The sequence below is a fragment of the Enterococcus sp. AZ163 genome (genome assembly GCF_050498925.1).
Classification (GTDB): Bacteria; Bacillota; Bacilli; order Lactobacillales; family Enterococcaceae; genus Enterococcus_A; species Enterococcus_A ferrettii.
In genome coordinates this window covers 173015-228802 of record NZ_JBIPAO010000001.1, presented here as the reverse complement: position 1 = coordinate 228802, position 55788 = coordinate 173015, and the positions used below count along the sequence as shown (strand labels likewise).

66 protein-coding genes and 1 pseudogene (2 of these 67 only partly in view) are annotated in these 55788 nt (G+C 40.4%); 48 read left to right on the top strand and 19 right to left on the bottom strand.

The features are described 5' to 3' along the window. The 9 genes from ilvB to IGI46_RS01130 form a co-directional block, all read left to right on the top strand. Window positions 1-314 carry the final stretch of a biosynthetic-type acetolactate synthase large subunit gene (gene ilvB, locus IGI46_RS01170; RefSeq protein WP_429964527.1) on the top strand. 1369 nt of this gene lie to the left of the window's left edge, so the window shows 314 of its 1683 coding nt (coding positions 1370-1683); its start codon lies off the left edge, out of view; the stop codon is at window positions 312-314. Beyond that, window positions 304-804, top strand: coding sequence for an acetolactate synthase small subunit (gene ilvN / locus IGI46_RS01165; protein ID WP_429964526.1), 501 nt, complete (start codon window positions 304-306; stop codon window positions 802-804). Before ilvB ends, ilvN begins: the two co-directional genes overlap by 11 nt. Before the next feature lie 14 nt (window positions 805-818). Then, on the top strand, window positions 819-1394 hold the full coding sequence (locus tag IGI46_RS01160) for a TetR/AcrR family transcriptional regulator (RefSeq protein ID WP_429964525.1): 576 nt from the start codon (window positions 819-821) through the stop codon (window positions 1392-1394). 93 nt (window positions 1395-1487) lie between these two features. After that, on the top strand, window positions 1488-2081 hold the full coding sequence (locus IGI46_RS01155) for a GNAT family N-acetyltransferase (RefSeq protein WP_429964524.1): 594 nt from the start codon (window positions 1488-1490) through the stop codon (window positions 2079-2081). 130 nt (window positions 2082-2211) lie between these two features. Then, window positions 2212-3024: a MerR family transcriptional regulator gene (locus tag IGI46_RS01150; protein WP_429964523.1), complete on the top strand. Its 813-nt coding sequence runs from the start codon at window positions 2212-2214 to the stop codon at window positions 3022-3024. A 57-nt stretch (window positions 3025-3081) separates the two neighbouring features. Then, window positions 3082-3522 (top strand): hypothetical protein, encoded by a 441-nt coding sequence (locus IGI46_RS01145; protein WP_429972678.1) that lies wholly within the window; start codon window positions 3082-3084, stop codon window positions 3520-3522. A gap of 200 nt (window positions 3523-3722) precedes the next feature. Then, the gene (locus tag IGI46_RS01140; protein ID WP_207705236.1) at window positions 3723-4187 is read left to right on the top strand and encodes a VOC family protein; all 465 of its coding nucleotides are present in this window, start codon (window positions 3723-3725) and stop codon (window positions 4185-4187) included. Window positions 4188-4447: 260 nt separating this feature from the next. Further along, window positions 4448-4936 (top strand): N-acetyltransferase family protein, encoded by a 489-nt coding sequence (locus IGI46_RS01135; RefSeq protein ID WP_429964521.1) that lies wholly within the window; start codon window positions 4448-4450, stop codon window positions 4934-4936. A gap of 79 nt (window positions 4937-5015) precedes the next feature. Further along, window positions 5016-6374, top strand: coding sequence for a TPM domain-containing protein (locus tag IGI46_RS01130; RefSeq protein WP_429964520.1), 1359 nt, complete (start codon window positions 5016-5018; stop codon window positions 6372-6374). 25 nt (window positions 6375-6399) lie between these two features. Here IGI46_RS01130 and IGI46_RS01125 read toward each other — a convergent pair whose 3' ends face one another. Further along, window positions 6400-7416 carry a DUF805 domain-containing protein gene (locus IGI46_RS01125; protein ID WP_429972677.1) on the bottom strand — a complete coding sequence of 339 codons (1017 nt, stop codon included), beginning with the start codon at window positions 7414-7416 and terminating at the stop codon, window positions 6400-6402. Window positions 7417-7640: 224 nt separating this feature from the next. Between IGI46_RS01125 and IGI46_RS01120 the strand changes: the two genes are divergently transcribed. The 8 genes from IGI46_RS01120 to IGI46_RS01085 all read left to right on the top strand — a co-directional run bounded on the left by IGI46_RS01120 (window position 7641) and on the right by IGI46_RS01085 (window position 12596). Then, entirely contained in the window at window positions 7641-7922 is a 282-nt protein-coding gene (locus IGI46_RS01120; protein WP_429964518.1) for a helix-turn-helix transcriptional regulator, read from the top strand. Then, complete coding sequence (locus IGI46_RS01115; RefSeq protein ID WP_429964517.1) at window positions 7923-8138, top strand: hypothetical protein; 216 nt, start codon at window positions 7923-7925, stop codon at window positions 8136-8138. Between the two features lie 23 nt (window positions 8139-8161). After that, a complete protein-coding gene (locus IGI46_RS01110) occupies window positions 8162-8905 on the top strand; it encodes an ABC transporter ATP-binding protein (RefSeq protein ID WP_429972676.1) in 744 nt (247 codons plus the stop codon). Continuing rightward, complete coding sequence (locus tag IGI46_RS01105) at window positions 8898-9539, top strand: ABC-2 transporter permease (protein ID WP_429964515.1); 642 nt, start codon at window positions 8898-8900, stop codon at window positions 9537-9539. The genes IGI46_RS01110 and IGI46_RS01105 overlap by 8 nt, the downstream gene beginning before the upstream one ends. A 212-nt stretch (window positions 9540-9751) precedes the next feature. Further along, on the top strand, window positions 9752-10249 hold the full coding sequence (locus IGI46_RS01100; protein WP_429964514.1) for a GyrI-like domain-containing protein: 498 nt from the start codon (window positions 9752-9754) through the stop codon (window positions 10247-10249). A gap of 63 nt (window positions 10250-10312) precedes the next feature. Further along, entirely contained in the window at window positions 10313-11203 is an 891-nt protein-coding gene (locus tag IGI46_RS01095; RefSeq protein ID WP_429964513.1) for a helix-turn-helix domain-containing protein, read from the top strand. 13 nt (window positions 11204-11216) lie between these two features. Then, window positions 11217-11678, top strand: coding sequence for a hypothetical protein (locus tag IGI46_RS01090; RefSeq protein WP_429964512.1), 462 nt, complete (start codon window positions 11217-11219; stop codon window positions 11676-11678). Between the two features lie 120 nt (window positions 11679-11798). Beyond that, window positions 11799-12596 (top strand): MerR family transcriptional regulator, encoded by a 798-nt coding sequence (locus IGI46_RS01085; RefSeq protein ID WP_429964511.1) that lies wholly within the window; start codon window positions 11799-11801, stop codon window positions 12594-12596. 63 nt (window positions 12597-12659) lie between these two features. Here IGI46_RS01085 and IGI46_RS01080 read toward each other — a convergent pair whose 3' ends face one another. Then, the gene (locus IGI46_RS01080; RefSeq protein ID WP_429964510.1) at window positions 12660-13268 is read right to left on the bottom strand and encodes a GNAT family N-acetyltransferase; all 609 of its coding nucleotides are present in this window, start codon (window positions 13266-13268) and stop codon (window positions 12660-12662) included. Between the two features lie 108 nt (window positions 13269-13376). Between IGI46_RS01080 and IGI46_RS01075 the strand changes: the two genes are divergently transcribed. Beyond that, entirely contained in the window at window positions 13377-14360 is a 984-nt protein-coding gene (locus IGI46_RS01075; protein ID WP_429964509.1) for a helix-turn-helix domain-containing protein, read from the top strand. Between the two features lie 41 nt (window positions 14361-14401). Here the strand turns inward: IGI46_RS01075 and IGI46_RS01070 are convergent, their stop codons facing one another. From IGI46_RS01070 to IGI46_RS01060, 3 genes are read right to left on the bottom strand one after another with little or no spacing between them, the layout of a single operon-like run. Beyond that, the gene (locus IGI46_RS01070) at window positions 14402-14776 is read right to left on the bottom strand and encodes an FMN-binding protein (protein ID WP_429964508.1); all 375 of its coding nucleotides are present in this window, start codon (window positions 14774-14776) and stop codon (window positions 14402-14404) included. Further along, the gene (locus tag IGI46_RS01065) at window positions 14769-15305 is read right to left on the bottom strand and encodes a flavodoxin domain-containing protein (protein ID WP_429964507.1); all 537 of its coding nucleotides are present in this window, start codon (window positions 15303-15305) and stop codon (window positions 14769-14771) included. The genes IGI46_RS01070 and IGI46_RS01065 overlap by 8 nt, the downstream gene beginning before the upstream one ends. 17 nt (window positions 15306-15322) lie before the next feature. Further along, window positions 15323-15808 (bottom strand): MarR family winged helix-turn-helix transcriptional regulator, encoded by a 486-nt coding sequence (locus tag IGI46_RS01060; protein WP_429964506.1) that lies wholly within the window; start codon window positions 15806-15808, stop codon window positions 15323-15325. A 196-nt stretch (window positions 15809-16004) separates the two neighbouring features. On the opposite strand from IGI46_RS01060, the gene IGI46_RS01055 reads away from it, so the two are divergent. From IGI46_RS01055 to IGI46_RS01040, 4 genes are all read left to right on the top strand, one after another. Further along, window positions 16005-17201 (top strand): metallophosphoesterase, encoded by a 1197-nt coding sequence (locus tag IGI46_RS01055; RefSeq protein WP_429964505.1) that lies wholly within the window; start codon window positions 16005-16007, stop codon window positions 17199-17201. Window positions 17202-17216: 15 nt separating this feature from the next. After that, window positions 17217-19853 carry an AAA family ATPase gene (locus IGI46_RS01050; protein WP_429964504.1) on the top strand — a complete coding sequence of 879 codons (2637 nt, stop codon included), beginning with the start codon at window positions 17217-17219 and terminating at the stop codon, window positions 19851-19853. Beyond that, the gene (locus IGI46_RS01045) at window positions 19850-20794 is read left to right on the top strand and encodes a 3'-5' exoribonuclease YhaM family protein (protein WP_207705254.1); all 945 of its coding nucleotides are present in this window, start codon (window positions 19850-19852) and stop codon (window positions 20792-20794) included. Before IGI46_RS01050 ends, IGI46_RS01045 begins: the two co-directional genes overlap by 4 nt. A 75-nt stretch (window positions 20795-20869) precedes the next feature. Further along, window positions 20870-21523, top strand: coding sequence for a hypothetical protein (locus IGI46_RS01040; protein ID WP_429964503.1), 654 nt, complete (start codon window positions 20870-20872; stop codon window positions 21521-21523). Between the two features lie 51 nt (window positions 21524-21574). On the opposite strand, the gene IGI46_RS01035 is transcribed toward IGI46_RS01040, so the two are convergent. Then, window positions 21575-21898, bottom strand: a complete 324-nt coding sequence (locus IGI46_RS01035) for an inorganic pyrophosphatase (protein ID WP_429964502.1) — start codon at window positions 21896-21898, stop codon at window positions 21575-21577. Window positions 21899-22037: 139 nt separating this feature from the next. Between IGI46_RS01035 and IGI46_RS01030 the strand changes: the two genes are divergently transcribed. From IGI46_RS01030 to IGI46_RS01000, 7 genes are all read left to right on the top strand, one after another. Next, complete coding sequence (locus tag IGI46_RS01030) at window positions 22038-22682, top strand: TetR/AcrR family transcriptional regulator (RefSeq protein WP_429964501.1); 645 nt, start codon at window positions 22038-22040, stop codon at window positions 22680-22682. Between the two features lie 75 nt (window positions 22683-22757). Next, entirely contained in the window at window positions 22758-23027 is a 270-nt protein-coding gene (locus IGI46_RS01025) for a hypothetical protein (protein WP_429964500.1), read from the top strand. A 138-nt stretch (window positions 23028-23165) separates the two neighbouring features. After that, window positions 23166-23345: a hypothetical protein gene (locus IGI46_RS01020; RefSeq protein WP_429964499.1), complete on the top strand. Its 180-nt coding sequence runs from the start codon at window positions 23166-23168 to the stop codon at window positions 23343-23345. 164 nt (window positions 23346-23509) lie between these two features. Then, a complete protein-coding gene (locus tag IGI46_RS01015; RefSeq protein ID WP_429964498.1) occupies window positions 23510-24172 on the top strand; it encodes an ABC transporter ATP-binding protein in 663 nt (220 codons plus the stop codon). Window positions 24173-24186: 14 nt separating this feature from the next. Further along, window positions 24187-24945, top strand: a complete 759-nt coding sequence (locus IGI46_RS01010; RefSeq protein WP_429964497.1) for an ABC transporter permease — start codon at window positions 24187-24189, stop codon at window positions 24943-24945. A 54-nt stretch (window positions 24946-24999) separates the two neighbouring features. Beyond that, window positions 25000-26112: a sensor histidine kinase gene (locus IGI46_RS01005; protein WP_429964496.1), complete on the top strand. Its 1113-nt coding sequence runs from the start codon at window positions 25000-25002 to the stop codon at window positions 26110-26112. Further along, the gene (locus IGI46_RS01000; RefSeq protein WP_429964495.1) at window positions 26105-26704 is read left to right on the top strand and encodes a response regulator; all 600 of its coding nucleotides are present in this window, start codon (window positions 26105-26107) and stop codon (window positions 26702-26704) included. The genes IGI46_RS01005 and IGI46_RS01000 overlap by 8 nt, the downstream gene beginning before the upstream one ends. Before the next feature lie 96 nt (window positions 26705-26800). On the opposite strand, the pseudogene IGI46_RS00995 reads toward IGI46_RS01000, so the two are convergent. The 3 genes and pseudogenes from IGI46_RS00995 to IGI46_RS00985 form a co-directional block, all read right to left on the bottom strand. Then, a pseudogene (locus IGI46_RS00995) lies at window positions 26801-28215 on the bottom strand (IS3 family transposase). 83 nt (window positions 28216-28298) lie between these two features. Continuing rightward, on the bottom strand, window positions 28299-29546 hold the full coding sequence (locus IGI46_RS00990; RefSeq protein ID WP_429964494.1) for a DUF1576 domain-containing protein: 1248 nt from the start codon (window positions 29544-29546) through the stop codon (window positions 28299-28301). Window positions 29547-29652: 106 nt separating this feature from the next. Further along, window positions 29653-30417 carry a DeoR/GlpR family DNA-binding transcription regulator gene (locus IGI46_RS00985; protein ID WP_429964493.1) on the bottom strand — a complete coding sequence of 255 codons (765 nt, stop codon included), beginning with the start codon at window positions 30415-30417 and terminating at the stop codon, window positions 29653-29655. A gap of 202 nt (window positions 30418-30619) precedes the next feature. Here IGI46_RS00985 and ulaG point away from each other — a divergent pair, with 202 nt between their 5' ends. The 7 genes from ulaG to IGI46_RS00950 all read left to right on the top strand — a co-directional run bounded on the left by ulaG (window position 30620) and on the right by IGI46_RS00950 (window position 36257). Beyond that, window positions 30620-31687: an L-ascorbate 6-phosphate lactonase gene (ulaG, locus tag IGI46_RS00980; protein WP_429964492.1), complete on the top strand. Its 1068-nt coding sequence runs from the start codon at window positions 30620-30622 to the stop codon at window positions 31685-31687. A gap of 15 nt (window positions 31688-31702) precedes the next feature. Then, window positions 31703-32164, top strand: a complete 462-nt coding sequence (locus tag IGI46_RS00975) for a PTS sugar transporter subunit IIA (RefSeq protein ID WP_429964491.1) — start codon at window positions 31703-31705, stop codon at window positions 32162-32164. 12 nt (window positions 32165-32176) lie between these two features. Next, on the top strand, window positions 32177-33664 hold the full coding sequence (locus tag IGI46_RS00970) for a PTS ascorbate transporter subunit IIC (protein ID WP_207702788.1): 1488 nt from the start codon (window positions 32177-32179) through the stop codon (window positions 33662-33664). A 70-nt stretch (window positions 33665-33734) separates the two neighbouring features. Continuing rightward, on the top strand, window positions 33735-34037 hold the full coding sequence (locus IGI46_RS00965) for a PTS sugar transporter subunit IIB (protein WP_429964490.1): 303 nt from the start codon (window positions 33735-33737) through the stop codon (window positions 34035-34037). Between the two features lie 12 nt (window positions 34038-34049). Then, the gene (locus tag IGI46_RS00960) at window positions 34050-34691 is read left to right on the top strand and encodes a 3-keto-L-gulonate-6-phosphate decarboxylase UlaD (protein WP_207702790.1); all 642 of its coding nucleotides are present in this window, start codon (window positions 34050-34052) and stop codon (window positions 34689-34691) included. 2 nt (window positions 34692-34693) lie between these two features. Beyond that, window positions 34694-35554 (top strand): L-ribulose-5-phosphate 3-epimerase, encoded by an 861-nt coding sequence (locus IGI46_RS00955; protein ID WP_429964489.1) that lies wholly within the window; start codon window positions 34694-34696, stop codon window positions 35552-35554. Then, window positions 35544-36257 carry an L-ribulose-5-phosphate 4-epimerase gene (locus IGI46_RS00950; protein WP_429964488.1) on the top strand — a complete coding sequence of 238 codons (714 nt, stop codon included), beginning with the start codon at window positions 35544-35546 and terminating at the stop codon, window positions 36255-36257. Before IGI46_RS00955 ends, IGI46_RS00950 begins: the two co-directional genes overlap by 11 nt. Window positions 36258-36344: 87 nt before the next feature. Here the strand turns inward: IGI46_RS00950 and IGI46_RS00945 are convergent, their stop codons facing one another. After that, window positions 36345-37094, bottom strand: a complete 750-nt coding sequence (locus tag IGI46_RS00945; protein ID WP_429964487.1) for a LytR/AlgR family response regulator transcription factor — start codon at window positions 37092-37094, stop codon at window positions 36345-36347. 12 nt (window positions 37095-37106) lie between these two features. After that, entirely contained in the window at window positions 37107-37907 is an 801-nt protein-coding gene (locus IGI46_RS00940) for a sensor histidine kinase (protein WP_429972675.1), read from the bottom strand. 574 nt (window positions 37908-38481) lie between these two features. Here IGI46_RS00940 and IGI46_RS00935 point away from each other — a divergent pair. Next, entirely contained in the window at window positions 38482-38721 is a 240-nt protein-coding gene (locus IGI46_RS00935; RefSeq protein WP_429964485.1) for a hypothetical protein, read from the top strand. Between the two features lie 142 nt (window positions 38722-38863). Here IGI46_RS00935 and IGI46_RS00930 read toward each other — a convergent pair whose 3' ends face one another. The 3 genes from IGI46_RS00930 to IGI46_RS00920 are packed head-to-tail and all read right to left on the bottom strand — an operon-like array spanning window position 38864 to window position 40193. After that, a complete protein-coding gene (locus IGI46_RS00930; protein ID WP_429964992.1) occupies window positions 38864-39076 on the bottom strand; it encodes a helix-turn-helix domain-containing protein in 213 nt (70 codons plus the stop codon). 13 nt (window positions 39077-39089) lie between these two features. Further along, on the bottom strand, window positions 39090-39623 hold the full coding sequence (locus tag IGI46_RS00925; RefSeq protein ID WP_429964484.1) for a DUF2975 domain-containing protein: 534 nt from the start codon (window positions 39621-39623) through the stop codon (window positions 39090-39092). Between the two features lie 24 nt (window positions 39624-39647). Continuing rightward, on the bottom strand, window positions 39648-40193 hold the full coding sequence (locus IGI46_RS00920; RefSeq protein WP_429964483.1) for a DUF2975 domain-containing protein: 546 nt from the start codon (window positions 40191-40193) through the stop codon (window positions 39648-39650). 534 nt (window positions 40194-40727) lie between these two features. On the opposite strand from IGI46_RS00920, the gene IGI46_RS00915 reads away from it, so the two are divergent. The 7 genes from IGI46_RS00915 (at window position 40728) to IGI46_RS00885 (ending at window position 48672) form a co-directional block, all read left to right on the top strand. Next, window positions 40728-43196, top strand: coding sequence for an HAD-IC family P-type ATPase (locus IGI46_RS00915; RefSeq protein ID WP_429972674.1), 2469 nt, complete (start codon window positions 40728-40730; stop codon window positions 43194-43196). A gap of 11 nt (window positions 43197-43207) precedes the next feature. Next, window positions 43208-43891 carry an N-acetylmannosamine-6-phosphate 2-epimerase gene (locus tag IGI46_RS00910; RefSeq protein ID WP_429964481.1) on the top strand — a complete coding sequence of 228 codons (684 nt, stop codon included), beginning with the start codon at window positions 43208-43210 and terminating at the stop codon, window positions 43889-43891. Between the two features lie 79 nt (window positions 43892-43970). Further along, window positions 43971-45467 (top strand): phosphomannomutase/phosphoglucomutase, encoded by a 1497-nt coding sequence (locus tag IGI46_RS00905; protein WP_429972673.1) that lies wholly within the window; start codon window positions 43971-43973, stop codon window positions 45465-45467. Between the two features lie 61 nt (window positions 45468-45528). After that, window positions 45529-45888, top strand: coding sequence for an iron-sulfur cluster biosynthesis family protein (locus IGI46_RS00900; RefSeq protein WP_207702802.1), 360 nt, complete (start codon window positions 45529-45531; stop codon window positions 45886-45888). A gap of 64 nt (window positions 45889-45952) precedes the next feature. Next, on the top strand, window positions 45953-46624 hold the full coding sequence (sapR, locus tag IGI46_RS00895) for a two-component system response regulator SapR (protein ID WP_207702803.1): 672 nt from the start codon (window positions 45953-45955) through the stop codon (window positions 46622-46624). Window positions 46625-46635: 11 nt separating this feature from the next. Then, on the top strand, window positions 46636-47655 hold the full coding sequence (gene sapS, locus IGI46_RS00890) for a two-component system sensor histidine kinase SapS (protein ID WP_429964479.1): 1020 nt from the start codon (window positions 46636-46638) through the stop codon (window positions 47653-47655). Between the two features lie 153 nt (window positions 47656-47808). After that, complete coding sequence (locus IGI46_RS00885) at window positions 47809-48672, top strand: GRP family sugar transporter (RefSeq protein ID WP_429964478.1); 864 nt, start codon at window positions 47809-47811, stop codon at window positions 48670-48672. A 47-nt stretch (window positions 48673-48719) separates the two neighbouring features. On the opposite strand, the gene IGI46_RS00880 is transcribed toward IGI46_RS00885, so the two are convergent. From IGI46_RS00880 to IGI46_RS00860, 5 genes are all read right to left on the bottom strand, one after another. Then, complete coding sequence (locus IGI46_RS00880; RefSeq protein WP_429964477.1) at window positions 48720-49544, bottom strand: MerR family transcriptional regulator; 825 nt, start codon at window positions 49542-49544, stop codon at window positions 48720-48722. 4 nt (window positions 49545-49548) lie between these two features. After that, window positions 49549-50289, bottom strand: coding sequence for an ABC transporter permease (locus IGI46_RS00875; RefSeq protein WP_429972672.1), 741 nt, complete (start codon window positions 50287-50289; stop codon window positions 49549-49551). Next, on the bottom strand, window positions 50286-50999 hold the full coding sequence (locus IGI46_RS00870) for an ABC transporter ATP-binding protein (RefSeq protein WP_429964475.1): 714 nt from the start codon (window positions 50997-50999) through the stop codon (window positions 50286-50288). The genes IGI46_RS00875 and IGI46_RS00870 overlap by 4 nt, the downstream gene beginning before the upstream one ends. A gap of 387 nt (window positions 51000-51386) precedes the next feature. Next, a complete protein-coding gene (locus tag IGI46_RS00865; protein ID WP_207702809.1) occupies window positions 51387-52571 on the bottom strand; it encodes a toxic anion resistance protein in 1185 nt (394 codons plus the stop codon). Window positions 52572-52615: 44 nt separating this feature from the next. Continuing rightward, window positions 52616-53275 carry a 5-bromo-4-chloroindolyl phosphate hydrolysis family protein gene (locus IGI46_RS00860; RefSeq protein WP_429964474.1) on the bottom strand — a complete coding sequence of 220 codons (660 nt, stop codon included), beginning with the start codon at window positions 53273-53275 and terminating at the stop codon, window positions 52616-52618. Window positions 53276-53501: 226 nt separating this feature from the next. Between IGI46_RS00860 and IGI46_RS00855 the strand changes: the two genes are divergently transcribed. The 4 genes from IGI46_RS00855 to IGI46_RS00840 form a co-directional block, all read left to right on the top strand. Continuing rightward, window positions 53502-54080 (top strand): NUDIX hydrolase, encoded by a 579-nt coding sequence (locus IGI46_RS00855; RefSeq protein WP_429964473.1) that lies wholly within the window; start codon window positions 53502-53504, stop codon window positions 54078-54080. Next, window positions 54077-54361, top strand: coding sequence for a cell wall synthase accessory phosphoprotein MacP (gene macP / locus IGI46_RS00850; RefSeq protein WP_207702812.1), 285 nt, complete (start codon window positions 54077-54079; stop codon window positions 54359-54361). The genes IGI46_RS00855 and macP overlap by 4 nt, the downstream gene beginning before the upstream one ends. Window positions 54362-54688: 327 nt before the next feature. Next, window positions 54689-55384 (top strand): 5'-methylthioadenosine/adenosylhomocysteine nucleosidase, encoded by a 696-nt coding sequence (locus tag IGI46_RS00845; protein ID WP_429972671.1) that lies wholly within the window; start codon window positions 54689-54691, stop codon window positions 55382-55384. A gap of 12 nt (window positions 55385-55396) precedes the next feature. After that, window positions 55397-55788 carry the 5' portion of a cysteine hydrolase family protein gene (locus tag IGI46_RS00840; RefSeq protein ID WP_429964471.1) on the top strand. The gene runs 154 nt beyond the window's last position, so 392 of the gene's 546 nt are visible here — the first part of the coding sequence; its start codon is at window positions 55397-55399; its stop codon lies off the right edge, out of view.

Here is a 55788-nt window from a genome sequence, read left to right as displayed (position 1 = left end):
GTATCTTCAATAATGGTTGTTTAGGAAATGTTCGTCAGTGGCAGGAAATGTTTTATGATAAACGGTATTCCTATACCGATTTGTCCTTTCAAAAAACATCTTATGTACCTGATTTTATTGCTTTAGCTCGTAGTTATGGGATGGATGGAATACGAGTTACCAGTGAGGAGCAGATTGAAGAAGCGTTTACTCAAGGAATAGCGAATGCTGATAAATCGTTAATAATCGAATTTATGTTAGCCAGAGAACATAATGTACTGCCGATCGTCCCCCCAGGTCAAAGCTTAAAGGAAATGATTAGCTATGGAGAATAAAACAGAAAAAAGATGGCTGAGTGTATATGTTGAAAATGAAGTAGGAGTACTTGCAAGAGTTGCTGGATTGTTCTCAGGAAAATTGTATAATTTAAATAGCTTAACGGTAGGTGAGACTGAACAGTCAGATACTTCTCGCATGACGATTAGTCTATTCAGTGATGACCGTACGTTTGAACAGGTGAAGCATCAGCTGAATAATATGGTAGAAGTCATTCAGGTGGTTGATTATACTCAACAGCCATTTCATGCCAAAGAAGTCATGTATGTGAAAATTACTAATTATTCGGAAATGGAACCGTTGCTGTTAGTGGAGAATGAATTTACTTTTTCGATTGTTGATAGCAGCCCACAGGCATTAATAATCGAGAGTCTAGCCAATGAGCAAACAAATGATCGACTGATGCAAAAGTTGCAGCAGCTTTTTCCGGAGGGAATGGAGGTTGTCCGAGGCGGCAGTGTCGCCTTAACCCGTCTGCATAGTCGGTAACAAAGGAGAGTACAGTGAAAAATACGCGAAGCAATATCATGGAAGCCACGAAAAAGATGATTATCGAAAAAGGTTATCATTCCATGACCACTAAAGATATCGCGAAAGCAGCGCAGGTCAATGAAACTACGTTGTTCAGACAATTCGGGTCAAAAAAAGAACTGCTGCTGGCAACCTTAAAAGAAGCTGAGTGGATTCCAGATACAGATGAGAACTTGGTTGATCAGTTTCAATGGGACTTGAAAAACGATCTGCGCTTGATTATGGAGAATTATTTTCAACAAGTACCACCGGATATTGTTCGTTTTTCATTAGGACTACGAGCTCAAGATATTTATCAGGAAACATTGCCCTATGTTCAAAAGATACCAGCCGCTTTTACCCAGTTAATTGAAGAGTATTTGGTAGAGATGGTGAGGCAAAAGAAAATTAAGGTGGCTGATCCTCAAAAAACAGCAGAGGTTCTTTTCTCAAGTCTAATTGGTTTTGCTTTTCTGCATGCTTATTCCGATAATCAGCAATTTGAGAAGGAAAACAAAGCGTTTATTTTCCAAGCCGTGGAAATGTTTAGTGAAGGCGTGATTAGTTAGTTTTTAAATAAATCATGCTTGGGGCGGAATACAAAGGATTGTCAATTTGGTAAGCTTATCTTGCAGGAATTTAATAAATCTTGGAGGTATGGTATGGCTGACTACCAAATAATCAAATTTTCAGAATTAACCAATGGACAAAAGCAGCAGGCAGTTGATGTTTTTCTTGAGGGCTTTGGTCACATGATGACTTTTACTAAAGAGATTGAAAAATTGGAGGCGTTGTTTCTGGACTCCTTTAATCCAAGTTACATTTTACTTTATAGGGAAGCAGATCAAGTACTGGGAATTGTCGGGATTGCGACGAACAAAGTACGACCGATTAAATTTGAGAAAAGTCAGTGTCAAAAACTATTTGGGAATGTGAAGGGTAGTATGATCTGTAGGCAAATGAACGCTATTTTTCAAAGCAAAGTGGTAGAAGAAGAAACCGATCTGTACATTGATGTACTTGCTACAGCTAAGGCAGCTCGGGGCAAAGGCGTGGCGAGTAAGCTTATTCATTACTGTTTAGAATTACCAGACTTTCAAATTTGCCACCTTGAGGTTCTATCAAAGAACGCAAATGCCAAACGACTCTATGAACAGATTGGCTTTGTTGATTACAAGCATCAGCGCTTTTCACCAGCAATCTTACAGGGATGGGGTTACCCGATCAAAATGAAAAAAGCGATGAATAATTGCTAGCAGAAAACTTTTTTGGTCCTTGATCAAAAAAGTTTTTTATTTTGTGTTGACTCCCACGTTACGTGTGACTCTATACTATAAGTAAGCTAGCGAGGACGAAGTAAAACATATTTATAAGGAGAGAACAAACATGTTTAAAATTGGAGAATTCTCAAAACTATCTAATACCACTGTTCGAACATTGGATCACTATGCAGCATTAGGTTTATTAATTCCAGAAAAAATAGATACACAATCTAACTATCGGTATTATTCAGCGAGTCAGCTAGGATTGCTAAACCAAATCAAAATGTTGCAGCAAACAGGTCTGCCGTTGAAGACGATTAAGGAAATCATTGAAACGAACGATTTAGAATTCTTAGAACGACATTACACCATGCAAGAACAAAAACTGCAAGAAGATCTGGATGAAGTTATGAAGAAGCAGCGGATGATCTCCTTGCTCCAACAAAACGTGAAAGAAGGAATAGAAATGACTAAATATAATGTAGTAGTAAAAGAAGTAGCTGAAAGAAATGTATTAAGTGTACGGGAACGAATTGCTGATTATACTATGGAGGGCGAACTTTGGATGAAACTGCAACAAGGCATGCAGGAAACGAAAGCTAAAATGACTCAACCGTCAATGAATATGACCATCTTTCATGACAAGGAATTCGTCGAAAAAAATCCGGATGTTGAGGTTCAAACAACTGTAATCGGCGAATATCCAGACATAAAATCAGTCAAATTTGAAAAAGCGCCAAGTTTCATTATGGCTTCTGTAACCTTCAATGGTCCTTTTGAGCAAATGCCGCAGGTTACTCAAGCATTAGGGGAATGGATTGAAGCCAATGAATACAAGGTGGTAGGACCGATGATTAATATTGGTCATGTTTCACCAGCCGAAGATCCTAATCCTGAAAATTGGGTAACAGAATCGGGGTTCGTTGTCAGTAAATAAGCGAAAGGGGCGTCCTCTAAGTATTGGGGACGCTCTTTGACAACAGGAGGAATGATCATGACTTGTCCCGAGTGTTACAGCGAGCATTTTCGTATAACACCATTATTGAACCCTAGAGATTGTCTAGAAAATCATCAACAATATATTTGCGGTACCTGTGGACGTTGCATTTGTATTCAAGCAGACGAAAAACGTGGATTACGGCGTTGGAACTTTCCCTTCAAAACGGCGGAAATTGCACGATTGTTTTTACGTACAGCTGATGTGACGGCTGAGACCAATTGTGGTATTTATGAAATAATTAGCATCAGCGGTCGCAAATCTTACAAAATTTTCCCTCAGCAGTCAGATTTTGAACGTTACTTAAACAAACACAATAAGTTAACGATCCAAATGATGCCTGTTTACCAGGTGGATCATTTTGGAGAGTTTGCTCTAGCTGAAATTCGCCATCTGACAGCTGAGGAGATCACTGTCTATTTCCAAGAGCGAGAATAAACTGTTTCATTCCTAAATACAATTTGCCTCATTTTTTAGGTAAAATGACCCATTCCCATAAAAGCTAAGCGAAGATAGAGCACTTGTTTTGGATTTTAAGATCTTTTCTGTGTAAGGCTAAATACACTCGCAGTTTTTGGCAAGATTCAAGAGTCTTCTTTGTTTGCTTTATGCTAAACTGAAATAAAAGGAGGTAGATCATGAAGTTCAAAGGACCTATGCTGGTAGTGAAGGATATGGAAAAATCAAAAGCATTTTATACTAAGGTAATCGGTGTTCGAGTGATTGCAGATTTAGGTGAAAATGTAACTCTGACAGGAGGTTTGTCGCTGCAAACCGAAAGCTCATGGGTAGAGTTTACCCATTGTACGCCTGACTTTTTCAAGTATCAAGGCAATGATGCCGAAATGTATTTTGAAGAAGATGATTTTGACAGCTTTCGTGAAAAGCTAGCTAAGCTGGGGGTTGAGCAGCTTGGTGAAGAGATTGAAATGCCATGGGGACAAAAAGTAATTCGCTTGTATGATCCAGACAAGCACATTGTGGAAGTCGGTGAGGATTTGTCAGTAATGATGAAACGCCTTCAAGCAACTGGCCTGACTATTGAAGAGCTTGCTGAAAAAACAGGTTTAACACCTAAAATGATTGAACGGCTGTTGAAGTAAATTTAAATAGGGTAAGCAGTGGATAGAAAACTATTCGCTGTTTTTTTTCCGTAGAATCAAAGGGTAACCCCAGTGAAGACCTTAAAAAATAAGGTGAAACGATGGAAATCCCTTCGTTTTTAAGGTTGCTTGTTTGTGAGATAGAAATTTTACTAGTCTTTACTTAGGGTTTGATGGTACGCTTAATTCAAAAAGGGGGATGACTTATGTGTGGACGAACGGCTGATTATTCAAATTAATAATCAGGAGGATTTGTAATAATGGAAGTAATCATTCGAACAATGCAGCCGACGGAATATCCGTTGCTGGAAGAGTTTTTGTATCAAGCAATTTTTCAACGCGACTTGGAGAATTTGATTCCGCGAACGGAAATATATAAGCCGGAAGTACATGTTTACATTGAAGATTTTGGCCAACAAATTGAAGATTATTGTTTATGTGCCGAAACAGCAGGGAAAATTGTTGGCGCAGTTTGGGTGAGAAATATTGAAGGCTTTGGTTCAATTGATGATCAGACACCGGAATTTTCAATTTCTCTTTTACCAGAATATCGAGGGCAGGGGATTGGAACAGCACTGATGAAGCAGATGTTGGCATATCTCAAGCAGGCGGAGTACTCGAAAACGTCTTTAGCAGTACAAAAGGATAACTATGCGCTTCAAATGTATCAAAATGTCGGCTTTACGATTGTTGACGAGAATGAACAAGAATATATTATGGTCTGTTTTCTAGAAGAGCTTTCCGACTAAAACATCCGTCCAAAGTCTCTTTTTTGAAAAAGAAAGTTTGCGTATAATAGATGAAAAGATGAAAAAGTAGGGAATTAAGATGAAAAAAGAAACTGAGGATGCAAAACAAAAGCGAAATTTTGACAAGGTGAACAAGCGAGCGCAGGAAAATTTTCAAAGGTTGAACAGAAAGAATAGAATCCAGCAGCTTTGTTTGTTGCTGGTGATGATGGTTTTTTTAGGATTATTTGCGATAAGACTTTTACCAGGCAACTATCAAAGTTACGCTGAAAATAATCAAAAATATACCGCTCAGATTGAGCAATTGGAGTTGGAAAAATCAGCGATTCTCTCTGGGGAGAAGGAAGCAGCGACCGGAAATTTTAAAGAAACATTGGATGAGAATCTGGCTAATTTAAAGGACTATCCAGAACAGAATGATCTTTATACAGTGGATATAAAAGGTACGAATGCATCCATTCGCTTAAATCGTAATAACCTTTTTATCTCGGACAATGCCAATATGATGAATAAAGAGACTAAAAAGAAAATATATGATTTAAACAAACAATTGGCAGCCAGTACAAATGGTGCACAGCTGCAGGTCGTTACCGTACCAGCATTACCTTCGGGTGAGAGTATTGAATCTTATGCTGAAAAGATTTTCAATCAGCTGGGAATTGGTAACAAGGATGAGGATAACGGTGTTTTGTATTTAATCGCCTTGGGAGATCAGGAATTTCGTCTAGAAGTTGGTTATGGATTGGAAGGTTTGATTACAGATTCGACTGCTGATGACATTATTAGTGACGATGATGTAGTGGAAGCTTTTGAAGATAAAAAATATGATGTGGCAGTTAGCCAAGTAGTGGACGACGTGTTTAATATCATGAATTCAAAGACGGCTTTAGTAGATTCGCAAATTGCTGCTATCACTCGGACAAAACGCAATAACCAATTGCTTTACTGGCTGCAGATAATCATTTTATTGATTGGAATCCTCTTATTAGCAGGGGTTTTAATTAGCAGTTTTCGAGGTAGAAGGTTGATGAAGCAGTACTATCAGGGATTTCAAACTGACTTGGAGACTTTCCAACGAGGAAGAAGTACGCAGGAGAAAGCTGCTCGAATAATCAAAATAAAGAAAACATCCTTTTACTATTTGATGATGGCTGAGATAGGAACTATTTGGTCAGCTGGACAAGTTAAAAATGCAGTAAAGCGTGGAAGAATCCTAGCAAAATATCCAAAGGCTAAGAAACAGTCTTTGGGTCGTATTCTAGTAGGGGATACTCTGTATGGCTATAATGGCGATGTGATCACTACTGCTTACTTAGCTTCCCACTACAATCCGTCCAATCATTCAGACAGCGGTTCAAGCGGCAACAGTGGCGGCGGCTCTTGGGGTTCCTTTGGTGGAGGATCTTCCGGTGGCGGTGGTGCTTCTGGCGGCTGGTAAATACAAATAGAAAATGAGCCCCGCTTTATAGCGGTGGCTCATTTTTAGTCTCGTTGCTAGTCTCGTTGCTAGTCTCGTTGCTAGTCTCGTTGCTAGTCTCGTTGCTAGTCTCGTTGCTAGTCTCGTTGCTAGTCTCGTTGCTAGTCTCGTTGCTAGTCTCGTTGCTAGTCTCGTTGCTAGTCTCGTTGCTAGTCTCGTTGCTAGTCTCGTTGCTAGTCTCGTTGCTAGTCTCGTTGCTAGTCTCGTTGCTAGTCTCGTTGCTAGTCTCGTTGCTAGTCTCGTTGCTAGTCTCGTTGCTAGTCTCGTTGCTAGTCTCGTTGCTAGTCTCGTTGCTAGAAGAAACGGCAGGTTCATTTTTTAACTCTTCAATGATTTCTTCCACTGGTTTTTCTGAAGTTTCTTGAGGAAGAATTTCTGTTAAAGGTTGTACATTTGGCAGTTCTTTTTCTCTAAAGAAGAAGCGTAAAAAGCTGCTGTTGCTGCGGACAGTTATCTCATCTGTTGGCATTAAGGTGAACACAAACAATTCAATGGAGATAATTAGATTAAGAAACAGACACAGCATAGATGCTACATAATACCCTGGTGACCACGTACTAGCTACTTGAAAAGTAAATTGGAACATGCCTAATAAAAATAGTGCAATGTAGTGAACCAGTAGTCCCCGTCCTCGAAGTCCCGCATCTCGCATCCTACGAGTCATTAATGACAAGTTTGGCAGTAAGATGGCCAACGAATAAACAAAATAGAAAATTAAAATTGGCAAAATACGAAATAATGCACTGAATACTTCCCAAGCAATCTCATCATCAGACATATAATAGTCATAGTATCCATACATCATGCCGGTATTAATAATTGCTGAAAATAGCGTTGTAAATAAAATGAGTCCAAACAAAAGGCGAATAGACATCAAAATAAGTTGAACCCACCAATACCCTGCACGGGTTGTCCGCCCTTTAAACTCTACATATCCGACAAAAAAATCCTTAATGGCTTGTTTAAAGCCTACTTCTCCTGGAACCTGATTAATAACCTTCATTCATTTTAACTCCTTTATTGTCACTCCAAAATAGTCAATAACTCATTATTAAGAAACAATGGTTATCGTTCCTCCTATTGTATACACAACTCAAACAAAATAGCTATGTAATTTTAAAAATAAAAAAGAGAATTTGGCTGGTTCATTTTACAGAAAAAAATAGGTAACGAAAACGAACATATTTGGTTAACTATGGTTGGTGTTCATTTCTTCAGTGGTTGCCTATGATAATTACAAGAGGTGTGAAAAATATGAAGCGGGTAAAAAGTAATATTTCTGCTAATCTGAATTGTTTAAGAAGGCAAAGTCGCATGTCGCAAGAAGAAATTGCTGAAAGAATTGGGGTAACTCGTCAGGCGGTTGCCAAATGGGAAAAGGGTAACGCTCTTCCTTGTATTGTTAATTGTATTTTATTGGCAGAATTGTTTGATGTTTCATTGAATGATTTTGTCAATTACGATTCAAAACAAACGGGAATACCAATTCCATCAAAGAGTAGGCATTAGTTGAGAACAGTGACGATGAATGACCATGGTCAAATTGTTCTGTCAAAGAAAGCTAAGGAAACCATGGAATACAAGACAGGAGATGTTTTAGTTGTGTTGGGGGATTGTAATCCGTTAACCGCGGGAATTGTTTTGTTAAGCAGTGAAGTATTTTTCCGTCTGACTGGTCAATCGAAAGTTCGCTTGTCTGAGGATAAACAGCTATCAAATAATTGAGAAAAGGAAGAAGAGGGAGAACCATGGACTTATTAAAAATTGAAGGATTAACTAAGCATTATTCCAGTTTTACATTAGAAGATATTTCCTTTGCATTGCCCAAAGGACAGATCATGGGCCTGATTGGAAAAAATGGGGCAGGGAAAAGTACGACATTAAAATCATTGTTGAACCTAGTGCATCCAGATTCTGGCAAAATCGAAATGTTTGGGAAGGATTTCTTAGACAATGAAAAAGCCTGTAAGCAGCAAATGGGAATTGTATTAGGCGGAATTGATTTTTATGAGCAAAAAAGGGTGTCCTTAATTACTAAAGTGACAAAACGATTTTACCCAACTTGGGATGAATCAGCCTATGAAAAATACTTGTCAGTATTTTCTTTGGATCCTCAGAAAAAGGGGAAGGATTTATCGGCTGGAATGAAGGTGAAATATATGATTGCTTTGGCCTTGTCCCATGATGCCAAATTGTTGATTTTAGATGAGCCTACCAGTGGTTTAGATCCAGTCTCTAGAGATGATTTGCTGGAATTGTTTCAGCATTTGGTTCAAGGAGGCGAACGCAGCATTCTCTTTTCTACCCATATCACGTCAGATTTAGAGAAATGTGCAGATTCAATTACGTACATCAAAGAAGGAAAAATGGTTGCCAATGCACCAAAAGAGGTTTTTTTACACTCCTTTGACTATTTGAAGAAGCCAGACGAGCACGCACTCTCGCTTGAGGAAATTATGATTCGTACGGAAAGGAAGAGTTACGATGTTTAATTTATTGTACAAGGAAATTCGTTTAGCAGCTCATCCTAATTTATTCATTTTTACCTGTATGGGGGTACTAGTTTTAGTCCCGGCTTATCCATATGGGATCATATTCTTATTTAGCGGGCTGGGCATATATATCAGTTTTATGTACGGACGTGAAACAAATGACATTTACTATACAGCTTTATTACCGGTTCGGAAACGTGACACGGTAAAAGCCAAATGTTTGCTGGTAGTGCTGGCAGAGTTGATTCAGATGCTGATATCTTTACCTTTTATTTTTTTACGATTGGCTATTTTGTCTAACGGAAACCCAGTTGGAATTGAAGCAAATGTAGCTTTTTATGGCATGGGGTTTTTCATTTATGCTGTTTTCAATGTGATTTTTTTGACTGTCTTTTTCAAGACAGCTTATAAGGCAGGGAAAGCTTTTGTATTAGCGATGATTCCTGCAATAATCATAATGACTTTAATGGAAATTATCGTTCATTTTCCTAATTTCTATTGGTTGGATAGCGTCAAGCAGCCGGAGCTGCTTCGACAGTTGCCTATTCTGATTATTGGATTTTTGGTTTATGTTTCAGCAACAATTGTTGCTTACCACGTATCGGTTAATCGATTTGAAAAAGTAGATTTGTAAAGTAGATTTATTAAGTACATCTGTGAATCCTGATGACAAAGGATTTGCAGATTTTTTGCGATCAAACAAATTTTGCTCCAAAAATGAGAGGTTCCAGCTAAGAAGCCATGCTATTCTAGATAGTAAGAAGGCTATCACTTTTCTTGCTTAGAAAAGGATACATAGATTTAGTTTAGCTTTTGGTATAGTGGAAAAAAGAGGAGGAATGAAAAATGGAACACAGAATTGTAGAATTAGACGCGTTTAAGATAGTTGGCTACAAAAAGGAGTCAACTAATGAAAATCAACAGGGGATGCAAGATTGCCCCGCTCATTGGGGTGAGATTTTATCTGCTGGGAAACAGGAGGCACTGCTGCCGTTGATTAATCGGGAGCCATTCGGTTTGATTGGTGCTAGCTTCTATAATGTTGATTCTAGTGATGCGAAACGATTCGACTACTATATCAGTGTGGCTACTACAGAGGAAACACCGGATGAGTTGGAAGAAATAGAAGTGCCAGCCAATACTTGGGCAGTTTTTCCAACGACCAAGGAAGCCTCTGGACAGACACAAGTTGAAATTGTCTCAAAATGGGGTCCCCAGTCAGAAGAGTATGAATTATTGAATACTGGCTATATGACAGGAGAGATGGCTTCAGGAGGACCAGATATGGAGGTTTACGGAAGTGGTGACGACATTGAAATTTGGGTACCAGTGAAGAAAAAATAGCTGAAGAAATCTCTGTTTTAGTGTGCTATGCTTAATAGAAGACTAAAACAGGAGCTAAACAATATGACCACAGACATCCAACGATTTACAGCGACTCTAGCTTATATAGAGGATCACTTATTTGGAGAAATTTCGTTGAAGACGCTGGCAAAACAAGCTTTGCTGTCAGAATATACATTTCATCGTTTTTTTACTTATTTAACGGGCTACTCCTTTTCTAATTACGTTCGCAATCGCCGCTTGTCTGAAGCGGTTGGTTGCTTGCGTCAAGGGGAGCTGGTTGATACGATTGCAGAGCAGTGCGGCTATGCAAACCGTTCTGCTTTTCATCGTGCCTTTGTGAAATTCCATGGCTTAACACCTGCTCAAGCCAAAGAAGAATTTGCTGCGGTTAATTATTTTCCGCCGATGCGTTTAACCATTCAAATCGATGGTGGAAAAACGTTAAATTATCGGATTGAACAGCTGCCAGCCTTTCAAATTGTTGGTAAAATGGCTAGCTATTTGCTGGACGAGCAATTGTTTCAACAAACAGGTCAACAGTGGGAGCAGTTTTTCACGGATCAAAGCTTACGAACGTTTGCGGAGACTGAGGCCACCAATAAACGTTTCTTTGGAATAAATCGGGCACCTTATTTTGCAGTAGCGAATCCGCAAATTGCGGACAGCGGGATGCTAAACTACTTCACAGGATTTGTCCTGACTGAGGGACAAACTAGCGAGTATCCCACGTTCTCAATACCTAAGCAAAGTTATGCGGTTTTTACCAGTGAGCGTTATGATTATCGCATAACTGAGAATGTGTCTAGCACCTATAATCAATTGCAGCAGCAGATATTCAATACGTGGCTGCCGCAAACCCATTATCAAAAAATTGAGGGGCCTGAGCTGGAGACGTACATCACGTTAGGTGAGCAAGCGTGTTTAGAAATTTGGTTGCCTGTCCATAAATAAAGGAGTGTCTAGCATGACTGTTAGTAAATGGTATCAGAAAAGAGAAGGCCAAGCCGAGCATTTGGTTTATTTGAATAAAGAAGGCAAGGAATTAGAGAAGCTGTTGACGCATGAGAAAACTATGATCATTCGTGGAGCTGCCGGCAAAAAGCTGCCTTTAGGTGGACGAGCAAAGGTTGGGGATATCGCCTATTTTGTTGAAACAGGCGGGAACTTGTTAGTTACTCATCGCGGTGTAATTACTCAGGTAATCGAAAGTGAAAAAATGACTAAAGAAGAATCTGCTGCTTTTATCCAACAGTTTGAAAAGGAATTGAATTTGTCGAAGAAGCAGCATGATCGCTGGGCTGGTAAGAAATATCTTGCTGTTTTTGAAATAGATCTTATTGAAGAGCTTGAGCCGTTTGCTTATAATCGCGGCAAAAATATGGATGATTGGGTCATTACGGATTCAATTGAAGAAATTAAAGCATAGCAATCGTCGGAAATCTGCCAATTCAGCTGGGGAGATTTTCGACTTTTTGCATGACGAAGACAATACCTCTTGACCTTCCTCTATACAGGAAGGTTTATAGTTGGGGTAGGAGGAGAATACATGTATACAATCGGTGAATTTTCTAAAATTTCTAAACTGACAGCTAAAGCGCTGCGCTATTATGATCAAGAAGGATTGTTGAAGCCCTCTGCTCGCGGCACCAACGGATACCGATATTATTCTGTTGCTGATTTAGACAAGGCTGAACTGATTCTTTTGTTAAAGCAGTTCGACTTCACTATTGCCGAAATGCAGGAAGTGTTGGCCTATGATTTGGAAGAAGCGGATTTAGCCGGCTATTTATTCGAAAAACGGCAAATGCTAGAGCAAAGAGTAACCCAACAAAAAGAATTAATTCGCCAACTCGATAACCTCCTGACAACAACTAAAATGAGGGAGCGAAGACAAATGAACTATGAAATGATGGTGGAACAATTACCAGCTGAACAAGTTGCTTTATGGTATTTCGAAGGGACCTTTCGAGAGATTGGCAGCTACACTGGCAAGCTGTTTCAGGAGGTCAAAGGCCGAGCAAACGGAGCCCCATTTTGTTTATACTTTGACGAAGAAGTGAATGAGATTGGAAAAATGGCGCTCGGCGTTCCGATTAAAAAGGCTTTTGCTTCTGATAAAGTAACAATTACTACTTTCCCAGCCAGGAAGGTATTGTCTACGATGCATATTGGTGAATACGACCGCCTGCATGAAGCGTATAAAGCGTTGATCGACTATGCGAAAGAACATCAGTTGACACTGGACACTCCTTGGCGAGAACTGTATCTAAAGGGACCTGGCAAGCTGTTTAAGGGAAATCCTGAAAGTTATCAGACCAAGATTCTTGTGCCGATAAAAGAATAGAAGTTGATTTAAGCTAATGAAAAGTAAAGCCAGGCTGAGTAGTATCTTCAGCTTAGCTTTACTTTATTTATGTCGTCTAATAAAACAATATTCGTCATAGGGAACATTGGGGCTGTGATGAGTTTCCACCAGTTCAAAGCCGAAATGCTGATAAATGGGGATATTGCTTTCAGTCATAGTCTCTAAAACGATATCTTGTCCCTTGGTTTGGCATTCTATAAGAATAGGTGTCAGCATTTTCCGCAAGACACCGGTTCCTTTGGCTTCTTTAGCAACAGCGACTTGGCAGAGGTAGTAAGCATTTTTAGTATATTTTTTATGCCAACGAGTGTGAATTTCAGTAATTAATTTATTTTTTTCTAGAAGAAGCTTCTGTTCCAGCCTAGGCATTTTTCTAAATGGGTTTGGGGTAGCTAAGCTATAAAATAGTTGGTGGGGCAGTGAAAATTTTTTCAAAGGAATGCCGGCTATTGCTCCAAGTAAAGGATCTTGATAAAGATAAATATCGCCATACTTTAAAAATATAGCGGTTTGGGCAGTCACTAAAGCAGTCAATGTTTCTTTGGGGGTAGCTAAATCTTGTGACAAAAAATTAAAGTGTTCCAGACCCCAAAAACGGTCAACTATAAAATCAGTAATGACTTGTAAATCTTCCATTTGTGCTCTTCTCATAAGTGATCTCCTCATTTCTCAGCTTGTTCTTTAATCTTATCTGACCTAAACTAGAGGAGAAGGATAATTCTACTATAGTGGAATTTTCAAATAGAAAAGGGTGATTAAATGGAGGGAAAGCTTTTTCGGCAGCTCCGTAAAGAGCGCGGCTTAAGTATGCAGGAGCTTGCCAATGAGTGGAACAGTGTGGCTTTTATCAGCAAATTTGAAAAAGGAAATACAAATATCAGCTTTAAGCGTTTTGAACAGCTGCTCAATGGCATTAATGTGACGATGGAAGAATTTTTGTATTTGCGTTCTCAAGCGGAAGAACAGTCGGTGTACAATTATCTGTCTGACCATCCCTTTTATTTATCCGGAAAGTTTGTTGCTTATCTGGATCAGATTTTTCACTGCAACCATCTAGCGAATAAATCTGGGGATTTTGCCAAAGGCCAAGAAGAGATGAGACAGCTGGAGAAGGCAATTGGCCAGGAGACCAATTGGGGCAAATTTTTAGGAATTCTCTGTCAACTGCTGGTATTGAACTATCAAGTGAATGAAGAGGGAAAAGCGAGGAAAACAGTTGATTTGGATCATTTGTTTAAGCAATCCCACACGCTTTCAGCGCCGATTGTCAGCTATTTGTACAAGATAGATAATTGGAGTGTTTTTGAAGTGATGCTGTTTCGTTTTTTTCAGTTTAGCTTTCCAGTAGAAACTACTAGGCAGTTGCTGCGAACGGCAGTTGCTCGAACGAAAAAGCAAGAGGGATTGCAGGCGATGCAAGGTATGCGTTTTGAACTGCTTTTCGGTACCTGTACCACTTTTATTAATTTCCAAAAGCTTACTTGGGCACAAGAAGTGCTGAAGGAAGCCGAGGAATTGTTGTATGATCAGGGGGATTTGCTGAATAGCAGTAAGCTGCTGTTTTATCAAGGCTGGCTGAAAATTGCTTCTGGCTCCGTTGAGATGGGCAAGCAAAAATGTGACCAAGCACTTTCTATTTTTCGAATTTTGCAGCAGCCAGAAATGCAGCAGGAATACAGTGACCTCTTTTCGACGATTTTGAAAAATCGTGAGGAGCCTAATAATTGTCTGGTATTTGCTTAAAAAAGCTGTTATTAAGAAGATTCTTAACAACAGCTCAAAGGCTATTTAGTCAATGCATTTTCGCAAGCCTTGAGAATTGCTTGGCTGCTCATGGTTGCTCCGCTGATGGCATCTACCTGCAAGGATTGCTTGTCAACGATTTCCGAAGCAATTGTCTCGGCTTTTTTGCCTAAGCCAGTTTGATGTTCCGTAATTTGAACCGCAGAAATCTTTCCATCAGCAATGGTTACGTTGACTTTAGCAATCACTGGTTTAAGGCTTGCTTCACCAGAATAGGTGCCATCAGGCAATTCTCGAGGGTCAACTTTAGTGATTGCTACATTCTTCAGCATACTTTTTGAATAAATAATTGCTCCAAAGAAAATGAGGCATCCGGCAGCAAGTACAATAATCAGCCCGGTTACTAATTTAGACATAGGCCTCAAGCTCCTTTTTTACGTAATCAATAAGTGGAGCAATCGTTTCTTCAGCAGTAAAGTCAATTTGCTGATTATAAGTAGCCAAAAATTCTCGATCTTCCTCATTAGGCTGCACACTTATTTTTTTCTCAGCATCTTTTTTCTTGAATGCCATCATTAGTCGGTGCATTTTTGATAATTGACCATAGTCAATTCCACCACGTAGATGAAAAATTTTAGTATTCTGTAATTGCTCTTTACTTAAGTTGTTGTTCAATATTGGACTATAATCCGTGACTTTAGGATCGGCTAACCCCACAGTGAACAAAATTAACTTTTCTCCTGAATGTTCCTTCAACAGCTTAAATCCTTTAATTCCACTAGCATACAACCCACCACCGAAGATCAACCATTCATAATTTTGCAGCTGTTCTTTAGTAGTTTTAGCTGCATCCAATAAAGGAGCCTGCAAGCTTTCGGCAATCCATTGAGCATATTGCTGTGTGGTTCCATAATGTGAACCATAAATTACTGCGACTTTTTCCATTTAACTTCCACCTCTCCTTATTCAAATGCCAATTGTTCTAGTTCTTCTACCCCTTCATACAGCTTCATAAAAATAATAAAAAATTGTTCGACTTCTTCATCGGAATAGCCTTCAAATAGTCGTCCTAGAGCTGTACTGTGCAGGGCAGCTACCTTGGCAAAATAGTCTACCCCTTCAGGCGTAATAGTCAGAAGTGACTTCCGTTTATCCTGGGTACTCTGCTTGATCTTTACTAGCTGTTTCTTCTCTAAAGACAAGGCTAGTTTTTTTGCGGTTTGGCGAGAGCTGCCTAATAGCTCCCCGATTTGAGTCAAGGTCAAGCCCTCTTCGGGTGCATTTTTCACCATGGTCAGCAGCATAAATTGCTTTAAAGTAACAGCTGGATCAAGTTTGTCAAAGGAAGTTTGCAGACGATTGCCTAAGATAAACAGGCTGGAAAAAATTGCTCGCTGTTGGGAATTTCGATTTTTACTAAAGGTTTCAATCAAATGATGGATATCCATAATAGCCTCCTCTTGAGTAACTAGTTACCTTTTTAGTATAGCATGGACAAAAGCAGAGAAAAATACGTCGCAGGTCCTAATTAGAGAAGTAGGTGCTGTTTTTTTAACAAATCAAAAAGAAACACATGTCCCAATAATTATACGAACAAACTTTCGCTTTGTTGTGGTAAAATAGATAGGATTGGAGGCGAAAGCAATGAAATTTTTACACGCAGCAGATTTGCACTTGGACCGTTCTTTTGAGGGACTGATCGACGTAGCAGATAGCTTTCAACCTTATTTATTGCAGGCAAATCAGCAAATGCTGACAAATTTAGTCGATACAGCAATTAAAGAGACGGTTGATTTTGTCTTATTGGCTGGTGATACATTTCATCAGAATCGGCCAACATTAAAAACACAGCGCTATTTCTTTTCTGAGATGGAACGTCTGCAGCAAGCAGAGATTCCAGTTTTTATGAATTTTGGCAATCATGATTATTATCAAGCAGAGCGTTACTGGTTTACCTTTCCAGACAATATCGTTTTATTTACAAAAGAAACAGTGGAAACCAAACGCTTTACTACTAAAGCGGGAGAGGATGTAGCTGTCAGCAGCTTCAGCTTTCAACATCCGACGATTGAACAGGAGATGCTTCCACAGTTTCCAGTGAAAAATAGCGGCACCTTTCATATAGGAATGTATCATGGTGGACAAATGCCCTATGCCCCGTTTACTGTAGCCAAGCTCATTGAAAAAGGGTATGACTACTGGGCTTTGGGGCATATTCATGTACCACAGATCCTATCGGAGCATCCATGGATTGTTTATCCAGGAACACCACAGGGGCATACCCAGAAGGAAACGCAGTTGTCTGGTATTCAATTAGTGGAGAAAAGTGATGGGTTCGTAAAAGTACGTTCTATCCCTATTGCAGAGGTTCAATGGGAAAAACAACGGGTCTCTTTGGCTCATGTCCGCAATAATCCTCAACTTTTTCAAGCGGTGAAGGAACAGGTGCAGTTTTCTCAGCCGACTTTATTGCAAATCGAGCTAACCGATGGTGAAACGCTCGGATCAGAATTGAGGTATCAGGTGGCATCCGGTGAACTGCGAATGATTTTGCAGGAAGAATTACCTGAACAGATTTTTTTGTGGCAGCTGACAATGACAGATACCTCAGAAGAGCGACCGTATTTAGCAGTGGATGAAGTGCTAGTGGATCAGCTCTTGACAACCTATGAAGAGCCGCAAGTTTTTCAAGCGCTGCTGCAGGAGTTAGATCAAAATCCTGCGATTCATCCGTTGTTAACCAATCAGTTTAAACAAGAGGTTATTGAAGAACTAGCTCAAACATTGAAGGAATCATATCGTTTTAGAAAACCTGTTTCTTCAGATGAGACGAATAGATAAGGGGGAGAGAGGCTCATGTGGATAAAAAAAGCAGAAATTACCGGCTTTGGCAAGTGGCGGCAGCAGACATTCTTGTTTGAGGCGAAAAACCAGCTTGTGTATGGGTTAAATGAAGCGGGCAAATCAACTCTCTATCAATTTATTCAGGCCATGCTGTTTGGCTTTCCTAACAAGCGGAAAAAGGGTCAGGATTACACTCCAGAGGATGGTAGCGGTTATGGCGGACGTTTAACGATCCTTACTCCTAAATATGGTCAGATTACTATCGAGCGCTATAAAAATAAGAACAAGGGCAAAGCTATTGTTCAGTTGGAAGAGGGGCAGCAGGGAACTGAAGAGTTGTTGGAAACGATTCTGTATCCCTTAAATCAGGAGCTTTTTCAACAGGTATTTACCTTTCAGCAGGAGCAGCTGCAGCAGCTGGAATATCTACAGGAGGATGCTCTGCATGAGGCTTTAGTTTCATTAGGATTATCCGGCAGCAACCAATTGTTTGAACGAAAAGGCAGTTTGCAAAAACGATATGAAGCGATCTATAAACCCCGTGGGCGTAAGCAAACCTTAAATCAGGCAGTGCAAAACTGGCAGGTTTTACAACAGAAAATTCAGCAAAAGGAAGCTCAGGAGGCAGATTTCCAGTCCTTGGTGCGTCAGGCTGATGAATTGCAAATGCAGGTGAGTCAGCAGGAAAGTATGCATCAAAAAGCCCAGCAGGAGCAATTGCAGTTGGAGCAGCAGCGTTTAAACTGGAACAATTATGCAGAATACTTGGCTTTACAGGAGTTAGATCTGACCCAGCGAGGCAGTGAAGAGGACCATCAGCAGCTGCAGGAATTTTATCAAGAGTATCAGCAGCTGAACAAAGAGCTGGAGAAGCTGCAGCAAGCATTGCAGCGACACAGTGGGATGGATCAGCACTCTGCGAAGTATTATTTCTATTTAGAGCATGAAGAAAAAATTCAGCAGTTATTAGAACAAAAGGTTGCGGTTCTCCGCCTACTGGATGAAGAGCAGCGCTTAGCAGTTCAGTTAGCGCAACAACAGGCAGCAAACTTCGGTTGGACGGCTGAACAGCCACCTCTGCCTTTTCCTGATAATCAGGTCATCACTAAATTATTTGGTCCAATCCAGCAAGGCCAAAAGCAAGTCGAAGAGCAATTGATTCGTCTGCAAATTGTCAAAGAACAACGAGATCAGACAGAAGCTGTTTTGAATCAGTATGAGAAACAACACCCTGAGCTGTTCAATCAGCCAAGACGCAAACCATGGGGCTGGTTAGCAGCAGGTGCCTCCCTTATAGCAGCTTTTCTACTGCCGCCACCTTGGCGTTATGGTTTAGTTGTACTTTCGGCATTAAGTATCCTGTGGGGATTGCGCAAGCCTAATTTGACTGTCAGCAAAGAAACCTGGCAGGAAAAGCTGGGGCAGCTGGATATTTACGAAGGACAGTTGGCAGAGTTAGAAGGAAAGCTGTCACAGCAGGAACAACAGCAGCAAACACTTCAGCAGCAATTGCAGCAAGAGCTGAGCCGCCGTCGACTACCGCTGCGGGAGTCTGAGCTGGAGATCCAGCAAGTGAATCAAGCTGCACAGCAATTTTTAGCTCAGCAGGAGCAGCAAACGGAGTGGATAAAAGCACAGCAAGCCATCCATCAGGAGCTGTTGAAGCAGGAACAAGAATTTAATTTCTTGCAAGAATGGCTACCGCTGCAGGGAAAAAATATAAGTGGAAAATTTGCAGCGTTGGAGCAGTATGCTAAAGAAATGGAGCAGATTCGTTTTGCCCAGACCTATCAGGAAAATACCATGCTGCAGCAGCGGATGAATGAAACTAAAAAACAGCAGCAGCTATTAATTAGTCAGCATCAAGCTTTATTGCGGCAGCTGGGATTGCATTACCCATCTGAAGTTCCAGCCTTTTTGCAACAGCAGCAGGAATTAAGACAAAAGAAGCAGCGGTTGCAAGATTTAACGAGAACCGTAGCACCTTTATTTCCAAAAGCCAGTTCGTTGGAAACAATTGAGGATAATTTGCGTATCTTAAGAGGTCGGCAGCAAACGAATCAAGAACACTTACGCCAATTGCAGGAACAAGAACAGCGCTTGCGTTTGCAGATTGATCAAATGCAAGCCGACGGAACCTTGGATGCCTGGTATCAGCAAGCCAGTCAACAAAAAGCGGTCGTTAACCAGCTGCTAAAGGAATATACAGCAGCTAAACTGGAAAGTCAGTTGCTGCAGGATATTGCCACAGAGTTATCGGAGCAGCAGCTTCCCGAATTAATGAAGCAGGCTAGCCGTTACTTTCAAGTTTTAACGGATTATGAGCAGGCCCGTTTAGATTTTCTAGATGGAATCGTGACGGTGAATCATCGGCCGGTATATAGCTTATCCACTGGGACCAAGGATCAGGTAATTATGGCAATTCGTTTTGCCTACTTGGCATTACAAAAGAACCATCCTTGGTGTCCGATCATTATTGATGATGGCTGGCTGCATTATGATCATCAGCGAAAACGGCAATTGGCCAAGCTATTTGCCGAATTTAGTAAAGATTATCAAATCATCTGTTTGTCATCTGACCAAGAAATGGTAAGCTATTATCAAGAGCTTCACCAACCTGTTTGGGAATTGAAGGGAGTTTCACGATGAAGAAAATTAAAGAATTGACTGTTGATGAGCAATTTGAAATGTACGTATTGATTAAGAATGCCGATGTTCGCTTGGCGAAAAACGGCAAGAAATTTATCGCCTTTACCTTCCAGGATACTTCTGGCACAGTAGACGGCAAGTTTTGGGATGCTTCAGAGGACGAAATTAAAAAATTTAAAGCGGGACAAGTCGTTGCCCTAACTGGGAAACGCGAAATCTATCAGGGAAATCCGCAGGTGAAAATTCTGCACCTCCGAGTAACGAAGCCTGAAGAACCTAGCGATCCAAGCTTATACATGGAGCGCGCACCGATTCGTCGGGAAGAGATGGAAGAAGAAATCAACCAGACGTTGTTTGAGATTACCAATGCTCACTGGAACCGGATTGTTCGTTTCCTATTAAACAACTATCAAAAGGAATTTTTTGAATACCCTGCAGCTAAACGCAATCACCATGCTTTTGCTGGTGGATTGGCCTATCATACGCTGACCATGCTGCGCATCGGAAAATCACTGGTTAAGGAATATCCGCAATTAAATGCTTCGCTGTTGTATGCTGGGATTATTTTGCATGATTTAGGCAAGGTATTGGAATTGTCAGGTCCTTCTTCGACAGAATATACCGTCGTTGGAAATTTAGTGGGACACTTGGTTTTAGTTGATGAAGAGATCAATAAAGCTTGTGCGGCGCTAAAAATCAATGATGCCGATGAAGATGTAGTAGTATTGCGCCACATGGTTTTATCTCATCACGGTTTGCTGGAGTATGGTTCTCCAGTACGCCCGCGTATTATGGAAGCCGAAATTTTGCATCAAATTGACAACATCGATGCTTCTATGCAAATGCTGTCCAGTGCAGTGAAAAATACGGAACCAGGAACATACACTGAACGTATTTTTGGTATGGATAACCGCAGTTTCTATGTACCAAAGGATATTTAATCGAAAATAGGCGAGAATTCTCCTAGGAGATGCATCGCCTTTCTTTTTACACAAAAAACAAAGGAGGAACACCGAATGGAGAATTTTGTTGCAGAAGATTTTGATTACTATAAACGCACGATCGAAATTATGTATCAAAAATACTACAACAAACGAATTATTTTGGTTGTGGCAGCCTTAGTGATTATTGGTGCCTATACGGCTTTCTTTCAAGAGTTTATGCTTCTGAATGGACTGATGATCCTAGTCTTAATTGGTGCTCTGGTTTTTCTAATGGGACAAAGAGGGAATTTTTCCGAAGTTTATGAAGAATTCCTGCAGGTGAATCAACCGAATGCCAAGATTGATCAAATTGAGGAAGATGAATACAGCTATAACATCAATGACAATCAAAACGAGAAGGTGCGCATCAATAAAAATGGGGTACGTAATTTGCCTTCCAAAAATAAGCAATACACCATGATGGTGGGCTTTGAAAAGACATTCTTTGCTAGACAGCCACTGCAGATTATTTACTATGATATGCTGGATATTACATACGAAGAAAAATTTCGCCTCAAACGCAATGGCTATAATAGTACACCAAGATTTTTACGCCGCTTCAGCTTAGGCAATATCAAAGCCAGCATCGGCAATCTGTTTGGTTTCATTTTCGGGAATATTTTTATTCTCTTTATTGTTTTTCGCTTATTGCGCTACATTCTATCAATGCTGCGTTCGTTTATGTAAAAAGCAGGAATGAAAGTCTCTCAAAGTGAGTATCCAACTTTGAGGGACTTTTTATTTTAACAAGATGAGATCTGAATCAAAGTACTGTTCAATAAACGCAATCTGCTTAGCGATTTCTTCTTTTGACAGAATTGTTCCCGTTGGTGCTGCCACCCATTTGTCCTCTACGTCGTCTTTTCGAACAACCACGGCAATTACTTCCCCTATAAAGGATACAAGTTTTTCTGTTTCCAATAAAACATATACATCTTGAGCTTCCCCATCTCCTGCAATAATGCCTTCCACAAAGCCATAATTTACCGGATAGGTGGTACCATAAGAATCAAGATAGCCTAACGGTCGATCAATGGTTACGGTAGCTTTGAATCGTTTCATTTGTATCCCCCTCTGTTGTTCGACTTCTTTTATTTTAACAGAAAATTCAAAAGACTTTTGAAAGGTATTGACAAAGAGTTGGAAAGACATTATAGTATAAACGTAAATAGACCGGCGGTCGGTCGAGAGGAGGGAACCTATGAGAATCGTAAAGGAACATGAGACACGGCGAACAGAAATTATTGATACCGCCGAACAGCTTTTTCTAACCAAAGGCTATGAAAAAGCGACAATCAATGACATTCTAAAACAAATCGGAATTGCCAAAGGAACCTTTTACCATTACTTTAAATCGAAGGAAGAGGTTCTGGATGCGGTAATTATGCGAGTAGTAGACACCGATCGGCTGATTGCCCAAGAGGTTTTGAAGGCAGACGGTCGAAGTATAGATAAACTTTTATTATTTCTGCAAAAACAGTCAGCAGCTAATAATGAACAAAAAAGTGATTTGCTGGATCAATTTCAGCACACCGAAAATGCTCTAATGAAACAGCGGGCTCTAGAAGGGACGCTGCGTTATGTTTGTCCGGTACTTGCGGAAATTCTTGAAGAAGGCAACCAGCGTGGTGAGTTTTCAGCTGTTTATCCACTGGAAAGTGTTCAATTTTTAATTGCTGGTATCCAATCATTATCTGACGAACGAGTCATTGGTGAAGATCTGGAAATAATGCAGCGCAAGCTATTTTCTTTTGTGGAGTTTATCTTTCGCATCTTAGGTATAAACGAAGCTGATTTAGACAAGGAAAAAGTTACCCAACAATTTCTAAAAATGTTTACAAATTAAACTCAATCCTTACGGTTGAGTTTAAAAAATAGAAAAGAATAGACTGACGGTCGGTCTATGAAGGAGGAATTGTAGATGAATCATCAAAAAACAATCGAAGAATTATCTTATCGCAGTGGTGAATCACTAGAGACATGTGAAGCAGTCATGAAAGGCTATGAATTATATGCCGAGAATCATTTAAAAAAAGCCCGACGAAACAATTTAGAGGAAGTTGCTCAAGCTATTGCTGAGAACACAGGATTGGAAACTCGGACATGTGAAAATATTTTAACTCAATTTTTTGATCTATTTGCTGAAAGAATCCAATCTATCCCATTTTTCAATCGGCAAGGAAGAAAATGAAAGGATGACAGTCATCGTAGTTTTAAGAATGATCGTCCAAATAATTGAACCTATAATTAATCAGGAAGTCGGAAAATAATTTTTAGTCAAACACCTAAGTGAGATCCTAGCAGACGAAAAAATAGGAGGAAGAAAAAGATGAAAAAAATAATTATCGCAATTGCAGCAGTAGTGAGTTTAGGAATGGTGTCTCAGGTAGTGGAACGAACCATTGATGAAGAAGCGGTAAAGACTACCGTTCAGACCCATTTTAAAGAAACACCAGATAAGAAGGACGAAGAAACAATCAGTTTTGAAGAAAACAGTTTTAGTGAGTAGTTAGGATTTTAGAATATGTAATGAGGACCCGAGATAATTTGTCTGGGGTCCTCATTTTTACTTGGATGACAAATGTCATGGATAGTCATGACGAATACGACTTAATTGCTAGGGGGGATTTCGATAAACTAAGCCTATAAAAACGAAGCGAGGGAGTCACTTAGATGGATAAACTGATCAATGTAAAAAATATGAGTATCACTTTTAAACGAAAACAAGCACTTGAAAAAGTTAATTGTGAATTGGTTCAAGGAGAAGTGGTCGGTTTGGTTGGTCCAAACGGTGCCGGGAAAACGACGTTAATGAAGGCCTTAGTCGGGTTTGTTCCTATAAGCAAGGGGGAGATTCAACAAGCAAGAGGAACCACGATTGACGCCTTGATTGAACAGCCGGGACTTTATCCTTTTTTGTCAGGCTGGGATCACTTGCAGCTGTTTGTTGAGGATCAGCAAAATATAGCAGCAATTGATGGGCTAATTTCGTTATTGGACATGAATGAATTTATTGGTAAAAAGACTAAGGGCTATTCATTGGGAATGAAACAGCGGTTGGGAATTGCGTTAGCTTTCTTGAATCAGCCGCAGGTGGTTATTTTAGATGAGCCGATGAATGGTTTAGATCCTTATTCAGTTAAGCTATTGAAGAAAGCTATTTTGACCTACAAGGAAGCCGGAACAACTTTCCTAATTTCCAGCCACATACTTAGTGAATTGGAGCAATTAGTGGATCGTGTCTTGCTGTTAAAGGCAGGGAGATTAGTGGAAAATATAGAGCATCCGGAGTTATTAGAAAATTTTGAGGACGATCTATTAGCCAAATTAGCCTAAGGAGAATGATGAAAATGAAACGTGCAGTGAAGCAGGAGCTATTTAAACTAACGAAGCAACATGTGATCTTGAAACAAACCTTGAAAGTGAGTGGGCTAATTTTGCTCTTTGCAGTAGTAACCAAATTTGGGAATTTTGACATTCTATCGCCGAATAAATTAGTGAAAACTTGTTTTAATAGTGGGTGGTTAATTGTTTTTTTCATGGTCTATCAGACCAGTCAGACTTTCTCAATGGAATTTCGATTTGGAACAATTAAAAATCTGTTGCAAAAAAATCAGCAACGTCGGACAATTTTCTTTAGTAAACTAATTACTTTGGTAGGTTACTCAATTTATTTGAATCTAGTAGCGTTAGTTGTGACAATCAGTCTCAGCATGATTTTGTTTCCAGAAGTTTCACTAAAGCAAACAGAAGTAATTCGTACATTGTTTGCTAATTTGCTGGGAAATTTTGTTGGGATGTGGCTGTTTGCTAGTTTGTCATTAATGATTTCTTTGATCGTTACCAATGAATCGCTGGCAAGTATGTTGGGAATTGCGACTTATTTCTTGTCTTCAATGCTGGCAGGCATGCAATTTATGCTGTTGGATAAGTTCAGCTGGCTGCGTTGGAATCCGCTAAACATGTTGAATTTGAGTAATCAGTTAATCAACAACAGCATGGAAAAGCTGACGCAGCTAGCAACGAACGAATTATTAATTGGCAATATTGTGTATATTTTAGGCTTTCTCTTGGTTGCTGATGTAGTGTTTAGCCGAAAAAAGATCTAATTAATATGGTATTATACGTAAGTATTAGTCGAAATTGTGCAGAAAGGAGCAGCCATGAATAAAATCAGCTTATTTCCTAAGGGAGAGGTGCTTAGCTCCATTATCTGGATGTTATTTCTATTAATTCCCATTTTATCCCTAGTTCCTTTTGATACGTTTGAAAAAATGTTTTTAGGAGCACTAATGCTGCTGTTCTGCTGGTTTTACCGGAATGCCCTTTTTCAAGGAAGGTATTTTATTTATTGGTTGATAGGGCAATATCTAATTGCTGCGTTTTATGCTTTAGAACTGGGATATATTTATCTATTCATGTTTCCCGCTTGGCAATTGGGCTTTGGTTTTTCCAAGATAAAAAAATCGTCTTTTTGGTTGTTGTTCTTTGGTCAGCTGGGAATCATTTTACTGGGATTGTTTTTTGGGCCGATGGAGCATCCAGTTTTTGGAGGCAATCAGATGGCGATGTCGCTACCTTTCGGCTTGTTTACTATTATTGCCCCTTTGCCAGGCAGAGAGGTTCAGAAATCTATTGAGCAACGCAAACAATTGTATCAAGCTAATCAACGATTGGAGGCTGTGATTAAGGGAGAGGAACGCAATCGGATTGCGAGAGAATTGCATGATTCTTTAGGGCAATCATTGTCGGTGATGACACTCAAGCTTGATTTAGCTCAAAAGATTTTGACAAAAAATCCGCAAATGGTTTCGAATGAGCTTCAGGAAATCGAACAGCTTTCTCGCTCTACCTTAAAAACCGTTCGGGAAATTGTTTCAGATATGCGAAAACGTACAGTTCGGGAAGAGCTAATTGAAATAAATCAGGCCTTAACTACAGCAAAAATTATTTTGACTACTGAGAATGAGGAGCTGGCAAACGATCTGTCAGCCATGCAGCAAAATGAAATCAGCAGTGTTCTCCGGGAAGCCGTAACCAATATCATTCGTCACAGTAAAGCGACTTTTTGTACGATTGTTTTTTCAATTGATGCAGACTGGCTTAAGCTTTCGATTAAGGATAATGGGGTAGGTGTAAAGGAACTAATCGCTGGAAACGGGCTAACTGGAATGACCGAACGGATTGAAAAGATACAAGGCACACTTTACATACAGGAGGATCGAGGAACCTGGATTCGTATATCGGTTCCTTTGGAGGAGGCTTTAAATGATTAGATTACTGATTGCCGAGGATCAAGGACTGCTGTCATCGGCTTTAGCAATGATTTTGAATTTAGAGGATGATCTAGAGGTTGTTGGAACAGCCAAGGATGGGGCGGAAGCAGCAACTCTGCTGAAACAGATGCAGCCGGATATTTTATTAACCGATATTGAAATGCCTCACAAATCAGGCCTGGAGCTGGCAGAAGAATTGAAGGAAAGCTCAATCAAGGTAATTATTTTAACCACTTTCGCTCGGGATGGCTATTTCGAAAAATCAGTAGAGGCTAAAGTGTCGGCATACTTGCTGAAAGATACCCCCAGCGATGAATTAATTGAGCATATTCGTTCGGCGATAAAAGGCAAGGTGTATTACGAACCTTCTCTGATCACTGGCTACATGAACAATCAACGAAATCCTTTGACCCCAAAAGAGCAGGAGATTTTGACATTGATCGCCAAGGGAGCCACCTCAAAGGAGGTTTCTGCTCAGCTGTATTTAACGGATGGAACCATTCGCAACTATATCTCGGAAATTATTAGTAAATTAGGCGCCAAAAATCGAGTCGATGCTGCAGCAAAGGCTAGAGAAAATGGTTGGCTGTAAGTTAAAAGTCTGGAAGATCATGTAGTGACCCCAAAAAGTTAGACTTTTTCGGAGTGGAGAAATCCACTCCATTTTTCTGTCCTTTTATTGATGATTTTAGGCAACTTTTAATGCCGCTTCTCTAAATTGTACTGGACTCTGCCAGTTTAGTTTTCTCTTCATACGCTCATGATTGTAGTATTGAATATAGTCATCAATTGCTTGTTTCAATTCCTCAAAGCTATGATATTCTCTTCCGTGATAGATTTCCTGCTTCAACAGGCTGAAGAAATTCTCCATGATCGAATTATCCAAGCAGGTACCTTTACGAGACATACTTTGGAAGATCTTATGTTTTTTCAACGTATGATTATAAGCTTTCATTTGATAGGCCCAGCCTTGATCGGAGTGAAAGGTTCGTCGATAGAGGCAGTCATTTGTTGCTTGGATCGCTTCCTCTAAAGCTTCCATGATTGCCGATGCGTTCGGTTTCTCTGAAATGCGATAAGAAATAATCTCACTGTTGAACATATCTAAAAAAGGATCAAGATATAGCTTCTTTTCACGAATGATACCGGATTTGTCCGGTTCAAAATATTTTAGCTCTGTCGTATCTGTTGTAATCTTTTGATGGCAGATACTTGTGTAAAAGCGTCGATGAATTCGATGCTTCGCAATCGTACCGATTTTTCCACGATAAGAGTTATAGCGGCGGGATTTCCTCGTAAATGATCGGACTTCAATTTCCAGCTTTCGAATCAACCGTTGAACCTTCTTCTTATTTACAAGGAATCCCCGATTTCGCAATTCTTTTGTCATACGTAAGCAGCCATAATTCGTATGCTTTTCTCTTATTAGAAGCATTTCCTTTTCGATTTCCTGATCTGGATTTTTTCGATCAAACCGTTTTTGCCAATACATAAAGGTTGATTTAGGAAATTTCAAAGATTCAAGAAGCTCAACTAATTTGAATGATCCTCGGAGGCTGTCGATGATTCGTGCGATTGATTCTTTCGTCTTTGTTGGGCTTCCAGTTTTCGCAGCTTCCTCAATTCTTTTAAAAAGGCATTCTCGATCTGAAGGGAACGCACTTGTTTTTCCAATTCCTTGATGCGATCGCGTTCTTCCGGTGTTTCTTTCTTTGTTTTCTTCTCTTCTTTTTTCTTAGGCAAAATAGGTGGACGTCCTTTCGTTTTTGAGAGTCCACTCATTCCTTCTGCACGAAACATTCTCATCCAGTTGGCAATCAAAGCAGGATTATTCATCCCTAAATGATTCGCCACTTCGCGATAGGACAACTCAGTTGTTTGATATAACTCTATCGCATCCATCTTGAATTGAACAGAATAATTTTGATTTTGCCGTTTTCTAAAGAGTCCTTCTTCACCAAATTCTCGATAAGAATTTACCCAACGCCTCACTTGTATCTCATTCTTTACTGCGTATTTCTTTGCCAGATATCCATACCCTCCTTTCCCTTCTAAATACTCATGAATGATCTTTAACTTTAGTTCTAGACTATATTTAGCCATAAAAATACCGACCTCCAGAAGTTAGATTTTTGGTCTAACTTTTGGGGGTCGGTACATCATACACCAAATGATCTTCCAGACTTTTATTCGTAGTTGAGTGGAAACAGCCGCTGCTTGATCCAATCTTTGCATCGGCTTAATTGCCACAATATCTTTTGTTCGCTTAAAATTAATTTTTGATAAGCAGCGCTGCAGGTGCGCTTAAGCAAAGCGTGACGAAAAAGAAGGTGGCGTAGAAAGTCCAACAAGAGAACGGTGACACCGCCTGAAAATCCACAGTTGTAAAGATTAATGCCGGCGGTTAGAACATGAGCATGACGGGAAATCATTGCAAATACAGCACCTGATAGAATACCGGTCAGCAGACCATACTTTCTAGAAAAAGGTGACAAGGTGGCTGCAAAGAACAAGATAACAATAGTGGTTGTCGAAGTTACATCATGAAAAACAAACAATGAGGACAGCAGGACGCCGCAAGCTGGGAAGAAATAATAACGGAAACCAAAGTTGTACATACCGAAACCAGCAAAGGTTAAAAGGGTACCTACCAGCAAACCATTCAATGGAACCTGTAAAATTAAAGGGACCATCAAGCCGATTAAGCCATAGATTGAAAAACGAACTAGTTTTAACAGACTCAGTCGAACTCCTTTATGCAGTGCTTTATCAAACTTCAGGACATAGAGAGAATACATCAGTGGAGCAGTGAAAAGGATCAGTAAGAAGATCAATAGTGCCGAGCTGTGAGCAGCATTCAAGCGATGGGGAAGAATTCGGATGTTTAATAGGTTGCGGGTGGCAAAATTCCCTACGAATCCGATACAGCCGGCGGAAAAGCCCATATTGTAAAGGTTCATTTCTTTGGTATGTGCCTTTAAATAGTGAAAAACCGGAATACTGATATAGCCAATCACCAGACCAGCTACCAGGGCGATGAATTTGTTTTGGAGAAGAAATTGGCTAGGCGCTAGATAGATAATGCTGACCATTGGAGACAGGCAGGTGCTCAACAAGCCCATGACCAAGGATTCTTGTCTGGCTGCGGGTTTGTGATGCAGATATAGAAGACTTCCTAGAAGAATGGGGGCTGAATTGGCTAAATTTTTGCCAAAAAAAGAGAACCCGGAAAGCATCATGACAATGGGAATCGTTAAGGGACAAAAGCTGTGACGGTATTTTCTCAAAATAAACAGGCTCAGCAGAGTAAGCAGGCCGCTGTTGGTTAAGGCTGCTCCAGCCCCAGCAATCTCGACATAATCGCTAATCAGATTGCTGGGTGAGTGAATAATTTGGCTCATTCCTCGTATAATTGTTTCTGCGGGATAGAGCAAAATCGGTACACAAGTTAGCAGCAGGCCATACAGCAGCAGAAAGTTAAAAATTACCTGCTGTGATCGTGCGAACTCTTTTTTCTCCAGTCGTCCTCATCCTTTCTATCTAATCAATTTGAATAACTTTTACACCCATTTTTTGAATTTCCTTCAAGGTCTCTGGTGAACTGAATTGATCGGTGATCAAATAGTCAAAGACAGAAATGTCAGCAATTTTGAATTGGGAGGTTAAGCCAATTTTGCGATGGTCAGCTACTAATACTTTTCGTTTAATGGTGTGATTGATCATCAGCTCATTGATTTTCGCCTCATTTATAATTTTAGTGGTAACGCCGCTTTCCAGGCTGACACCGCTACAGCCGATAATACAGACATCTGCGTTCATGGATGAGATGGTATTCATGGCGATATCCCCCACCAAGGCTTCTTTAGGAAACCGCATTTCTCCACCAGTCAATATGTAATTGTAGTTGGCATTATGAGGCGAATAGTTAACTTTCAGATTATTCGTGACAATTGTTAAATGTTCCGAGTTCAAATAGTCAATCGTCTTTAAGGCAGTAGAGCTGGAGTTAATAAAGATTGTATCGTAATCCTGCACATGCTTGCTGGCCTCGCGAGCGATCGCCTGTTTGATTCGCTCCGGACCGGACTGATCGAAATCACGTTTGTTGTCGTAATTAAAAATGCAGTAGCCATATTTACGAATAATATCATTCTTTTCTTCTAACAGATTTAGATCTCGGCGAATCGTACTTAATGAAACGTCCAAAGCCTCTGCTAACTCCTGGGTTGTCATCTGATGATTGGCCTCTAGAATCTCCAGAATCTCGGCATGGCGTTTATCGATCGCAACTATCGAATTTTTCATACATGTCCCACCTTTTCCTGCAAAATTATCTCTTATAGAAGAAAACGTTTTATTTGATTCTATTATACAAGAAAATCAGCACTCGCGTTATAAAAAGTCATATAAAATTCAAACAATCATATAAAAGGGTTTTCACGACGCGTTTTACGATTTATGATTTATACATGGATCATAACAAAATCACGTCAGGAGAGATTTACAGATGAGCAAGCATGTTAACGAGGTTACAAAAGAGAATTGGATTCTTTCAACTTTTCCCGAATGGGGCACCTATTTGAATGAAGAAATTGAAAGTGAAGTCGTCGAAGCCGGTACTTTTTCTATGTGGTGGCTGGGCTGTACCGGAATTTGGTTGAAGAGTCATGAAGGGACAAACATCTTATGCGACTTGTGGTGTGGCACCGGCAAGCGTAGTCATGGAAACGGCATGATGAAAAAAGGCCATCAAATGATGCGGATGAGCGGTGTTCAAAAAATGCAGCCGAATTTGCGCACACAGCCATTTGTCATTGATCCTTTTGCAGTAAAAAATGTGGATGCTTTAGTAGTTACTCATATTCACTCCGATCATTTAGACATCAACACAGCAGCGGCAGTACACCAAAATTGTCCTGAGGCAAAATTTGTAGGGCCGAAGGAAGTTGTCGCAACGTGGCTAGGCTGGGGAATTCCAGAGGAAAAAACAATTGTTGTGAAGCCAGGAGACGAGGTAAAAATTAAGGATATCAACGTGGTTGCTTTAGAAGCCTTTGACCGAACAGCCTTAGTTACCTGTGAAGACCCAGAAGTTACTTTGAAGGGGAAAATGCCGCAGGATATGGATCAAATTGCGGTGAACTACCTATTTGAAACTTCTGGCGGTAATTTATATCATGCAGGCGACTCTCATTATTCCAATATGTTTGCCAAGCATGGCAATGAGCATAAAATTGATGTCTGTTTAGGTGCTTACGGCGAAAATCCACGAGGAATCACGGATAAAGTCACGTCAGTTGACATGCTGCGAATGGCAGAGTCTTTAAATACGAAGGTGGTCATTCCTGTTCATTATGACATTTGGGCGAATTTCATGGCTGATCCGAAAGAAATCACAGAAATTTGGAAATTCAAAAAGGATCGGTTACGTTACGAATTCAAACCGTATATTTGGCAGGTTGGCGGTAAATTTACTTATCCAACCAACAAGGACGACTTAGAATTCAATTTCTATCGCGGATTTGAAGATGCCTTCAGCGTTGAAAATGATACACCGTTTCCATCATTCCTATAGAAAAGAGGTAGAACCATGTTAACGTATTTTTACGACAATGAACTGATTCGTTACTCTGATAAAGAAATTACTGATTGGAAAGAAGCCATTGCTGAAAGCTGTCAGCTGCTGATGGACAAGGAAATTATTGATCAGCACTATGTAGATGAAATTATCCGCTGCGTTGAGGAGCACGGCCCTTATATCGTGATTGTTCCTCAGGTTGCCATGCCTCATTCTTCTGAGAAGAGTGAGGGGGTGTTTGGAACCGCCATTTCCTTTACTAAAATGAAGCAGCCAGTGACCTTTGAAAGCACGGATGGAGAAGAAAAAGAGGCACTCCTCTTCTTCACTTTGGCGGCAAAAAACGCAGAGGAACATATGGAAAATATCCAAAATCTATCTGAAATGCTGATGACAGACGGTTTGATCGACAGTCTGGCGGCTACTCATTCGATTGAAGACTATCAAGCGGTCATGGAACAATACCATCTATAGGGGGAGAAATAAATGGGGGATTTTTTGTTAAGTATTTGGACGTATTTTGCTGAGAACATTTTGACACAGCCAGCCTACTTGATTGGATTTATTGTATTGTTGGGGTACTTACTGCTGAAACGACCGATTTATGAATGTATCGCCGGCTTTTTGAAGGCGACAGTTGGGTATTTTATTTTGACGGTTGGTTCAGGCGGACTGGTTGGGAACTTTCGGCCGATTCTAGTCGGGTTGAAGGAACGGTTTAATCTAGATGCAATGGTGACAGACCCATATTTTGGTCAAAATGCGGTAGATGCGGGATTAATGGAAACTTTTGGTCGAACCTTCGGTGATGTAATGATTTTGCTATTAATTGCTTTTATCATGAATATTTTATTGGTTCGTTTCCAAAAATACACCAAATTACGTTCGGTCTTTACGACCGGGAATGTACAAATTCAACAGGCTGCTACAGCTTTCTGGATTCTATTGTTCTGTTTCCCGAATTTAGGCAGAGTGGAAGTATTAATTTTCATGGGATTAGTTCTGGGTTGCTACTGGGCAGTTGCTTCTAATTTAACAGTTGGTGTAACACAGGAATTGACAGAAGGTGCGGGCTTTGGGATCGCTCACCAGCAAATGTTTGGTATTTTTATCTTTGCGAAGCTGGCTGAATGGATGCGCAAACGGGATCAAAGGAAAAATAAAGCTGCGAATGTAGATAAGAAATTGGAAGACATCGAGCTGCCAGGCTTCCTATCCATTTTTAACGAGAATATGGTAGCGACTTCATTGTTAATGCTGTTTTTCTTTGGGATTATTTTAGTGGTATTAGGTCAAGATTATTTGGTTGAAGCTGAATTTATGGCAGAAGGTCAGAGCTTCTTATTCTATATTCTGACAACTTCACTGAATTTTGCGGTTTATCTAGCGATTTTACAATTGGGTGTACGGACCTTCGTCGATGAGTTGACTCAGTCCTTCCAAGGAATTTCCAATACGATTTTACCAGGTGCGGTACCTGGGATCGACGTGGCAGCAACGTTCGGCTTTGGTTCACCAAATGCTGTAACCATCGGCTTCTTGTTTGGTGCTTTAGGCCAATTCTTAATGATTGGACTATTAATTTTATTGAAATCACCAACGATCGTTATTGCCGGTTTCGTTCCATTGTTCTTTGATAATGCGGTAATTGCTGTCTTTGCTAACAATCGTGGCGGCTTTAAAGCAGCCTGTATCTTCCCGTTCATTTCAGGGATTATTCAAATTGGCGGCTCCGCTCTATTTGCAACCTGGATTGGATTATCACAATACGGTGGGTACCTGGGCATGTTTGACTGGGCAACCGCTTGGCCATTGTTTGCAGTCATTATGAAGTTCTTAGGCTATATCGGTGTCGCTGTAGTTGTAATTGGTTTACTGATTATTCCACAGCTGCAATACCGTAAAAATCCAGAAGGCTACTTCATGATTGTTGATGACTATGAGCAATACGCAGAAAAATTCTTGAATGACTAATGTAGGAAACTTGTCGGCCCAGCTTTGCCTGGGCCGCATAAAATAAAAACTAACCTAGGGGGATTTTAAAATGAGAATCTTAGTATCTTGTGCCAATGGATCAGGAACCAGCTTAATGATGATGAAGAGTGTGGAGAAAGCGATGAAGGAATTAAGTGTGCCAATTACCAAAATTCACCATTGTGCTCTTTCAGAAGGTAAAAGTTCGGCGGCACAATACGATGTTGTTTTTACACCAGTTAACTTCTTAAATATGTTTGACCAAGCAGTGAAGAAAGGCGTTACGGTCATTGGGATTAAAAATGTGATGTCGCCAAAAGAAATTAGTGAGAAGTTCGCTGAATCAGAACTATATCAAAAAATGGGTAAATAAGAGGAGTTTAGAATGAGTAAACCAAAGTTGCAAATTGCATTGGACCATAATGATTTAGAGCATGCCTTAGCAGATATTGTTAAGGTAGGAGAAATTGTCGATATTATTGAAGTAGGGACGATTCTTTGTCTGCAGGAAGGGCACAAAGCGATCAGCTGTATCCGCAGCATGTTTCCTGAGAAAACGTTAGTTGCTGATACGAAATGTGCCGATGCGGGTGGAACAGTGGCTAAAAATGTCGCAGATGCCGGTGCTGATTTTATGACGGTCATTTGCTGTGCTACGATACCCACGATGCAGGCCGCGCAAAAAGAAGTAAAGGAATTGCAGGTTGAGCTTTATGGTGATTGGACCTATGAACAGGCTGCTGCTTGGCGAGAAATCGGCATTAAGCAAGCCATCTATCATCAAAGCCGCGATGCCCTTTTATCAGGAGAAACCTGGGGCGAAAAAGATTTAACCAAAGTGAAAAAATTGATTGAAATGGGCTTTAATGTTTCTGTAACCGGAGGCTTGGATGTCGATACCTTGAAACTGTTTGAAGGGATGGCTGTGTACACCTTTATTACAGGGCGAGGAATCACCGCGGCACCAGATCCGGTGAAAGCAGCACAAGACTTTAAGGATGAAATTACTCGTATTTGGGGGCAGTAAGCATGGCTCAGATCGGAATTTATGAAAAAGCTTTACCAAAAGGAATCACTTGGCAGGAACGTTTTGCTTTGGCAAAAGAATTGGAGTTTGATTTTATCGAAATGTCGATTGATGAAACCGATGAACGCTTGGCACGGTTAGACTGGTCAGACGAACAACTTGCTCAGCTGCGAGAGGACATGTTTCAATCTGGTGTGAGAATTAATTCGATTTGCTTAAGTGGCCATCGCCGCTTTCCCTTTGGCTCCTCAGATCTTGAGAAGCAGCAAAAAGCCAAGGAAATAATGGATAAAGCCGTTCGTTTTGCTCATAAGCTGAGTATCAAGGTCATTCAAGTAGCTGGCTACGATGTCTATTATGAAGAAAAATCTGTGACTAGCCGGGAAGCCTTTATTGAGGGCATGAAGGAAAGTGTAAAGCAGGCTGCTAATTATGGTGTTATTCTTTCGATTGAGATTATGGACGATCCTTTTATGAACTCGATTGGGAAATTTTTGGAAATCAAACGACAGATTCGATCACCGTATTTACAGGTCTATCCAGATTTAGGCAATCTCTCTGCCTGGCCGGAAAACAACCCAGCCGTTGAACTGGAGGAAGGCATTGACTGTATCACTTCCATCCACTTAAAAGATACCTATCCGGTGACAGAGGATTCTGCTGGACAATTTCGGGATGTTCCTTTCGGAGAGGGCTGTGTGGATTTCCTTGGCTTGTTGAAGAATTTGAAGCGTCTGGATTATGATGGAACCTTCCTAATTGAAATGTGGAGCGAGAAAAGTTCAAATTTCAAAGAAGAAATTGAAGCAGCCAAAAACTATCTTTACCCTAAATTAAGAGAGGCGGGATACGATGTCGCGTGAAGAAATCATTCAAGAAATGAAGCAGCGAGTATTTGAAGCGAATCTAGAACTGCCTCAATACGGATTGGTGAAGCTAACTTGGGGAAATGTCAGTGAGATTAATCGAGACCTTGGGGTAATTGTCATTAAGCCAAGCGGTGTGAAGTATGAAAAGATGCAGGTGGATCAGATGGTAGTAACCGATTTAGCTGGAAATAGTCTGGAAGCTGACAGTATGAACCCTTCTTCCGACTTACCTACCCATGTGGTACTGTATCAGGCTTTTGAAGAGGTGAATGCGATTGTTCATACCCATTCTACTCATTCAGTGATGTGGGCTCAGGCAGGAAGAGATTTACCTGCTTACGGAACTACTCACGCTGATGCTTTTTATGGTACGATTCCTTGTACTCGGCAGTTAACAGAGAAAGAAGTTCAGGAGGCCTATGAAATCAATACGGGTCATGTGATTGTAGAAACCTTTAATGAACGAAGCGTAAAAGCCAAGGAAGTTCCGGGGGTTCTAGTCTATGGGCATGGGCCGTTTACTTGGGGAGACTCGCCCATGAAGGCAGTGGAGAACAGCTTGATTTTGGATGAAATTTGCCTAATGGCGAAAGAAAATGAGCAGATTAATCCTAAAATAAAGGCAATCCCACAATATTTGCTGGATAAGCATTATTTTAGAAAACACGGAGAAAAGGCCTATTACGGGCAAGGTTAATAGAGGAGTGAACCACTTAAGCGCGGAGGCTTAGGTGGTTTTTTAGCGAAAAAACTGCCTGCCGAAAATGGCAGACAGTTCAGTGATTTAACTGAATTGTTTTTTATCTAAGAAATCACGGACGATCCGCATCTTTTTCCGCGAAACCGCACAGCGCTGTCCATTGTTCATGGTGACCTCCAGCATTTCTTTATCGAGGGAGCGGACATTGTCTAAATTAACCACATAAGACTTATGAATCCGTTCAAAGTTTTTACCAAGATCGACCATTTCCTTGATTGCACCATAGAAATGAATTCTGCCAGTCATTGTGTGGATATAGAGAACATGTGGTTTGTGAGAAGTTTCGAAATATAGAATATCTTTGTAGTTGACGTATCGTTCACTTTTACCATTTCGAATTAGAAACTGTTCACGTTTTTCTGGCTGGATTTGCTGCTTAACAAAGATAGAATCCAAGCATTCGGTAATTGATTCCATTAGTTGTCCAGGATCGTCCTTTACGATGAAATCTAGGGCTTCAACCTTGTATTTAAAGATCAAAGGAACCGTTTCATCATGTGTGGTAACGAAGACAATTTTTCCTAAGGTATCGTATTCTCGAATCTTTTTGGCTAAAGTAACGCCGTCCATCTCGTTCTCACCCAGATCAATATCCAGAAAATAAATTCCAGTGGTATCAGGGTTTTCTTTGAGGTAGTCTAAGACAGCAGCAGGCTTGTCAGTCGATAACGCAATGTGCGCATCTAACTCTTTGATCATAATCTGCTTGTCAATGTATTCGTGGTAAAATTCCCGTAATGGTGCTTCGTCTTCACAAATGAAAATCTTCATCATACTAACGCCCCCTTAAAAAACAATTTTTTGAATAAAGTAATGATCGACAATTTCAGTTTCCAACAAAAAGTCGGCTTCTTCCATGATCTCCTGCAAATTGCTTAATCCAATGCCGCGATTTTGCCCTTTGGTTGAATAGCCCTTTTCTTCCAGCTGGTACAGCGGTGGTATATCTTCTGAACAGCTATTCTTAACAATAACTACGTTGCTGCCATCGTTTTCGAACACGGCAATCTGCAATTCACCGCGGTCAAGCTCGCTTAGAGCATCAATGGCATTATCTAAAATGATTCCCAAGGCACGAACCAATGGAATTTCATTTTTCTCTTCAACATAGAAATTCTTGTCAATTTCCAGTATCAGGTTTACTTTCTCACTTTCAATTATACTCAATTTTACATAAAAAATACTGCGTAAAGCCAAATTTTGAATTTTTGTCAGCTTACTAAGCTGAGTATTTGTGCTGTTAAGACTTTCAGAACTATGCTTGATTTGAGTATAATAGTAGTTTTTCAGTTCTTCAAATTTATTTTCCTGAAAATAGGTGTCCATACTCAGCAAAATATTTTGGTAATCATGCTTAAACTTGCGAACCTCTTCTGCATTCTTTTCAATAGTTTTTAAATAAGCAAGTTGATTCTCAAAGATCGCTTTCTTGCTTTCAGCTTCGAGACGCATTGACTCGCTGCGTTGGGCTAAAAGGACAATAGCAGCCAAGAATAAAAATAAAGCAAGAAGAACATCTTCAAGTATCTTAGTAATAACAGTTTCGTTATTAGGTATAGTCAGCTCAACTAAGTACTCGTTCTTCAATATTTCAAAGAAAAAAAACAAAAAGATCATTAGTAACATAAGTTTTACTTTGGGATACTTTTTTTGAACAATAACTATAGTCTTTTTTTCTAGAACAGCAAGTATTACAGTAATGAGTATAGAAATAAGACTTCCTATGGAGAAGGATATCAACAAAGATTCAGGATTAGTCTTATAAATAGTATTTGTCAAGAATGTGGTCAAGTCATCATTTACGAAAATCATGGAGCTATATATACCAGCTAAGAGGGGATCTCGTTCAGAATAATAAAATGAAACTAAAAAACAGAAAAACAAGACAATTAGCTTTAAAGTCACACTAGAAAAAGGTATGAACATTCTGATAACTACAGTCAGTGTGGTTATTAGAATTATATCGGTATATATATATTTCGATTTGAATATGAATAAAGAGAACAGCATAGGTAAAGTACCCAAAGTAATTAAAAGGTTTCCTAACAATATGAATCACTCTTTCTTTAGTGTCGATTATGATCGAATAATGGTCGATTTTGACTTTTCAAGGCGTTTCACTTGGAAAATTTTATAGAATGAAGGACAAGGGGGCGATTTTGTGAAAAAAATATTAGTATTAGTAGGTGCAATTCTATTTCTTATTTCTCCAGTGATCAGTGAAGCCGCTACTTTGTCAGATAATGAAGATGTTAAAGTTTCAGAAAAGCTACAAATTAGTCCTAGGGGTGTTTACACGTATGTCTTTTCTTACGTACCACCTAAGACATTCAATGGCAGAACTCGTATATACTATGAGTACATTTCAAAAGATAAAATTTATATTGGATACTATCAATAGATTTATTACTATGATTATGTTTCTAGACAGTCCAATTATAGCACAGAAAAAGAGCGTAACCATTACGCAATAAAATAAAAAGCTTGAAAGGTTTTCTATGGTTTTGACCATTATACCTTTCAAGCTTTTTGTTTTTTCGGATCTATTCCTCCCCCGCATACTCCAATATATCCCCAGGTTGGCAATCCAGTACAGTACAGATTTTCTCCAGTGTGTTAAAACGAATCCCCTTAGCTTTACCTGTTTTTAGAATTGAGAGATTTGCTGGGGCGATGCCTATTTTTTTAGCTAGTTCGTTGGAGGACATTTTTCGATCTAGCATTACTCGGTCTAAATTAATTTTTATCATTGGCAACACCCCCTTTGCTTTATATAAAAGCATCACTTTCTTTTTTTAGACGCATTCCTTGCTGGAATACCATAGAGATTACATAAATCCCTAGAACCATCAAGGCACCTTTAAATAGATAAAGGACATTATTAGAAGAATCTTGGCTAAGCAGATTTATATGGTAGAGATTGTTAACTATGGATACTAAAATCTCAGCCAAGGTTGCTGAGCCATAGTAAATGAAGGTCTTTTTTATTAGCTTGAGATTGCGTTCGTCAAAATAAAGTTCCTCATTTAAGTTTTGCAACAGGTTGCGAATACAATTCAGGTAACTGATCATCAAAATTATACTAACAACACAAAAGACTATTAAGTAGAAAATGATGAAGGTAGGAGACAACGAGCTATGAGCGATCTCCATGTTTGATGTTAAGAGTTGAGAAAGTTCCTGTCGTGAATCAGTGAACGCGATAGCAATAAACGTAAACGTTAGGATGATTCCAAAAACAATCTGTAGAATCAAGCAAACGGAGGCCAACAAGCCTAAAATAAATCGTTCGTACTTTTTCATATTTTTCCTCCTTGTGATAATCAATTAAATAATTGATTGGTTTTCTCTTTTCAGCAGAATACCTTGTCTAAATACCATGTAGATAACATAAATTCCCATAAGAGTTAATAAGCTGTCAACAATTTGCAGCCAGTCAAGGGACTCTAAATAATAAGCGCCGGGAATCTGAACAATCTGAAATAGTTGATCGACGAATACTACACTGAAATTTGTTAGAGTATAAAGTGTGAAAAAGATCAACGTATATTTAATTAGCTTGAGATTCTTTTCTTCGAAATAAAACTTTTCATTAATGTTTTGCAGCAGGTGACGAATGCAATTAAGATACAGGAACATGAATAGGCCGCTTATTGATCCAAAAATGATTAAAGTAGTAGCATAGGTACGTTCGTCTAAGGAGCTGCGGCTTAGGTCAACGGCTCTCAAAACAACCTGAATGAATTCTTGACGGCTATCGGCAGAAGAGAGCAACGACCAAAGAATGATCAAGGAGAACAAAACGAGACTTGCTTGAACCATTAGCGTAAAAAGACTTAACAGACCGACGACAGCTGTAGAATTCTTGTTCATTTTAATCCATCCCCTTTATTATAGTATAAAACAGAAATCTTTTTATGTAAAACGATATTTTAATATCGTTTTACAATATCGAAAAGTTTTTGTTGAGTGTTGAGCCGTCACTTTTCATTTTAGGTTATAAAAAGAAGATAAGCGGTTCTTTTTTTGATTAATAACTGCCAAAAACTAAGAAAAGCGATGATTCTGATTAAAAAAGGGCCAATTCTGACTTTTTTGTTAATTTTCTATCAAAATGGTATAAAATAAATTGTACTTAGGAGACAAGAGGAAGTGGCGTCTGTTAATGGGTATAGTCAGTGTTTGGCGCTCTCATTATAAAGAACAACTTCCCCAGATTCGTATAATGACATTCAAACTATTCAAACGAACAAAATTATCCCCAGGAGTGTTTGACGTGTAGCTTTCTTCTCTGTCTCCTAAATTGTTTTAAAACAGAAAATTAGACTACAAGACTTTCTAACCGAAAGCGTCCAGGCAAAAATTGCTTGGACGTTTTTTTTTGCTTAAATCGAAAATGTTCAGGGTATGCTGAAAAATCTAGGTCGTGGTAAGATAGAAACAGAGGTGAGTCGTGTGAAAAAAACAAATCAAGCAACACCTGACCAAACGTTAGTAACTGAACAGGTGAAGATTCCTAAGAAGCTTCACGGGTTAACTGAAGCAGAGGTTAAAGAACGTACAGAAAAGGGTCAGGTGAATCAAAGTGAAGAGGATTTATTGAAGACAGATGGCCAGATTATTAAAGAGAATACGGTTAATGTCTTTAACCTGTTGAATTTGGTGTTAGCTCTTTTTGTTTTGTTGGTAGGTTCGCCGAAAAATACGTTGTTCTTTGGTGTTGTAATAATTAATACGCTGATCGGAGTCGTTCAAGAGCTGCGAGCGAAGCATACGATTGACAAGCTGTCGGTATTGGCGAAAGATCAGGTAACAGTTCTACGCAATGGAAAGCTGGAACGGATAGATCAGGAAGCCGTCGTTTTAGGGGATACGATTTTCTTGAAAAATGGGGATCAGGTGCCAGTGGATGGTCAAGTGTTGACCGGTGATGGGATCGAAGTGGATGAATCTCTACTGACTGGTGAAGCTGATCGTATTTTGAAGCAGCCGGAGGATCGGTTATATAGCGGAAGCTTTGTGACTGCGGGTCAAGCCTTCTATCAGGCAACGGCTGTGGGGGCGGATAATTTTGCCCAACGGTTGTCTAGTGAAGCGAAGAGCGAAACGGGAAATAGTTCTCAACTAACTAAGGTATTGAGTCGGATGATTACGGTATTGACAGTGGTCATTGTTCCAGTGGGCTTAGCGATGCTTTATTCGCAATACCAAGCCTCTTCCTCCATTCGTCAGGCTGTTTTAGGAACTGTAGCAGCATTAGTGAGTATGATACCAGAAGGACTAATGCTATTGACTAGTGTAGCATTTGCGGTTGGAGCTGCTAATCTGGCGCGGAAAAAGGTGCTGGTACAGGCTTTGCCGTCAATTGAAACGCTGGCTCGGGTGGATGTCATTTGTCTAGATAAAACGGGGACCATTACCGATGGCACCTTGCGTTTTGAAGAAAGTATTTTAGGTCAAGTAACAGAAGAGCGATTTAAAGTTATCATGGCTGCTTTGATGAAGAATTTGACCGATGATAATGCAACAGCTCAAGCGCTGCGGCAAGCATTTCAAGCGGAGAATGACTGGCAGATGGAAAAGATGATTCCTTTTTCTTCCGCTCGTAAGTGGAGTGGCGTGACTTTCAAGCATGAAGGCAGTTACGTTGTAGGTGCACCGGAATTTATTTTTTCAACAGTGCCAGAGAAGTTTCAACGGGAAATTGAACCCTATATGGCTCAAGGTCATCGAGTGTTGGCACTGGCTTCCTATCCAGATGTTTTGGGTGAAACTTTTGAAAAGGAGCCGCAATGGCTGGCTACCTTGATTATCTCTGATAATTTACGGGAAAATGCCCAAGAGACTTTTGGTTACTTTGTTAAGCAGGATGTCCAGCTGAAGGTAATCTCTGGCGACCACCCATTGACGGTGTCCAAAATTGCTCAAAAGGCTGGGATTCAACATGCTGAACATTATGTGGATATGTCTGAAATAGACGATTGGACCAATTATCGAGTGCTGGTGAAGGCTAACACTGTTTTCGGTCGGGTTTCGCCGTATCAGAAGCAGCGTTTGATTCAGGCTTTGCAGGATGAAGAGCATACGGTCTGTATGACAGGTGACGGTGTAAATGATGTACTGGCGTTGCGTCAGGCGGATATTGGTGTCGCAATGGCTAATGGAAGCAGCGCAGCGCGTGCAGCAGCGGATGTAATTCTTTTAGAATCGGATTTTAAACGGATGCAGGATGTTTTGAATGAAGGCCGCCGAGTGATTAACAACATTGAACGGGTTGCTTCGATGTATCTGGTCAAGACGATTTATTCGTTGATCTTAGCCGTGATTTTCATGTTCTTAGCGAGTCCGTATCCTTTTGCACCCATTCAATTGACACCAATCAATGCTTTGACGGTGGGGATACCTTCCTTCTTCTTGGCATTGAAGCCAAGTTACGAGCGTATCAAGGGAGATTTTTTGAACAATATTTTGCGGGTTTCAGTCCCTGGGGCGGTAACAGTAGTTTCAGCAGTCATGCTGATTCAGCTGGCAGGCCATTTGTTCCAGCTGCCCTTTAGTGCGACTTCCACCATGTCAGTGTTCTTGACCGGCTGTGTGGGACTACTGGTGCTGTATTTGGTTTCATTCCCTTTGGACAAGAAGAAAATTGCGTTGATTATTGTTTTGGCAGCAGCCTATTTCAGTTGTTTTATTATTTTTCGTCAGTTCTTCGATTTCGACGTGCTCTACAACCGAAATCTATTCTTTGTCCTGCCATTAACCTTGGGTGTCTATTGGTTATTTAGAGGGTTAGCGGCCGCGATGAATAAGTTAGTTGAATTACGGGTGCGTTGGCAGGCTTATCGCCGGAAGAAAAAACGGTCGCGGGTAATATAAGGAGGAGCCAGATGGAATTGGAAAAGTTAAGGGGACAGGTAATTGTTTCCTGTCAAGCGTTGGAGAATGAACCGTTGTACAGTTCGTTCATTATGAGTAAAATGGCGCTGGCTGCCAAGGAAGGCGGTGCAGTCGGTATTCGAGCCAATTCAGTGGCGGACATTACCGCTATTAAGCAGGAAGTGGATTTACCAGTAATCGGTCTCATTAAACGAGATTATTCGGATTCAGCAGTGTATATTACACCAACCATTCGGGAGGTAGAGGAATTACTAACAACCTCAGTCGAAATTGTTGCGCTGGATGCTACCAAGCAGGAGCGGCCCAATCGAGAGCAGCTGTCGGACTTATTGGCTCGGATTCATGAAGCTGATCGTTTGGCTATGGCGGATGTTTCTACTTTGGAGGAGGCAGTGTCTGCTGATAAAATGGGCTTTGATCTTGTTTCTACCACATTGGCTGGCTATACAGCGTATTCCCGTAAAACAGAAACACCAGATTTTGAACTGTTGGCGGAAATCGTTCAACAGGTGAAAGCACCGGTTATAATGGAAGGACATACTGATCGGCCCGAGCAAGTGACTAAGGCGTTAGAACTTGGAAGCTTTGCGGTAGTTGTAGGTTCAATTATCACACGTCCCCAAGTTATTACTCAAAAATATGTGGCTGCGGCCAAGAAATTTCAAGCTGAATAAAGAAAAATCACGGAAAAGGCTTTCTTTTCCGTGATTTTTGGTATAATAGACTAAAAGTAATCGAAGGAGGCTTTTCTCTATGGCATTAACAGCATTACAAAATGGTTCAGATATTCGCGGTATCGCTATTTCCGCAGAGGGTAAAACGAAAAATTTAGGAACAGAAGAAGTTGTATTGATTGCAAACGGTATCATGAATTGGTTGGACAATCAAGGTGTTGAAAGACCCTTCACGATCGGCTTAGGGTATGATAGCCGTCTGACTGGACCAGAATTAAAGCAGGCGATGATGGATACCTTCCAAGCTGCTGGAGTGAATGTTTTAGACTTTGAATTGGCCACTACACCGGCTTTATTTATGGCGACGCAATTTGCTGAATTTGATTGTGATGCAGGAATTATGCTGACAGCGAGCCATTTGCCTTATTACTTCAACGGAATTAAGATCTTCAGTAAATCCGGCGGTGCTGAAAAAGCAGATATTGCGTATATTTTAGAACACACTGAAGCGCAGCCAGCCGCAGAAGGCAGCATTAAAAAGGCCGACTTGATTTCGGCTTATGCAGCAGACATGGTGGAAAAGATACGTAAAGGAATCGGGTCAGACAACAAAAAACCATTAGCTGGCATGAAGATTGTAGTAGATGCTGGGAATGGTGCTGGTGGTTATTTTGCTAGTAAAGTCCTGGATGTATTAGGTGCTGACACAGCTGGTTCACAGTTTTTAGAACCAGATGGCAGCTTTCCGAACCATATTCCAAATCCAGACAACAAAGAGGCCATGGCTAGTATCAAGCAGGCTGTACTAGATAATCAGGCTGATTTAGGGGTAATCTTCGACACGGATGTAGATCGCTCAGCCATTGTTTCCAAAGATGGTCAAATCATCAACCGCAACAATTTAATTGCTGTATTGGCAGTGATTGTTTTAGCAGAGCAGCCTGGCAGTACCATTGTGACTAATTCGCCAACCTCTGATCATCTGAAACGTTTTATTGAGGAAAAAGGCGGAAAGCAATACCGCTATATTTCTGGCTATCGAAATGTTATCAATAAAGCGATTGAATTAAATGAAGAGGGCATTGATTGTCCATTAGCCATTGAAACCAGCAGTCATGCTGCCTTCAAGGAGAATTATTTCTTGGATGATGGTGCCTATGTGATTGCTAAGGTCTTAATGCTGCTGCCGAAGCTGCAGCAGGAAGGCCGCAAGTTAACTGACTTGATGGCTGAGCTGGAGCAGCCGGTCGAAACCTTGGAGATTCGTTATGAGATTGCTGGCGATGAGTATAAAGAAACGGGCCGCAAGATGATCGAGAACTTCCGTCAACACTTACCAGAAAAAGACGGTTTCACCGAAAATCCGGAAAACGATGAAGGCGTTCGTTTTTCAATCACCGATCCTCATGGCAAAGGCTGGATGCTGTTGCGTTTAAGCTTGCATGAACCATTATTGGTGATGCAGATTGAAAATGATCTGCCCGATCAAATTCAGAAGCAGTTACCGATTTATCGCGAACTGTTGGCTCAGGAAGCGCAGATTAATTTAACCAAATTGGATCAACAAATACAGTAAGTAGTTTGACTTGCATTTTTTCCTCCTTCGGCCGATGATGGTGCCAGAAGGAGGTTTTTTGATGAAAATTACCTTAAGCGAGGATGCCAAAGAACGAATTGCTCAGCAATTGGATCAACACAAATTGGTGCTATTAACCTTTGAAGATGGCGTAGGCGCATATTCCCAGCATGCCATGATTCATATGCAGACCCAATTTTCTATCAATATTATTAGCGACACCATGCCTAAAGAAGGATACGATGAAACGATTCCGACAAATTTAGTCGATTTTTGGATTAAGGGTTATTCAAAGGAGGACTTGCAGGAGAATATGCGAATTACCTTGAACTCTCGGTTAAGCACCTTTACTTTAACCGGTGATGGCGGTACGATTGATGATAATTTGGGCTTTATTGATTTTACAAAAAAGAGGTCTTAACTGACGTCTTTTTTCTTTTTTTTAGATTTGTTTGTTAGTATAGAGGAGAAAGGTGGAGGTATGAATGGCAAAGATTATGATCGTTGAGGATGAAGCAGTCATTCGTCAGTTGATCGGCGAAGAATTAACGAAATGGAATTTTGATGTGTTTGCGACAACTGACTTTAATGAAGTATTTGCAGATTTCGAACGAGAAGTCCCTCAGTTGATTTTATTAGATATTAATCTGCCGGTCTACGATGGTTATTATTGGTGTCAAAAAATTCGCGAGGTTTCGAAAGTACCGATCGTCTTTATCTCCTCTCGGAATACTAACATGGATCAGATTATGGCGATGAATATGGGTGCTGACGATTATATTACCAAGCCCTTTGAAGTGGATGTTTTAGTAGCGAAGATTAATGCCTTGCTGCGCCGTTCGTACAATTACGCAGAAGGCGGCGAGACCATGACTCACAATGGGATCACTCTTAACCTAGACAACAGCAGCATGGAAATTGGTGAAGAGGTAATTGATTTAAGCAAAAATGAATACCGTTTGCTTTACATATTGATGAAGCAGCATGGGAAAATTTTAAGCCGGGAAAAACTGCTGCGGGCCCTGTGGGATGATGAACGTTTCGTGGATGATAATACCTTGACTGTGAACATTAATCGTCTGCGTCGCAAAATTGAACAGGCGGGGATTCATGAGTATATTCAAACTAAAGTTGGCCAAGGCTACATTGTGCCGTAAAGGAGCAGGGAATGACATTTTTACGCTTTTTAAAAGATAAGCTGCCGATTTTTTTAGTCTGGATTCTTTTGAGTGCCTTGCTGGTCTTTATGGTTTGGTTAACCCCAGATTTACATGGTTTTATGGATAATTTAGGGTATTTACTATTGCTCCAATTGTTTTTGCTGCTGCTGTTCTTTGTGATTGACTACTACCGCAAGAAGGATTGGTTTCAGCAATTAGGTAAAAAGGAAGACTCCCTGCAGCAGTTCCTCGATGAAGCTGATACAGAAGAGGAAAAACTGGTGCAGGAATACATCAACCAGCAGGTTCATGAACACCACCAATTGATGCAGCAGATCATTAGTAATCAAAAAGATCAAAAGGACTATGTGGATTCGTGGATACATGAGATTAAGGTTCCTCTGGCAGCGGTCGGGTTGATTCTGCAGTCGATTGAGTATGATATTGATGATAAGAAATATACTCTGCTGCAAAATGAAGTGCAGAAAATTGATGAGTATGTGGAGCAGGTTTTGTATTATTCTCGTCTGGATGAATTCATTAATGACTATTTGATTCAGGAATATTCTTTAAAGAAGCTTATTCAGCCGGTGATTCGCACCCAAGCCAACTACTTCATTCAAAAGAACTTGCAGCTGGTTATGCCGGATGAGGATGCTCAGGTTTTAACCGATGGGAAATGGATTGCCTTTATTTTCCGCCAGTTGTTAAGCAATGCCCTCAAATATACTCCAGAAAACGGGAAAATTGAAGTAGTGATTACCCAGAAAAATGAAGGAGCTTATTTGCAGCTGAGGGATGAGGGGATTGGTATTCAGTCGGAGGATATGGGACGAATATTCGACAAAGGCTTTACAGGAGAAAACGGACGCAGTGCTGAACAGCATTCGACTGGTTTAGGCCTTTATCTGGCCAAGAAATTGGCTGAAAAATTGGGCGTTGAATTAACGGTGAAGTCGGAATGGGGCAAAGGAACCACAATGACCTTGTTTTTCCCTCGCTTGAATTACTATCAGGAAGGTCGCTAATAGACTTGTCAAACCTCGGTAATTTCTGATAAGCTGTCACATGAATCGTGCTGCCAATCCAACTTTTGGCACTCAGAAAGCTATATAAAATCTTCCCCTACAAATAGAAAAGAAACATGTAATTGAATCCATTAAAATGAACTAGGAGAAGATATGACAATTTTATTTGCGCTTGTTCCGATGTTTGCTTGGGGAAGCATAGCCTTGGTCAGCGGAAAATTGGGCGGGGATGCGAATCAGCAAACCTTAGGAATGACGATGGGGGCGTTTGTCTTTGCCCTTGTAACGTTTATGATTGTACGGCCAGCCGTTGAGTGGAAGACCTTGTTGATTGGCTTCCTATCAGGTGTCTTTTGGTGCATCGGGCAAAACAAACAGTTTCACGGAATGAAATACATCGGAGTATCAGTGGGTTTGCCGCTGTCTACCGGCTTTCAGTTGATTTTAAATACAATTGCTGGTGCGGTTTTTTTCCATGAGTGGACCAAGACTCGGGATTTCTTTTTAGGTTTTACTGCCTTGGCGCTTTTGGTTTTCGGGGCGTATCTTACTGCTCGACAGGACAGCGATTCTGGAATTAAAACCGATCATATGGTTTTAGATTTTGGCAAAGGCTTGCGAATGTTGCTTCTTTCGACTATCGGCTATGGTTCTTATACCATTCTTATTACTTGGGCAGGGCTTGACCCTTTAACGGTCATTTTTCCGCAGAGTATCGGGATGCTGGTTGGAGCAGGGGTGTTTGCTGTTGGTAAGACTACTATTAATAAATATGTTTGGCGCAATATACTCACAGGCCTGTTATGGGGAGCCGGCAATGTATGCATGCTGCTGACAGTACGATCAGTGGGGCTGGCAATTGGTTTTTCACTTTCTCAAATGGGCATTATCATTTCTACGTTAGGTGGAATTTTCTTTTTAGGTGAACACAAGACTAAGAAAGAAATGATCTACGTAGTGATCGGCTGTCTGCTGATTATTACTGGTGGTTTAGTACTAGGTTATATGAAAGCATAAGCAAAACCTGCTGCAAGATTCCAGTTGGAACTTTTGCAGCAGGTTTATTATTTTCTGCGAACGGGAATTTGAATCTCTGTCAGCCACTCTTCCATGGAGTCTTTATTCCAAATACCATCAATGTAGGATTCTCTCGGAAGATCAGCAATTTCATAATCGTTCTGATCGATGAAGGAAAGAATCGCCTGATAGCTTAAGGGCAGCTGCTCATAGGACCCTTTGTGCAAGGTGCAGACTGCATTTTCAACCTTGGGAATAACGGAAAATTCGAGGAAGGTATCCTCAGCTTTAGCGGCTGTCACCGCTTCGCAAATTTCTACCCGAACATCCTCTTCTTTATACTCGCCGTCTAAATAGCGGTTGAAGCAGTATTGCGGATTTGTGTAGCTGCACCCCAAGCGTTCCAGCTCCCGATCCATTTGCGGCATGTAATGGATTAATTCCCCATAGCTCGCAATTGTTAAGGTCATGGAGGCGATGGTAATTTCTGGCAAGGATTTTTCAATAATATCGTACTCTACCAGCTCTTCCTCGTCTGACAGGTAGCTTTCAATCACAGATAGCTCGCGAGTACGTTCAGCTATTTCTTCTAAAATTCGCTTCTTTTTCATTCGCAGCAGTTTGTCTTTGCCCACTCCTTGCTGGACTTTCCGGATCTCTTCCAAGGAAAAACCGATTTTCCGCAGGGCGATAATTTGATGAAGGTCCGGCAACTGACTAGCACTGTAGTAGCGGTAGCCGTTTTCAGGATCAACATAACGAGGAACCAGCAGCCCTTTTTCGTCATAGTGACGGAGAGCTTTGATGGTCACTTGATTCATTTGCGAAAATATTCCGACGCGATACAGATTTTCCTTTGATTCAACAAACATTTCTTTACTCCCATCTGAATGTTTTAGCTGAAACTAGTATACCAAGAATTCCGAAGATTAGCAGATAGAGCAGCGAGAATAGAGGCAGACTGTCGACTCCTTCTAAAGAAACAAGCTTCAGAAGCTGAATTCCTTGTGTGAGTGGCAGGATGCTAGCAAGTTTTTGCATCCCGTTTGGAAAAATCTCATAGGGAATCACTGCTCCTGACAAGAAAAGCATCGGGAAATAGACGAGGTTACACACCAGGTTTGCTTGTTTGATGGTTTTGCATAGACTAGCCATCATCATACCAATGCTGTACATAGAAAGCATAACTAAAAAGTAGCTGCCAATGAAGCCCAGCCAAGAACCAGGCATGCGATAATCTAAAACCAGCATGGCTACTAGCGTAACACCTAAAGCAGAAGCGAGTGCAGTTAAGACACAGACGGTTACGTGGACTCCTAATAACAGAAGCGGACTAGTGGGTGTGGTAAAAAAGTGCTTCAGAATTTTTTTGTCGCGGTAATCGGAGATAGTTAGAGGCAGACCCATGAAAGCAGTGGCACAAATACCGACTGTTGCCAGTGCTGGATAGCTGCTTTGCATAAAGGTATAACCTCCACCCCGTACCTGCTGATTACCAACTAGCATACTGATAAGCAGTAGGACTGCCATGGGCATGCCAATTCCGAAAAAGAGTCCATCAGGTGTTCGCAGAGATAATTTTCCTTCTACTCGCAAAACTGTTAAGTATTTTCTCATGCACTTTCCTCCATCTTCTGTAAGTAGTAGTCTTCTAAATTCAAGTAGTTTTCCTGCTGCTGCAATTGCTCTAAGTTCTGACGTTCGATAATCTGCCCTTTTTTCAAAAAGACCAATTCATCGCAAAGCTGCTCGGCCTCTTCTAAATAGTGGGTGGTTAAAAATATAGTTAAGCCTTGCTTCTTCAAGCTGTGTAAGATGCGCCAAACCTCCCGTCTGGCTTCAGTATCCAACCCAGTGGTCAATTCATCCAAGAAAACAATCTCGGGATTCGGCAGCAACGCCAAAACTAACGACAGTCGTTGTTTTTGTCCTCCTGATAAGCTATCTGCTCGTTGCTTCTGAAATTCACTCAAATCAAATTGTTCCAGAAGATCCCGGTAAGCCAGCGGTTCTCGATAGAGGGATGACATCTCCTGACAGAGTTCATCTACCCGGATATTGTTTTGAAAGTTCGAGGCCTGCAGCTGGACACCAACCTGTTCAAAGACTGTTTTTCGTTGCTTGCAAGCAGTTTGTCCCAGAATTAGAGCTTCACCGCTTTCTGGCTTCTTTAAGCCTAAAATACATTCAATTAAGGTTGTCTTGCCGGCTCCATTTGGCCCGAGCAGCCCAAAGACTGTTCCTTTCTTGACCTCCAGACTAACGTCCTTCAGTACTTGTTTGTTTCCAAACTGTTTGGATAAGTGATTTACAGTGATTATGCTCATTTCTTCGCCTCCTTGAAATAAGCATAATGTCTGCTCCAAGGGTAGAGTCAAGAGGGGGATTCGATGATTTAAGTAGTTAAAAATGAAATACGTTAGTGGTATAGGTACTAAATAGCATGAAGCTATGATTAGTTGAAGTATGAGAGGATAGGTTTTATAGCTAAATAAACTGCGAAAAGCTGGACTGACAGCTAACTCATTAGTAAGGGGTTCCTTTTTCCGAGTGCAGGAAAAAGGAAGTAGATTTTCGTACGCGTACCATTCTGCTAAACAGTTCTAAAGGTTATTTGGAATAAGATTCCTTTTTCGGTTTCTGAAATTATATTACTGCGAAAAGTAGAACTGGCAAAAAAACTAGCAGAAAGTAGCTTTCTGCTAGTTCAATGTTTATTTAGGTTTTGTGGTTAATTCCAACAATTTGCTTTTTAGTTCGTTTTCCATATGGTTGATTTCCAACTCAGCGGCTTGACGACGTTCTTTGCCTTCTTTTTGGATACGAAGTGTTTCTTCAAGTGTTTCAACCAAATCATTTTGGGTTTGCTGCAGGGTTTCGATATCAACGATTCCTCGTTCATTTTCCTTGGCTGTTTCGATTGTAGAAATTTTCAGCATTTCTGAATTTTTCTTCAACAGGTCATTGGTTGTTTCTGATACCTGACGTTGTGCCATGGCAGCATCTTTTTGACGTAATAATGTTAGAGCAATTGCCACTTGGTTTTTCCATAGTGGAATGGCCGTATTGATGGATGCTTGAATTTTTTCAGCCAATGCTTGGTTCGTATTTTGAATTAAACGAATCTGTGGTGCTTGTTGGATCGTAATTTGACGAGCCAATTTCAAGTCATAGGTCCGCTTGTCTAAACGATCCAAGAATTGCGTATAGTCGTTCACGATTTGGACATCCATTTGGTCGCCGCTGGCTTGTGCTTTTTCGCTAGCTTCAGGAATAGTTTCGAGCTTCAATTCCTCGATTTTCAATTCAGCTGCCGCGATATAAATGTTCAAGGCATCAAAATAATCCTTATTTTTCGTATAAAGCTGCTCCAACATTTGATTATCTTTTAATAGACCATCTTTTTCAGTATTCAGCTTCATCGCGATTTTATCGATTTGAGCACCGATCTTTTGGTATTTGGTAGTGATTTCATAAATAGACTGTTTTACTTTTCCGAAAACGCGTTGGAAAAGATTGCCTTCACCGACACGTAATTCATCTGGATTGGCTTCTTGCAGTCGGTACATCAACTGATTCAATGAATCACCAATCGGTCCAATGTCTTGTGCGGATACAGTGTTTAACATAGATTGAGAAAATTCGCTCAATTTAGTCTGGGCTGTTGCGCCATAGGTGATGACGGCTTGAGAATCATTTACATCAATTTTCTTGGCTAATTCACGAGCTTGGGCTTGGCGTTCTTCTGGCAGCTTATCGACTAAGCGGTCTGCTTGTTGTTGTTCCTGCAGATTTGAAATTTCTTGCTGCTGGACGGGTGTTAAGCTGTCAGTGCCAAATGGATTGCTTAACAAATCATCTAATGTGTCATTTACTGCTGGTTTGTTTTCCGGTTCCACCGTGGTTCCTCCTGTTCGAAAAAAATCTAGCTAGGCTAGATTTTTTATTCGCTAAATTGTTTTGACAGATCAGGATCTTTTTCGATGTTTTGTTTGGCAATTGAGATTTCGACATCCATGTCTTCTAAGTCGTTGGCAACGAATTGCTGATAATCTTTAACTACCAAAGCAGCCATTTGATCAATGATCTGTGCGCTTTCTTCTAGTTTACCATAAACTTCTTTCGACTTGACCTCATGATTGTTAATTTCGATATAATTATCGGTCAAATCACAAATGTTTGGCAAATGAGTGTAAAGAAATTGGCTGGCTTCGGGTAAGCGAGTGGGTTCCTTTACCAATTCTTTAAACAAAGCCTTGGCTGCCTTCAGCATATCGTGGCGCAAATCAATCGCTTTTAACTTCGCATTGTCCTTAATGTTGTTTTGCAGACGAACAATCTGGTTTTTTGATTGATTCATGGTTTCACGGAAAAGATCGATTTCACTATCCGTCATGCCAAGTTCGCGGTAATAGTCTTCCTTCTCTGAGCTGAGTATCGGCATTTCTTCCTTCTTCTGAACAGTTCGGCCCTTAATTCCCCGGTAAATTAAACGGATACCAGTGATAAGCAGTACTAATGTGACGAAATCGCCAAAATCACCTTCTAAAAAGCAGATGACCCCAATGATTATAATAATTATCGGGAATATTTTCTTTCGCATAATGATCCTCCTAATCTAGTAAGTAAAGCGGGTATCTAATGCATTAATTTTTCACGTATTACCTTACACGGACATCATAGCACGAAATTCTATAGAATTAGTATCGGACCAAAGATGGATTTTTTAGATTTAGAAAAAACATAATAATTATCTATGATACAATAAGTCCAAAGTCCGTTGTGTCATTCAAACCAACGAAGTATCCTTAAAGAAGAAAGGTGAAGACATGTTAGAATATAAAGATTTTGAAGAAAAGACCATTCAACGCAAAGAGATTTTTAAAGGCAAAATCATTGAGGTCGTAGTAGACGATGTTACTCTGCCAATGGGTGGCGAGGCAAAACGTGAATTAGTCTTTCATCATGGCGGGGTAGGAATCATTCCTATCACGAAAGAGAATAAAATGATCATGGTAAAACAATTCCGTAAACCATTAGAAAAAGTAGTTCTGGAAATTCCTGCGGGTAAGATTGACCCTGGTGAAGGACAGCAGCCGGGAAAAACGGCCCGCCGCGAATTGGAAGAAGAGACCGGCTACCGGGCTGAAAAGCTGGACTATGTAGCAGAAATGTATCTGTCACCTGGTTTTTCAAATGAAAAGCTCTACATATACTTAGGACAACAGCTGGAAAAAGTCGAAAATCCTCGTCCACAGGATGATGATGAAGTACTGGAATTGTATGAATTGACCTTAGAAGAAGCACATCAAGCTATTACAGATGGATTAATTTGTGACGCTAAAACCATCTACGCCGTTCAGTATTGGGAATTAGTGCAAGTTAAACAAGGAGAGGATCAGAAATGAGTCAATCGCCTCTGGTGACGCGAACAGAATTGCGAAAACGCAAAGAAGCTCAGGAACGCTTGGCTGAGCAGCAAAAAGCGGAAGCAGAAAAGGCTTATGCGAAAAAGCAGAAAGAAATCAGCAGCGTGTATCGCAAAGAGATAAAGAAAAACAAACCTTTGGAGAAAACTCGCAGCGGTGAAAAGGAACGCCAACGAGAGCGCAGCACCTTTTTGAATAAAGCTATTTTGATAGTTGTGGTATTATTAGTAATTGTAATGCTAGCAGTTTTCTTCATCTAGGATTCTACTTAAATAACGAAGTATGCCAGTTCTACTTTTTCCAGTAGTTCAACGTACGAAGAGCAGTCAAGAAACTACGAGAAATAAAGCTACGATTACCTAGTAGAATGGTATGCGAACGCAGAATAAAAGGTATTTTCGTAGAAAACTACCTAACCTTAATACGAAGTAGCTGCCAGTTCTACTTTTTCCAGTAGTAAGGCACACGAAAACAGCTAAGGGAAATTAAAGAAAGAACCACTTAGTAGAATGGTATGCGAACAGAGGATCAAAGGTATTTTCATAGAAAATTACCAACCTTAATACGAAGTAGCAGGAGGAATTCAAATGAAAATCGGTATCATTGGTGCCATGGATCAAGAAGTAAAAATTTTACGGGAACAACTGGAAGCGCCATTGTCCTGGGAACGTGCGGGAGCACTGTTTATTTCTGGTACAATCGGCAAGCATGAAGTGATTGTAGTCCGTTCAGGAATCGGTAAAGTAGCTGCATCATTGACAACTAGCCTGTTGATTCAGCAGTATGGCGTCAATATGGTAATCAATACCGGTTCAGCTGGCGGAATTGGTGCAGGCTTGCAAGTCGGAGATTTAGTTATTTCTGAAAAACTAGCCTACTTTGATGTGGATGCTACAGGCTTTGGCTATAAACCAGGCCAACTACCTGGCGGAATGCCGTTGTATTTCGAAGCTAGCCGCTATTTATTAGACAACATGACTAAGGCAGCAGAAAATACTGCTCATCATGTGAAGAAGGGCCTGATTGTAACTGGTGACACGTTTGTGGATGATCCAGCGAAAATTAACGGAATCCTAGCCAACTTCCCAGATGCTTTAGCTTGCGAGATGGAAGGGGCAGCGATTGCTCAAACAGCACAGCAGTTTGAGATTCCTTTCTTAGTGGTTCGAGCAATTAGTGATACTGCTGACCATCAAGCGACCCAAAGCTTTGATGATTTTATTGATGAAGCGGGTAAACGTTCCGCTGAAATGGTGGTTGAGTTTGTTCGTATTTTAAAATAGGGAGGCTCTTTTATGCGCGCACTGCTTTCGATTGATTATACCTATGATTTTGTTGCAACAGATGGAAAATTGACCACTGGTGAAGCAGGCCAAGCAGTTGAACCAGAATTGGTTTCTTTAACCAAAAATTATTTTAATCGTGGTGATTTTATAGTCTTTGCGATCGATGGACATGATCCTAACGATCAGTTTCATCCGGAAAATAAATTGTTCCCACCTCATAATGTTATCGGCACAGAAGGTCGAGCATTATATGGTTCCTTGGCTGATTTTTATCAGGCCAATCAAGCAGCAAAAAATGTTTACTGGATTGACAAACGTCATTACTCTGCTTTTAGCGGGACAGATTTAGACATTCGCTTGCGAGAACGAGGAATTACTGAGCTGTGTTTAGCAGGTGTATG

Coding starts and splice junctions, on each gene's coding strand:
- ilvN (WP_429964526.1), top strand. CDS start 304: ATGGAGAATAAAACAGAAAAAAGATGGCTGAGTGTATATGTTGAAAAT.
- IGI46_RS01155 (WP_429964524.1), top strand. CDS start 1,488: ATGGCTGACTACCAAATAATCAAATTTTCAGAATTAACCAATGGACAA.
- IGI46_RS01150 (WP_429964523.1), top strand. CDS start 2,212: ATGTTTAAAATTGGAGAATTCTCAAAACTATCTAATACCACTGTTCGA.
- IGI46_RS01145 (WP_429972678.1), top strand. CDS start 3,082: ATGACTTGTCCCGAGTGTTACAGCGAGCATTTTCGTATAACACCATTA.
- IGI46_RS01140 (WP_207705236.1), top strand. CDS start 3,723: ATGAAGTTCAAAGGACCTATGCTGGTAGTGAAGGATATGGAAAAATCA.
- IGI46_RS01135 (WP_429964521.1), top strand. CDS start 4,448: ATGGAAGTAATCATTCGAACAATGCAGCCGACGGAATATCCGTTGCTG.
- IGI46_RS01130 (WP_429964520.1), top strand. CDS start 5,016: ATGAAAAAAGAAACTGAGGATGCAAAACAAAAGCGAAATTTTGACAAG.
- IGI46_RS01125 (WP_429972677.1), bottom strand. CDS start 7,416: ATGAAGGTTATTAATCAGGTTCCAGGAGAAGTAGGCTTTAAACAAGCC.
- IGI46_RS01120 (WP_429964518.1), top strand. CDS start 7,641: ATGATAATTACAAGAGGTGTGAAAAATATGAAGCGGGTAAAAAGTAAT.
- IGI46_RS01110 (WP_429972676.1), top strand. CDS start 8,162: ATGGACTTATTAAAAATTGAAGGATTAACTAAGCATTATTCCAGTTTT.
- IGI46_RS01105 (WP_429964515.1), top strand. CDS start 8,898: ATGTTTAATTTATTGTACAAGGAAATTCGTTTAGCAGCTCATCCTAAT.
- IGI46_RS01100 (WP_429964514.1), top strand. CDS start 9,752: ATGGAACACAGAATTGTAGAATTAGACGCGTTTAAGATAGTTGGCTAC.
- IGI46_RS01095 (WP_429964513.1), top strand. CDS start 10,313: ATGACCACAGACATCCAACGATTTACAGCGACTCTAGCTTATATAGAG.
- IGI46_RS01090 (WP_429964512.1), top strand. CDS start 11,217: ATGACTGTTAGTAAATGGTATCAGAAAAGAGAAGGCCAAGCCGAGCAT.
- IGI46_RS01085 (WP_429964511.1), top strand. CDS start 11,799: ATGTATACAATCGGTGAATTTTCTAAAATTTCTAAACTGACAGCTAAA.
- IGI46_RS01080 (WP_429964510.1), bottom strand. CDS start 13,268: ATGAGAAGAGCACAAATGGAAGATTTACAAGTCATTACTGATTTTATA.
- IGI46_RS01075 (WP_429964509.1), top strand. CDS start 13,377: ATGGAGGGAAAGCTTTTTCGGCAGCTCCGTAAAGAGCGCGGCTTAAGT.
- IGI46_RS01070 (WP_429964508.1), bottom strand. CDS start 14,776: ATGTCTAAATTAGTAACCGGGCTGATTATTGTACTTGCTGCCGGATGC.
- IGI46_RS01065 (WP_429964507.1), bottom strand. CDS start 15,305: ATGGAAAAAGTCGCAGTAATTTATGGTTCACATTATGGAACCACACAG.
- IGI46_RS01060 (WP_429964506.1), bottom strand. CDS start 15,808: ATGGATATCCATCATTTGATTGAAACCTTTAGTAAAAATCGAAATTCC.
- IGI46_RS01055 (WP_429964505.1), top strand. CDS start 16,005: ATGAAATTTTTACACGCAGCAGATTTGCACTTGGACCGTTCTTTTGAG.
- IGI46_RS01050 (WP_429964504.1), top strand. CDS start 17,217: ATGTGGATAAAAAAAGCAGAAATTACCGGCTTTGGCAAGTGGCGGCAG.
- IGI46_RS01045 (WP_207705254.1), top strand. CDS start 19,850: ATGAAGAAAATTAAAGAATTGACTGTTGATGAGCAATTTGAAATGTAC.
- IGI46_RS01040 (WP_429964503.1), top strand. CDS start 20,870: ATGGAGAATTTTGTTGCAGAAGATTTTGATTACTATAAACGCACGATC.
- IGI46_RS01035 (WP_429964502.1), bottom strand. CDS start 21,898: ATGAAACGATTCAAAGCTACCGTAACCATTGATCGACCGTTAGGCTAT.
- IGI46_RS01030 (WP_429964501.1), top strand. CDS start 22,038: ATGAGAATCGTAAAGGAACATGAGACACGGCGAACAGAAATTATTGAT.
- IGI46_RS01025 (WP_429964500.1), top strand. CDS start 22,758: ATGAATCATCAAAAAACAATCGAAGAATTATCTTATCGCAGTGGTGAA.
- IGI46_RS01020 (WP_429964499.1), top strand. CDS start 23,166: ATGAAAAAAATAATTATCGCAATTGCAGCAGTAGTGAGTTTAGGAATG.
- IGI46_RS01015 (WP_429964498.1), top strand. CDS start 23,510: ATGGATAAACTGATCAATGTAAAAAATATGAGTATCACTTTTAAACGA.
- IGI46_RS01010 (WP_429964497.1), top strand. CDS start 24,187: ATGAAACGTGCAGTGAAGCAGGAGCTATTTAAACTAACGAAGCAACAT.
- IGI46_RS01005 (WP_429964496.1), top strand. CDS start 25,000: ATGAATAAAATCAGCTTATTTCCTAAGGGAGAGGTGCTTAGCTCCATT.
- IGI46_RS01000 (WP_429964495.1), top strand. CDS start 26,105: ATGATTAGATTACTGATTGCCGAGGATCAAGGACTGCTGTCATCGGCT.
- IGI46_RS00985 (WP_429964493.1), bottom strand. CDS start 30,417: ATGAAAAATTCGATAGTTGCGATCGATAAACGCCATGCCGAGATTCTG.
- ulaG (WP_429964492.1), top strand. CDS start 30,620: ATGAGCAAGCATGTTAACGAGGTTACAAAAGAGAATTGGATTCTTTCA.
- IGI46_RS00975 (WP_429964491.1), top strand. CDS start 31,703: ATGTTAACGTATTTTTACGACAATGAACTGATTCGTTACTCTGATAAA.
- IGI46_RS00970 (WP_207702788.1), top strand. CDS start 32,177: ATGGGGGATTTTTTGTTAAGTATTTGGACGTATTTTGCTGAGAACATT.
- IGI46_RS00965 (WP_429964490.1), top strand. CDS start 33,735: ATGAGAATCTTAGTATCTTGTGCCAATGGATCAGGAACCAGCTTAATG.
- IGI46_RS00960 (WP_207702790.1), top strand. CDS start 34,050: ATGAGTAAACCAAAGTTGCAAATTGCATTGGACCATAATGATTTAGAG.
- IGI46_RS00955 (WP_429964489.1), top strand. CDS start 34,694: ATGGCTCAGATCGGAATTTATGAAAAAGCTTTACCAAAAGGAATCACT.
- IGI46_RS00950 (WP_429964488.1), top strand. CDS start 35,544: ATGTCGCGTGAAGAAATCATTCAAGAAATGAAGCAGCGAGTATTTGAA.
- IGI46_RS00945 (WP_429964487.1), bottom strand. CDS start 37,094: ATGATGAAGATTTTCATTTGTGAAGACGAAGCACCATTACGGGAATTT.
- IGI46_RS00925 (WP_429964484.1), bottom strand. CDS start 39,623: ATGAAAAAGTACGAACGATTTATTTTAGGCTTGTTGGCCTCCGTTTGC.
- IGI46_RS00920 (WP_429964483.1), bottom strand. CDS start 40,193: ATGAACAAGAATTCTACAGCTGTCGTCGGTCTGTTAAGTCTTTTTACG.
- IGI46_RS00915 (WP_429972674.1), top strand. CDS start 40,728: ATGCTGAAAAATCTAGGTCGTGGTAAGATAGAAACAGAGGTGAGTCGT.
- IGI46_RS00910 (WP_429964481.1), top strand. CDS start 43,208: ATGGAATTGGAAAAGTTAAGGGGACAGGTAATTGTTTCCTGTCAAGCG.
- IGI46_RS00905 (WP_429972673.1), top strand. CDS start 43,971: ATGGCATTAACAGCATTACAAAATGGTTCAGATATTCGCGGTATCGCT.
- IGI46_RS00900 (WP_207702802.1), top strand. CDS start 45,529: ATGAAAATTACCTTAAGCGAGGATGCCAAAGAACGAATTGCTCAGCAA.
- sapR (WP_207702803.1), top strand. CDS start 45,953: ATGGCAAAGATTATGATCGTTGAGGATGAAGCAGTCATTCGTCAGTTG.
- sapS (WP_429964479.1), top strand. CDS start 46,636: ATGACATTTTTACGCTTTTTAAAAGATAAGCTGCCGATTTTTTTAGTC.
- IGI46_RS00885 (WP_429964478.1), top strand. CDS start 47,809: ATGACAATTTTATTTGCGCTTGTTCCGATGTTTGCTTGGGGAAGCATA.
- IGI46_RS00880 (WP_429964477.1), bottom strand. CDS start 49,544: ATGTTTGTTGAATCAAAGGAAAATCTGTATCGCGTCGGAATATTTTCG.
- IGI46_RS00875 (WP_429972672.1), bottom strand. CDS start 50,289: ATGAGAAAATACTTAACAGTTTTGCGAGTAGAAGGAAAATTATCTCTG.
- IGI46_RS00870 (WP_429964475.1), bottom strand. CDS start 50,999: ATGAGCATAATCACTGTAAATCACTTATCCAAACAGTTTGGAAACAAA.
- IGI46_RS00860 (WP_429964474.1), bottom strand. CDS start 53,275: ATGCGAAAGAAAATATTCCCGATAATTATTATAATCATTGGGGTCATC.
- IGI46_RS00855 (WP_429964473.1), top strand. CDS start 53,502: ATGTTAGAATATAAAGATTTTGAAGAAAAGACCATTCAACGCAAAGAG.
- macP (WP_207702812.1), top strand. CDS start 54,077: ATGAGTCAATCGCCTCTGGTGACGCGAACAGAATTGCGAAAACGCAAA.
- IGI46_RS00845 (WP_429972671.1), top strand. CDS start 54,689: ATGAAAATCGGTATCATTGGTGCCATGGATCAAGAAGTAAAAATTTTA.